A 57,671-nucleotide genomic window follows, 5' to 3' on the forward strand; every position below is an offset into this window, starting at 1 on the left:
CCTCGAAAATGAAAATCACATTTTCTTCGTGCGATGCACCGCTGCCGCAGCGTTCCTTGTCCTGCGGGACTAGCGTGACAGGTGAGACTCCCGCCGGTGCTTGCACCAAGAGGCTCACCGCACGCCCCGCGGAAAGCGAGCAGCCTGGAACGGAAATCAACAGCTTACAGACTTCTTGGACAGCCCCTTTTTTATAAGGAAAAGCGTCTCTTTTGTCGTTTTTGAACCAAATGAGAGAATAATTGAACGAAAGAAGGAGATAATTGAACCAAAAGGACCAGTTATTGATTCTAACTCAAAATCTAACTAAGTATTCAGACTTCTTCTCAACCATAAAAACCCGAAACATTTATGCCACACGTCATCAAAGCTTACAAACTAACTGTATATCTGGAATTTTTTATAGAAAATAGTCCTATTTTCTAAATTTTCTGTAGTATATTTTTGAAAACGTGGTATACTAAATGTAACAAAATGTTCACAAAACAGACCTAACTTCGTCACAATTGCAAACGCTGTCATCTACTTAAGGAGTTGATTGTAATGGATGTGTATGTTGTATATCTATTCGTGGCCACGGCTACTCCGCTATTCCTATGGCACGATCATAGAAAGCTTGCTTTATGGCAGATTCCGTTTATCGCGATCATGTGGCTCTATGTCGCGCTTTTCTTGGCAGGAGATTTGAATCCGCTGGCTCATCTGCTGTTCAATATCGTGTTTGTAGCCAACGTGGTATTTGCTCATGTTGCAGCTTTCAAAATCTATGCGATCCCGTTTATCCGTCGTGAAAGAGAACGACGTAAAATTTACCGTGAATCTAAATAAGTAATCATAAAAAAGCTCCTTGCAGGAATTCTGCAAGGAGCTTTCTTTGTGCTTCTATAGGAAGATTTAGTGATCCATACCTTCCATGTCTTTATCCATCTTATGGCCATCCATCTCCGTCTTGCCATGATCCATTTCCATTTTATGATGGTCATGCTTAGCATGGCCCGCCCACATAACCCATACAGTACCTGCAACGATAACGATCGCGATGAATGCAGCAAACAAGATGTTTCCTGTCTGGGTTTTGCCGGTAAGCGAGCTGCTCTTTTCGGAGCTCTCTGTCATATGCATGAACATGAGAAGCTGAAGAGCCGCTTGCAAGAACGCAAAGATAAAGATGATAATAAGAATGGTTTGTTTAGAAAAGCCTGTTTTAAATGTTACCCATAGAGCTAATGCAGTAAGAACGATGGACAGGATATAACCAACCACGTGTTTCCAAGGTATGCCGCCATGTTCGTTTGATACAGCTTGATTTTGTGGATTAGCCATTGTGCAACACCATCCCTGTCAAATACACGGCAGTGAAGATAAAGATCCACACAACATCAAGAAAGTGCCAATATAAACTTGAGATAAAGACTTTCGCTGACGTCTGAGGCGTTAATCCTCGTCTTGCCACCTGTATCAAGATTAAGATAATCCATGCAATACCCATTGTTACGTGAAGTCCGTGTGTTCCTACGATAACGAAGAACGCAGACCAGAACGCGCTTGTTCCTAATGCAGCACCTTCATGTACGTAAGTGACGAACTCGTAGATTTCATAGCCCAGGAATCCTGCCCCAAGTGCGAGCGTGATGATCATCCAGACAAATAGTCCTTTTCTGTTGCGTTTGCGCATTTCATGAATCGCAATACCGCATGTAAAACTACTGGTCAACAGCAGGAATGTTTCAATCAATACACCTTTGAGTTCAAAGAGCTCATGTGGTGTAGGTCCATCTCCAGTTCTGTACATCAGAGTGAGATAGGTTGCAAACAACGTAGAGAACAACGCAATTTCCGCCCCAAGGAATATCCAGAAACCGAGAATATTCAAGCGCCCGGTTTCTGATTGATATTCTAAAGGCGTGTTATGATCGTGTACTTCTGCATGTGCCATTGTTCACGCCTCCTTTAAACGGTAATCCGTTCAGTTTCTTTTATTTCTTCAACACTTACATAGTAACCTTCATTTTTATCAAATGAGCGGATGATTAGGGTAATGAATACGCCGATCAATCCGACAATCCCCATCCAGTACCATTCGAACACTAATCCGAAACCTGCAACGAAGAAGCAGGACGCCATAGCAAATGGTACTCCTGAGTTATCAGGCATATGAATCGGTTTAATATCAGCGAGTTTTGGTGTTACATCATGGTTTTCATGTCGCATAGTCTCAACCGGATCCAAACCTTTTACAGTTGGAGTAACCGCAAAGTTATAGTGCGGCGGTACAGCTGACGTTGTTGCCCACTCAAGTGTACGTCCAAGACCCCAAGAGTCACCAGTGTTTTCACGCTCTGAGTAACGGAAGCTGTAGTAGATGTTATAAACAAGGGCAAGGAATCCGATACCCATCACGAACGCTCCTACAGTAGAGACCATATTAAGATCTCCCCAGCCTGATGCTGCGCTGTACGTGTAAACACGGCGAGGCATTCCATCAAGGCCCAGGAAATACTGCGGGAAGAAACATACGTTAAATCCGATCATGAACAACCAGAATACCCATTTACCAATACGTTCATTCAGCTTGTAGCCGAACATTTTCGGATACCAGAATACAAGTCCTGCGAAACACCCAAAGACTGTTCCGGCGATCAATACATAGTGGAAGTGAGATACAAGGAAGTACGTGTTATGGTACTGGTAGTCAGCTGCAGCCATCGCAAGCATGACACCCGTTACTCCACCGACAACAAAGTTTACGATAAATCCTAGTGCCCAAAGCATTGGTGTCGTAAATGAGATCCTACCTTTGTACATCGTAAACAACCAGTTAAAGATCTTAATACCGGTCGGAATACCAATCAGCATGGTACTGATCGAGAATGCAGTGTTAACTGCTGCTCCTGAGCCCATTGTGAAGAAGTGATGGACCCAAACCAGGAAGCTGTATGCTGCGATAAGGACCATCGCCCATACCATCGCTTTGTAACCGAAAAGCACCTTGCGGGCAAATGTACTGATAATCTCTGAGAACAAACCGAATGCAGGAAGGATAACGATGTATACTTCCGGGTGGCCCCAAAGCCAGAACAAGTTCGCCCATAGCATATCCATCCCCGCTCCTTGAAGCGTGAAGAAATGAGCTCCGAATAAACGGTCAAATGTCATAAGTGCAAGCGCTACTGTAAGAATAGGGAACGCGAACACGATGATGACCATAGTAATGAGTGCAGACCAAGTGAACATTGGCATTCTGAACAATGTCATGCCTGGCGCTCGCATTTTTAAAATCGTTACCAGGAAGTTAATACCCGTTAACAGGGTACCAATCCCGGAGATCTGAAGACCGAGCAAGTAGTAGTTCTGCCCTGGTCCAGGACTTAACTCATTGCCGGCAAGCGGCATGTAGCTTGTCCAACCAGCAGATGGTGATCCACCGATAACGAACGAGATGTTAAAGAGCATTGCTCCGATAAAGAACGTCCAGAAACTTACGGCATTCAAATAAGGGAATGCAACGTCACGTGCTCCAATTTGAAGCGGGATAACTACGTTGATCAAACCAATCAAGAACGGCATCGCCATGAAGATGATCATGATCGTACCGTGTGTTGTAAAGATTTCGTTATAGTGCTGGGCATCAAGGAATTTCGCATCCGGTACAGCAAGCTGTGTACGCATTAGCAATGCATCGACACCACCGCGGAATAGCATAAGAACCGCAGAAGCGATGTACATGATTCCTAACTTTTTATGGTCAACGGTAGTGAGCCATTCTTTCCAAAGCCACTGCCATTTTTTAAAATATGTCAGATAAAATAGAAGTCCGATTACTGTTAAACCGATGGAAACGTCCGCACCGTAAATCAGCGGGTCACCGGTAACAAAAAATTCATCCCATTTCATAATTTAGTGCCTCCTCTATTAATGAGAATGAGATTCCCCATGAGAGTCTTGTTCCGGCTTGTTCGCATCTTTCGCTTTTGAACCGTGCGGGTTTTGCGGAACTACTCCTAAGCGTTCACGGGTCTTCACTGCATAGTCTCTATCTTTAGCGTGATCTACCCATTTTAAATGTGTGGATGAGAATGTCATCTTCTTGGCTTCGCCTTGAAGCATTAACTGATCATACTGCTTTTTAGACAACTCAGGCGCCTTGCTCTTCGTATCTTTTGCCCATTTGTCAAAATCAGTCTGTGAAACAGAATTCACATCAAAAATCTGGTGGGTGAATCCTTCACCATTATAGTTTGCATTTCGACCTGCAAATTTGCCTTTATGATCCGCCTGCAGATAAAGCGTTGTTTCCATACCTGGCATCGCGTACTTTTGACCCCCAAGTGCAGGAACCCAGAATGACGACATGGAATCTGCTGAAGTCAGCTTGAATTCCACCGTCCGGTCTTCCGGGATATTAATGTAGTTGACGGTTTCAATGCCTTGCTCCGGATAAGAGAAAATCCATTTCCAGTCAACTGCCGTCGCCGTAATGACGATCGGTTCTTGGTGCGCAGAAGCCTGCGGCGGTTTCTCAAGATCATAAATGGTCTTAATCGTCGGAATAGACAAAGCGATTGTAATAAGAATCGGGATAACCGTCCAGAGTATCTCTAATTTCTTGCTTCCCTCTTGTTCAGGTTCCCAGTTGGACATATCTTTTCTGTTTTCACGGTATTTAACAACAATCACCGTGAGCAGGATATACACTACAAGTAGAATAAGTGCCATGAATCCTATAGAATAAAGAATAAGATCCTTCTGCTGAGCCGCAACAGGTCCTTTCGGATCTAGAACTATATAATTGCTGCAACCGCCCAAGAAAAATACGGACAGCATAAGTCCTAACGCAAAAAACGGTCTTAACCGCTTAAACACTAGGCCCACCTTCCTTCCTGTAAACATATATGTGAGATTTCTCACTGTAAACTTACTAAGTTTGTGCTTTCGTTCACATAATAACAAATTTCCCCCAAAAATAGACCATCTTTTATGAACTGTCATAAGTTCTTCATGTAAATTTCACTAGTTTATCACATATTTATCAAAGAATGTTCATATTTTTGGAATTTACTTCTTGCTCTTCCATTTCACGATTTATCCCTGTACGAAATGAAAAAGCCGCCTGTTCGGCGACTTTTTTACCGTTCTAAATTCTTTATTTCCTTTAAAAGGACAGCTTAAACAAAGTTTAAAGATTAAATTAAAATCATGACAAATGTTTCACATGGAACGTTTATTCTTCATGGTTCGACGTTGTTTTTATCGATTCCGGATGATAGACCATCTTTCCTCCATAATGGCCTGTAATCGAAAGCGTTACTGCTCCTGCAAGAGAGAGAATAAGCACGATCGGCATTAGTGGCGGAATCAGGCGAAAGCGATGGAGCAATTTAAGCAGTATAACTGCCCCAAATATGAAAAGGGTGATGAGCGCATACGTCTCATGCGGTTGAACGCCACTCTCGATGCTGTGCCCTACCTGTTTTCTTAGGAAGTGTTCAGCTCCGTCACCGGAAATGTAGGCTACAATTCCCATAACAAAACCTGAAGAAAACAAGTACAGCGCCATTTGATCAAAAAATGGTTTCTTCCATATCGCAATAATCTGCGCCAAAACTCCAATGATCAGCAGCGCAATCGGAAAATGTACAAGCACAGGATGAAGCGGTGTAGATAACATACTGGTCAGCTCCTTTTAGTATTCGTAAACTAATGATAAAAGTAGAAACTGAATTTTAGCTGAAAAAACGGAAGTTCCTCAAAAGTTTTACGATAAAATAGGCAGCTTCACTGTAAATGCCGTACCTTTTCCCAGCTCGCTTTCAGCCCCAATCGTCCCATGATGAAGGTCTGTTATCACCTTTGCAATGGACAATCCAAGACCCGCACCCCCAGCCTGCCGGGAACGCCCTTTCTCCACCCGGTAAAAACGGTCAAAAAGATAAGGAATTTCTTCTGTTGGAATTCCTGCTCCTTTATCTTCAACCGTAAAGCTCAGGATTCTTCCTTCTTCCTTCTCAACCGTCATGTATATAGAAGACTCTGGATCTGAATATTTGGAGGCATTATCAAGGAGGATATGAAGCAGTTCTTTTATTCTTACCCGGTCAGCCTCTACCAGGATTTTGTCATCAGGCATATTTAAGACAAACAGCCTTTTACCCTCATGCAGCCGCTCATACTGATGGATGACCTTTTCAGCCAGATCTGCAAACGAAAAGGATGCCTTGTTCATCTTAGTTTGCCCTGCATCCTCTTTAGCCAGTGTAAGTAGATTGGCGACAAGCCCGTTCATATGGCGGATCTCATCCTTCAATTCATTCAACGTTTCCTGAGAAAAAGGTGAAAGTTTATCTTTTTCTTCCTGTTCCAAAACCTCAAGAGAGGCAGAAAAAATACTGATAGGCGTTCGAAGTTCATGGGAAGCGTCAGCAATAAACTTTTTTTTTCCTTCAATATTCTGAATGATCGGCTTCATCGCTTTTCTTGCCAGCCGATCTCCCATAATAACGGAAATAATTAATGCGGCCAGCCCGATTAAGGCAAGGGAAAAGAACCAATGCTCAATTTTTTCATGAATGCTGCTAATATTCTTTCCTACAAAAAGCATGGTATTTTTGTCGATGCGAGCACTGGCATAAATGATGTGCATCTCGTCCCTCGAATGCATGCTTAAGCTCTCTAACTGCCCTTCTGAGCGGCAGCACTTCTGACCTCGGACAAATGCGCGAAAAGCTTGGGCTTCCTTGCCTTTTGGCTGTACGGCTGCTCTATGAGGAAACTTTTGCACGGTTTCAGTAAAATACAGCGATCGCGAGGTCTCTTTTCTTTCAAGAGTATCGTCCTGATCCTTGTATTTCGCCAGTTCATAGTGCAGGATGTCCTGAATGTCTTCATTTGCTGTCTCAAACAGCATGCTTTTTACCAATAAATAAAGAACGGCCAAGACGATAAGGAGAGTTACAAAAAACCAGCTGCTGTAGTTCCATGTGAGTTTCTTTCTAAGATGATTCAGCATTATTCTTTCTCCATTCGATACCCGATGCCTCGGACGGTCTGAATGTATTTTTTCTCTCCAGATGGATCCAGCTTTTTCCTCAGCAGTTTAATGAAGGCTTCAAGCGTGTTCATCGTCACATCGCTGTCCGCTCCCCACACATGCTGAAGGATGCTTTCCCTTGTCAGCACCTGATTCTTATGGCGGGCAAACAGGACGAGCAGCTGAAATTCTTTTGGCGTCAGCTGAATTTCTTCATCGCCCCGTTTAAGCATATGGTGCTGTACATCAAGCTGCAGGTCACCGATCATCACCCAGTTATCTTCATATAAAAAACTTCTTCTTCGCCCTAAAGCCGTAATCCGCGCAAAAAGCTCTTTGAATTCAAACGGCTTGGAAAGGTAATCATCGACCCCCGCATCAAATCCTTGAACAAGGTCATCCACTTGATCCCTTGCCGTCAGCATCAGAATGGCCCCCTGATAGCCTTCTTTCCGGAGCTCCCTGCTGACAGAGACACCTTCTTTTTTTGGCAGCATCCAATCGAGGATTATGATATCAAACGGTTCTTCAAGCGCACGATCAAATGCCGTGTCACCATCTTCACACAGAACCAACCTGTACCCTTCGTTTTCCAGCATCCTCATGATTAACCGTGCGAGACGGCGATCGTCTTCAGCCAGTAAAATTTTCATGCGATCCTTCTCCTGTACGGTTGTCAGCGCCTCCGTGGCTTTCTGCTGCTTTTCTGATACTGCTGTCTTGCACCCGCACGGCGGCTCTGCATCTTGTCATTCGTTTCAGAGCGGCTTCCCTCCTTCTTTTTTTTCGGTATTTCCAGCCGCTGTTTTTGTATCTTCTGCTTAATTCCTTTTTCAATCAACTCTAAATAATTGCGGTCTTTTGCCGCAACCATCGTTACGGCAAGCCCTTTGCTGCCGGCTCGTCCCGTTCGTCCGATACGGTGGATATAACTTTCTGTATCTTGAGGAATATCGTAATTGATGACATGGGTCACACCTTCAACATCCAGGCCCCTTGCCGCAACATCTGTAGCGATCAGGTAGCGGATTTCTCCCTGCCGGAAGGCATGCATTACCGCTTCCCGTTTAGCCTGGGTGAGATCGCCATGCAGTTCGTCTGCCTGATATCCCGCTTCCTTCAAAGCTTCATTCAATTTGCTTACCCGACGCTTCGTCCGGCAAAAAATAATAGCAAGATACGGACGGTGCAGCTCCAGAAGCAGCTTCAAGTCATCCTGCTTTGAGCGGTCTGTCGTCTCAATAACCCGTTGTCTGATTTCTTTTAAGGTGATTTGTGTCTTCTTTACCGTAATCTCTGCTGGATCTTTCATATACGTTCCTGCAAGCTTTACAATTTCAGAAGGCATCGTTGCGGAAAAAAGCATCATCTGCCGGTTCTCTTCTGGTGTCTGATCAATAATTTCTTCAACATCCTGCAAAAATCCGATATGAAGCATCTGATCCGCCTCATCTAAAACCAGCATGGAGACGTGTGACAGATCAATGGTTCCTCGTCTTACATGGTCCAGCAAACGCCCTGGTGTGGCGATGACAACCTGCACCTTACCGCCGAGTTTATGCATTTGCTGAATAACATCTTGTCCCCCATAAACGGACAGGACATCAATTCCCATTGAACTGCTCAGCTTTTTTACTTCTTCCGCCACCTGGATAGCAAGTTCTCTTGTCGGCGTCACGATCAGTGCTTGGATAGCTTCATTCTCCTGGTCAATCCGCTGCAGCATCGGTACGGCAAAAGCCATCGTTTTCCCGGTTCCCGTCTGGGATTTTGCAATCACATCTTTTCCTTCTAACAGCAGCGGGATCGTCTGCTCCTGGATCATTGTAGGCTGGGCAATCCCATAGTCAGCTAACGTTTTCCGGAGCAGAGGATTCACCTGTAAAGCTTCAAAACCACCCATAAGCAAGTCTCCTTCCTTTTCTTAAATTACTTGGTTAGAGCAATATTATTAATGCTCTTTCTTGTTGAAACTGATGCTGAGAGCGGCTCTCAAGTCTATTACCCCTATAGTAAGCATGGACCTTTTAAAAAAGAGAGCCGTATTCAGGCTCCCTTTTTTCTTCCTATTAATTTGCTACTTTGTTATTCAGCTTGTCGTTCAGCTTCAACAGCATATCTGCTGTCATTTTATCCAAGTCATAGTCCGCTTTAAAGCCCCATTCCGCTATAGCTGCTGAAGAATCGATGACATTCGGCCAGCTATCGGCAATCGCCTGTCGAACAGGGTCTACATCATAATCCATCGTAAAGGATGGCATCTGCTTTTTGATGGCAGCAGCGATTTGTTCCGGCTCAAAGCTCATCGCAGAAACGTTAAATGAGTTTCGGTGAACCAGTTTCGCCGGATCAGCTTCCATCAAGTTAATAATTGCATTTAACGCATCAGGCATATACATCATATCCATGTATGTGCCCGCATCAATAAATGAAGTATATCTTCCTTTTCGGACCGCTTCGTAATAAATTTCAACCGCATAGTCCGTTGTGCCGCCTCCAGGAGGTGCCACATAGGAGATCAATCCAGGGAAACGCAGTCCGCGGGTATCTACGCCAAATTTGTGATAGTAATAATCACAAAGAAGCTCGCCGGACACTTTGTTTACTCCATACATCGTTGTCGGACGCTGGATCGTGTCCTGCGGAGTCTGGTCTTTCGGTGTAGAAGGACCGAATGCTCCGATTGAACTTGGTGTGAAGAATTGGCAGTTCAATTCTCTCGCAACCTCAAGGGCATTCACCAGACCTCCCATGTTCAAGTTCCAAGCAAGCAGTGGCTTCGCTTCTGCAGTTGCAGAAAGAAGAGCAGCAAGGTGGACCACCGTATCCGCATTGTATTTTTTAGCGATGCCGGCCATCGCCTGTGCATCGGTTACATCAAGAATCTCGAACGGTCCGGATTGAACGACCGGGCTGTCTGTCTTACGGATATCTGTCGCAATAACATTATCCGCGCCATATATATCACGGGCTTTCATGACCAGCTCTGAACCGATCTGCCCGAGTGCTCCAGTAATCAATATCTTCTTCATGTTACATCCTCCGAATCTATACCGGTTCCTGTATTAAGAGATGATTCCCATTTCCTTGCCGACTTTTTCGTAGATGGCAAGTGCCTGATCAAGCATTTCCTTCGTATGGGCAGCTGTTGGCATGTTTCTTACACGGCCAGTGCCTCTTGGTACGGTTGGGAAGACGATGGATTTTGCATAAACGCCTTCTTCATTCAGCTTTTTGCTGAACTCCTGAGTTTTTACTTCATCCCCTACAATAACAGGTGTGATTGGTGTTTCACTGTTTCCGATATCATAGCCCAGCTTCTCAAGGCCTTGTTTCAAATACTTGCTGTTGTCCCACAGTTTTTCTTGCAGCTCTGTGCTTGATGTTAAAATTTCAATGGCTTTTGTACAAGCTGCTACATCTCCTGGAGTCAGTGAAGTAGAGAACAAGAATGGACGGCTTCTTACTTTCAGCCAGTCGATCAAGTCTTTTTTACCGGCTACATAACCGCCGACAACACCGATTGCTTTAGAGAGCGTACCGATTTGGAAATCCACTTTATCGGATAATCCGAAATGCTTCACGGTTCCTGCGCCGTTGCCGAGTACGCCAGATCCATGTGCATCGTCTACATAAGTGATAAGATCAAACTCTTCCGCAATTTCAACGATCTCTGGAAGCTTGGCAACGTCTCCGTCCATGGAGAACACACCGTCCGTGATGACCATGATCTTGTTGTAAAGTCCAGATTCCTTTGCTTCCTTCGCTTTTGTACGAAGGTCTTCCATGTCAGAGTGGTTGACACGGATAATTTTTGCTCTGGAAAGTCTGCAGCCGTCAATGATGGACGCATGGTTCAGTTCATCTGATAGAATCGCGTCATTTTTATCCATGACTGCTGAGATGGCAGCCATATTGCAGTTAAAACCGGATTGGTAAGCAATCGCTGCTTCTGTATGTTTGAACTCTGCTAATTTTTCTTCAAGTTTTACATGGAGTTCAAGCGTTCCATTAATGGTACGCACAGCCCCCGCACCAACACCATATTCGTCAATTGCCTGTTTGGCAGCTTGCTTAAGACGCTCATCTGTTGCTAAACCAAGATAATTGTTTGAAGAAAGGTTGATCAGTTCTTTACCATTCACTTTGATCTTCGGACCGTTCGCGCTTTGCAGCGGATCAATCACGTTATAAAGCCCTTTTTCTTTTAAATCACCTAAATTTTCTTGCAGGAAGCGATCCAATACATTACTTGACATACATACTCTCCTTTCAAATTTTAAAAATGTTATGTGAGTCTGAACAAATGTACACGTGAGAAAAACACAAAAATTCAGAAATAATTCAATGTTATTAAGTATCTATCACTAAAAAATATTTTATCACATTTTAAGTTTGTTTACATCATATGGACAAAATTCATACTTCTCTGTCTAGTATTTCTTTCCCGTTTCGGAAGTATTTCATTCTAAAATAAAGGCTGTTTCTTTGTAGCTCTTGGGAGTGGTTGATTTCCGTTTCGGGATGCTCGCTTTCCGCGGGGCGTGCGCTGAGCCTTACCGGCGCCAGCGCCTACTTTCTCGGCGCATCCGCCTGCGGGTCTCACCTGTCCCGCTGCTCCCGCAGGAGTCTCGCACCTTGCACTCCAATCAACTTGTCAATGAAGCTCGTTTACAAAAAGGTCCCCAAAGCAACAATCTTTAAAAAAAGAGCCAAAATAAAAAAAACCGCCCAACATGGAGCGGCCAGCGGATACGAAATAATAAAACTCATTGAACAAGTGAATGCTTAAACGCATAGATGACGGCTTGGGTCCTGTCCTGTACATCGAGCTTGTTTAAAATGTTGCTCACATGTACTTTAACGGTCTTTTGTGCGATGAATAACTGGTCTGCAATTTCCTGATTGGATTTTCCTTCTGTCATTAAGAGGAGTACCTCAAGCTCACGGCTCGTGAGCTCTTCATGTGGCTGTTGATGATTTTTTTGGCGCATACGGTTCATCATCTTGCCTGTAACTTCGGGTTCCAAGACAGACTGGCCGTGATAAGTGGCTCTTACCGCTTCGGCGATCTCACTCGCTTTTGAGGTCTTAAGCATATAGCTTACCGCTCCTGCTTCTATCGCCGGGTAAACTTTTTCATCATCCAAGAAGCTGGTCACAATGATAATCTTCGCTTCCGGCCATTGCTCAATGATTTTTTTCGTCGCTTCAATCCCGTCCATCTCATTCATGACCAAGTCCATTAAAATGACATCAGGGCGCAGCTCCAGTGCCAGTTCAACGGCTTTCTTCCCATTCTCGGCCTCACCAACCACCGTAAGATCTGACTGGGCAGAAAGATAGGATGAAACACCGATTCTTACCATTTCATGATCGTCCGCAAACAATACTTTAATCATTTTTATCATCCTCCACCGAAATCACTGGTACTTTTACTTCCAGCCGCGTCCCTTTGTCGGGCAGACTTACCACTTTCATCGTGCCGCCGATTTCCAGCGCTCGTTCCTGCATGTTTTGAAGCCCGTAGGATCCGGCTTTATCCTCGTCCATAGCAAAGCCGACACCATTATCAGCTACGCGAAGAATGATTAATTCTTCCCGTTCGATCAGCAGAATTTCAAGAGAGGTAGCTTTGGCATGCCTCAGGGTGTTTGAGACGGATTCCTGCAGAATCCTGAACAGGTGGTCCTCAACTCCCTTGTCGAGCGGCATTTCTTCTATTTTTGCATGAATCTCAATCGGCACTTTTTGAACGAGCTCCGCTAACAGTTCTTTAATTCCTTCCTGCAAGGACTTTCCTTTTAGAGCTGCAGGACGGAGGTGAAGCAGCAGCGCTCTCATCTCAAGCTGCGACTGGTGAATCATTTGTTCCACCAGTTTCAGCTGCCTGTTTTCAGGAGCTTCTTCAGCTTCCCTTGACTCATTGATGGCTGACATCAGCATGGAGGCGGCAAAAAGCTGCTGGCTCACAGAATCATGCAGCTCACGTGCTAAACGATGCCGTTCTCTCGAGATCATCTCTTGAATGATTTTCTCTTGATCTTCTGCTTTTTCGTTCGCCAGCTTTTGTGAGGCCCTGGCCTGATCCGTAACCTGGCGCTGTACACTTTTCATTCTTTTCCACAGGGCATCCATCTCTGTTCCCTGTGCTTGTAAAGGAGGATAGATGGACCTGCCGTTCTCCATCTCACGCAGGCCTTCTTCCACTTGTTTGAGCTGTCTGCGGACAGCAAACCCATGCAGCAAACCAAAAAACACACCAAGAACCAAACTGGCAGCCGGCACAACCAGTATAAATGGCAGGCCGAACAGCTGCCGTTCCCATAGTGTAGCCAGGTCTGGGAAAGGGTTCACCATGAACACAGCAATGAAAACCAGAATAGCGGTCAATAGAGATACGGCGATGGATAGGAGGACACTTCGCAGCACAATACTCATGTCCGCTTCACCTCTAGATCCCCGACCACCATGGATGTAACGATCTTAATTCTTTGCTGGGCCTCCTGGTAGTTCTCTGTTTGAAAATGAAAAAGCTGATTGAATATTTTCGATTCATGAAGCTGAAAAATTGTTGTGCTTCCAGCCAGCACAGAATGATGAACACTAACCGCCGCTTCATACGGCACAAGAATTTTAATGTTTCCAGCAAGATTCCGTATGGCAATGACTGATTCGCCATCCGGCAAAACGGTGTTGCTCAAATCGATGACACTGTCCCCGATCCCGCACTGGATGTTAATGTCACTCCATTCATACACATGGTCAGGGGTCTGCTGCCGGCCGTACAGTATATTTTTAAACAGCGGCTGTTTCGTAAAAAGTGACTCGGACAGCCGGGAATCCTCTTCGTTTTGGATGACCGGCTCAATGACTGACGGTTTTTTTTTAGATTGATAGAACTGGATGACCAGATAAACAAGGACCGCAATCATGACAAACTTAAAGGCCATCATGTTCAGCAGGGTGATGATCAATCCAAACCATCCGCCCCAATACAGCACTTTCCCGATTGTCCGAGGCATTTTTTTTCTTCCGATATAGATGCAGCCAGCCATGAGGGCAAAAATAAAAATCAATTCCCCTCCGCGAAATGAAAGTTCAAGAATAAGAAGCAGTACACCAATCAAAAGAAGCCAGCTGATCAAATCTGTTTTTTTTCCGTTAAACATGGTGCACCCCCTCTATCTCTCTCGTTTTTCCTCTTTATTTGTTAATGGTACACTTCCTAAAAGGCGCAGTACCCTACGCCTTTTAGAATACCATTTTTAAATTATGAAATCGTAGTTTTTTCTTCTTTTTTCCATTGTTTTTCAAGCTGTGCAAACCGCTCATCGATCGTATTGAAGTGATAATCCGTATTCACCTGATGCTCCAGCCGCTCTAGATAGCGTTCCATTTCGTCGAATCTCAGGCCTGGCTTCGAACCTGCTCCGGCATCCAGAACTTTATTCATTCCTCGATGGGCTCGGGCGATGTTTTCGCGACCCATCAGCTCCATTCGCTTCACATACATATCTTTCAGCTTATGCTTCATCTGTTCAAACTTTTGCTCCAGCGCTTCCAGTTCGCGCTTCGCCTCTAATTTAGCATCATTCAGGCGGGCTGCACGCTCATCATACCGCTGCTGTTCGTTGACTGCGAACTCATGCAGATCGCTTTCTCCAGCCTGAAGAGCTAAATCCGCCTGCTTCTTTCGTTTTTCAGCATGTGACTTTGCTTCTCTGTACTCTTTTGTAAATTCTTCAGTAAGTATAAATTGACGTTCGACCAGTTTTCGCACACGGTCCGTTTCTTGTTCACATTGACGCAAATATTGGTTCAGCAGTGAGATCGGATTCTTCTGCTCCTTCTGATCGAGCATCTCGTGAAAATCAGCTGCTATGGAATTTTTGATTCTTGTAAAAAGTGTACTCATGTTCATTCTCTCCTTTTATTAATTTCTTTTCAGTTCCGCCCATTGGTTTTCAAAGTTTACGAATGGATCATCCTCTGATACTCTTTCGCTTTTCTTGCCGTTCAAGCTTTTATACACCAGATACAGGACATAGAGGGCAAGGACGCCTAAAAAGGCCGGCACATTGGAGATGGCTGCACATGCCGCAATCACTCCGACTGCTCCCCACAATACTTTCTTCGATGTTGTTTCTGCCTTCATAAAGCCCTTAACAGCAAAATATAAAATCACCAATCCGATCGCGAGTCCGATCATTGGACCAAGGTTGGCCAGCAGGGTGATCGCTGCAATTCCTCCGAGTACAAACAAACCAAATTTCTTCATTTGTTGTTTCCTCCTTTCATATCTATAGCTTACCTGCGTTCCGGGTTTTCTATAATGTACCCCGGCTATATTTTCAGGTACGACTTGAGGCGTATTTTCATAGAATCCATAGGCTTATAAATAAAAGGAGGGGGGTTAATTAGGCTGTTTTCGTAACCGTTGCTGCTCTTGAGTGTGGCTAATTTCCGTTTCAGGCTGCTCGCTTTCCGCGGGGGCGTGCGGTGAGCCTTACCAGCGCCAGCGCCTACTTTCTCGGCGCAGGAGCCTGCCTAGTCTCACCTGTCACGCTAGTCCCGCAGGACAAGGAAGGCTTCGGCAGCGTTATATCGCACGAAGAAAATGTGAAATTCATTTTCGAGGAGTCTCGCACCTTACACTCCAATCAACTTGTCAATGAAGATTCTTTACAAAAATGTTCCCAAAGCAACAATTTTTAGAAAAGAGTCTTTAAAAAAAACCGGCTCGAGAGTAATCCTCTCAAACCGGCTTTCTTGACTAACCTATTATCTTTTACGTCCAGGATTCGATGTCATCCTCATCGATCTCTTCTTCGTCGATCACATCTTCATACTCCGGAGAATGCTTCGGCTCTTCCTGATAGCCGTGTCCATGCAGTCCTGCCGCAACCTCGTTCGAGAATCCGCGGTCTGCGGGGACATGCTGCTGCAGATTACGGACTCCGTTCGCTTTGATCTCATTCTCGACCAAAAAACGGATCGAGTCCATCAAGTTCGTTTGCGAGTTGATCCAGTCAATAATGGCGGGGGCTTCATTCTTCTTCGTCTTTAACGAAATATTGTCGCCTGGCTTTTTTTGTTTCTTCATCTTTACACCCCCTTACCATTTAAATTAGAGACTTATACCGGCTGTTTCGCACGATCCTTGATCGCACCGTAAATTTTTCCGCGTACGAATGCATCCAGTCCATTTGCATTCATTGTCACTGCATATTTTGCAGGAATGTAAAGAAGCTGAATTTCACGCTCATCACAAAGTTCCTTAAGCATTGGAGAAAGAATCGGATTCATCAAGATGCTTCCGCCTCCATAAACGCAGATCAAATCGATTTCGTTTCTCGCTTTAGTAAGCTGCTTGCGGATGTTGTTGATGATTTGGCGAGCTTGTCCCTCAAGCGGTCTTTTTAATGTTTTCATCGCACGCGCATGATATTTATGGTTCGGGTTCTTGATCACGTCACTGAAAAATTGACGCGGGCTGTCGGGAAGGTGGATCAAACGGTTGAACTCACTGAGTGCTTCCTCGATCGCATACCCTGCACCATGGTTGGTGCCATGCACGAACTGGCGCAAAAATTTGTTTCCTTCTGTGATCGGATACTCTGTAGAACCATCACCGATATCTGTGTGAAGGATTTTTTTGTTTTTAAAGAAGCTGCCGTTGAAGTTCTTCGGCATATCGTACGCTTCAATAAATTGGTCAAAAATATCGCCTTTTCTCCAGTTGCCGTCTTCATCTTTTTGAAGAGAGAAGGTTACTGGTGTAGCTTCCGGAATAACTTTTACAAACTCAAATTCTACTTTAACTGTAACGCGCTGCTTTCCAACATGAACCGTCACATGGTGAGGGCCGTTCATGAAACGCTTCTCAAATTTAGCTGCTGATTCATCAGAGTGCTGTGTGATCGGCAGCGCAGTCGCCATATCAACCGTTACATCAATGGATGCAGGAAGCTTTTTCTCTTCTGCAAATCCTTTTTGTACCGCTACTGCTGCGATTTGAGCGAGTGTGTTGACGATTGGCAGGTCAATCTCGTACTTGTAATCTACGCCGACCTGAATGTTTTCGATCAGCTCACCGCTTTCAAGCGCGAACTTTCCTACATAATACATACCCGCACGTGCTGCCGGGGAATCAATCGTTACGATTAAGTTCTCCTGAAGGTTGCGTACAATCGTTTCAGGGGCCTGTTCTTCACTCCATGGCAGCTGGTCCACGGCACAGTTTACGTTCGGCTGCTGAAACAAACGGCCATCGATATAAATGTCATGCTCACTGTTTCCGTTATCGTTACCTACTAAAAATTGAAATTGCATAGTATCTATTCCTCCTATTATTTTATCTAAAACTACCTGGTGACACAAGGTGTTACTCAGCCATATACTGCTTTATGTATCGATATTTCCTGAAAAATAGAGGCACTGGAATATAGATGGCTGAAGTTCTACTATATAGAACTTCGAACGTTTTGGATAGATTCCGACACTCTTATGCTTAATAATATTTGACAATTTTAGAATAACACCTCTATTTTTTAAGAATTTCTCCAGACTGAACCTTCTGAATCTTTCCTGCAGCCCCTTGGGCGTTCATATCGTAAGCTATATCGCCCTGCGCTACGGCATTGTCCAGCTTATCCGGCCAAGAAGGAACGATGTGTGGGACTCATCCCTTCGTTTACATGTTTGCGGTTGTATCGGGTGCCGATCTGCGGTGTTTTTTTCATGTTAATGCTAAAAAATGATAAAAGCAGCCTCGAATTTGAGTATTGCTCTCTTGTTTGATTGATGCAGCCTCTTTCTTCTGTTTTGATGGACAATTGATGCCTGTCATTCATCCATGTAAAAAGTGTCTAAATCATTCCCAGGAGGATGATCCAAACTTTTATTATCGAACCGGATAAGCTCGACTAATTAAGACCGATTTTGACACAATCATTTTTCAAGGCACGCTAGCTAAAAGTATAAATTCTGCTCTTCCCGCCCATAGTAAAGACGAAAAGGAGGGATCGTACGATGAACAAACAGCGTGCACAAGAGATTGCCTCATCCCCGGTAATGGCAAACGTTACATGTGATGGTGTACCAATTTACATCCAGCATGTTGACGAGCAAGGAGAAACGGCCAGAATCTACCCGCTCGGACAGCCGGAAAATGAAAAGCAGGTTTCTCTCAGCAGTTTAATGGAACAGTAAATGCCCCTTTTACAGGGGTATTTTCTTTGTTTGGAAGAAGAATGATTAAGCTTGGAATAAGAGCGGGAATAGTACATAATGTTGAAAATAACAGCTGATTATTCTGAGGTGATCCCGAAATGCTTCATTTAGATAAAAATCATAACCCGCAAGAAAACAAAGAACTCATTGCTTCTTTTTCTGAGAATAAAGAAGATCTAAAAAGCCTGTTGAACCAGACAGACAACCTATTTCAGGAACTGAATCCTCTGCCAGAACCAACTCATTCTCCATCCTTTTCTTTTAAAAACCTGCTGCATGGTCTTCCGAAGATCTTGCTTTCCACAGCATGGCATAAAAACAAAGAACCGCTCCCGCAAATTGTAACAGATCAAGAGGGAGGCATCTATCCCGACTGGAAAAAGAAGCTCGATCAGGCATTTATTCAGCTGCAAAGGGAGATCGAACAAGAGAAAAATGTCCGGGATTACGGTGCAGCTGGCGACGGTATCACCGATGACACAGAAGCGTTCAAAAAAGCCATAGGAAACGGCAATGTAAAAGTTGTTGTTCCCGCAGGTGTATATGTCACTCGGGGAATCCGGCTCCCTTCCTATACAATGCTGATCGGTGCGGGTAAGGGAGCGACCACCATCAAGCTTCATGATAAGGCGCCCAGGAGCCGTCAGCTGTTGACCAACTCCAGCCACTGGAAAGGCAACCATCATATTTATGTCCAGGGGATGAGCCTGGACTGGAATGTGGAACGTTTGGATCCGAACAAAAAGACAGCTTCAGGCAATAACCAGTCTAGCTGCCTCACGTTTGCTCATGTATCATTTGGATGGGTAAAAGAGGTGGAAGGCATCAATCCCGGTCTGCATTGTTTTGATGTATCATCTGCCGTGTATACCTATTTCGGAGATGCTACACGGGCCCGCAGGAGTAGCCGCTATATTTGGCTCGATCAGCTGAACGGCTATGGTTTTGGTGATGATGGGATCACAACTCATCACAGCGATAATATCCTCATTTCCAATTGCCATTTGTGTGACCCAAGCGGAAGAGCCCACAAAGAAGGATTCTCGAACTCCAACGGGATTGAAGTGGACGATGGCTCTCGAAATGTCATGCTTCTTAACAATTCGACCACACGATGCTTCGGCGGAGTGGAGATCAAGGCACACCATAATTCTGCAGCCGCGAGCAACACACAGATCATCGGGCATATCTCGATTAACGACAACCGTTCTTATAATTTCCGCCATATCGGCCACCACGTTGAAACGGATACTGAATCGAAGACGGCGTTTAATATTAAAGCCAGCCATATCGTGGCGGTTGCTCCAATTCGGACTCCTTTATACAGGGACTCAACACCCCGGGCAATGGTGATCTCTGCTTACAAAAACGTGGCCATCAACCATTTTACCGTCATCGGAGATTCTGAATATGATTACCGGGGAGAGCCGGTCATTGCGGTCCAGTACCGATCAAGGAACATTATCCTTCATCATCTGAACATCCGGGATTTTAAAACGGCAGGGGCCGATATTAAAGTATTTGGCGGTCCTCATGGGGCAGACTCGGTAGAAATTCGAAAGGTGAAAATACAAAACTCTGCCCCAACTGCCGTTTACATCGGATCTAATATACAGTCCATTAGAATCGGTGATGTTCAAGCTGTTTGCGAAAAGGGAAACAAGGGTCTCGTCGTTGATCATTCCAACGCAAAAATTGAAGATTTCCACTCACTCGGCTACAAAACTCCCATTTCAATCGTTAATACGTAGCAGGCTTTATAGGAATAATGGGACAAGTTCCTCAGACTTGTAACCGTTTCTTAACATTTTTCCAATATTTTCCCCCTTTTTCTTCATATCTCCTTAACAATAAAGTGGTTTAATGAGTCTGAACACTCAATAAGGGGGAAACAATATTGAAGAAAAAAGTTTCAATCGGATTATCCTTGGCGATCATGGCCTCAAGCGCCATTCCAGCCTTTGCTTCATCTGACCAGCACCATCGCTTTTCCCATAACCATAATCAAATCAAGAGCATAGAATTCGAATCTATGAAAGCACCAAGCACGATTGAAAACATGGTAAGAACCTATACAGAGGCAAAAGTGAAAATTACGTACAAAGACGGTACGGTAAAAGAAACTCCATTAAATTATAATCAGCTATTCCTATCCAAAGATAAAATTGTAGACAACAAAGGCGAAAAGATTCCTGCAGGTACACCTATTGATGCAAAAGGCAATCCTATCGTTGATCGAAGCGTGCCTGACAAGCCTTCGTATTATGTTTCTGACGCACCGGATTCCAATAGTTTTATTACAATTGCAGGAAAAGATTATATTATTTCTCATTATGAGTATGATTCCATGGATAATGCCGGAAACGAAATTAAAGGACTTCCTGCATCCATGACACTGACTCAAGTCGACCGAGATAAAAAAACAGGCAAGCTTACAGTTAACCATGCCAAGAAAATTGATTTTTCTAATGTGAATGGTTTATGGACACCTTGTAACGGCTCCACAACAGATTGGGGAACTCACCTTGGATCTGAAGAATATGAACCGGATGCCCGTGCGTTCGAAGATTCTTCTTCTGATTCCTATCGTGATGTCACCAATTTTGCACAGCACTACTTTGGAGACAAATCAAAAGCCAATCCTTATTTCTATGGATGGATTCCAGAGATCTCTATTCACCCCAACGGCAATACCAGTGTGGTAAAACATTACAGCACAGGACGTTTTTCCCATGAAATCATGCAGGTGATGCCTGATCAAAAAACAGCATTGTTTGGAGATGACGGCGGTAATACGATGATGTTTATGTATGTCGCCGATCAGAAGAGAGACTTCTCTGCAGGGACTCTATATGCGGCAAAATTCAAGCAAACGTCTTCAGATAACGGCGGCGCAGGAGACTTGCAGTGGATCAAGCTTGGCCACTCAACAGACAAAGAAGTAAAGAAAATAATCGATAAAGGCACGAAATTCAGCGATATCTTTGAAACTTCGGCTCAACCTGCTCCTGGCTTTAAAGCGATAAAAACAGCTGCAAGCAAGAAAGTAGAGTATCTTAAAGTTAAGCCAGGCATGGAAAAGGCTGCAGCATTCCTAGAATCACGACGATATGGCGCATTGCTTGGTGCAACTTCTGAGTTCAATAAAATGGAGGGAATTGCCGTTAATAAGGCTGGCCATAAAGCCTATATCGCCATTTCATATGAAAACGGAAGTATGAAAAAAGAGGATATCAGCGGCGTGCAGGATGACATCCAAATGCCGGTTCTTGACTCTGGAACAACCTTTGAACTAGATTTGAATGCCGATCAAAAAGACCATAGCAGCCACAGCATCAATAGCCGCTATGCGCCTTCAAAAATGAAGGGTCTCCTTGTCGGTGAGGATCTTCCAAAATCTGATGCATACGGCAATACTGCCAATCCGGATAAAATAGCGAATCCAGATAATCTTACCTTCTCCAATGACATGGACACGCTATTTATCGGTGAAGACAGCTCGCATCACACCAACAACTTTGTTTGGGCCTATAATGTTAAAACGAAAAAACTTTCAAGAATACTTTCTGTTCCAGCAGGGGCTGAAGCAACGGGCTTGCGAGCGGTTGATCAGCTGAAGACTTCCCGCTATTTGCTTAGCAACTTCCAGCACCCGGGTGAAGATCTGGATGGAAAACAAATTACAGCAGTAGATAAGGAAAAGCTCGAAGATGCCATGAAAAAAGGCATAGGAATCCAGGAAACTGGCGGAGTCGGCTACCTCTCAGGACTTCCATCAGGAGATTTGAAAACAAAATAAGCTTTATGATAAAAGCCCTACCCCGTATGCGGGATAGGGCTTTCTTTGTATTATTGTGCTGGCAGCTGTTGTTCTTCTATCATCTTTTTACAGACTTGATAGCACTCCTCAATATGAGAATTACCGAGATATTTCATCGCAGCAAAACTGATACCGGCCGCTACAGCCTGTCCTACAAAAGGTACGAACTTCGTGACCTGTTTGACTGCTATGCGTTTACCTGCCTTTTTTAATAAAAGAGAAATCATCTGTTTCGTTACGACTCTGCCAGCAAACTGGCTGCCCGCTGACGTAATGAGTACAATGATTTTCCCTTTCAATGTTGCATCCATCTTCTCAATCTGGCCGGGCGCCAAGCCGAACTTCTCATTAATGGTCGGGAGCAATTCCATCATGATCGTGATGTCCGCACCCACATCCACTCCGGGAATCGGGATAACAGCGGCCGCCGCAGAAGCTGACGCTCGTTTATTAACCAGCACTCTACATTCCGTTCGGATGGCTTCTAGTTCTTCTATCGTTTTAGGTATCATGGTTATCTCCTTTTATGTAAAGCTTTGCTCTAGATTATACCCAAAACTATATGATGAATAACTAGTATTGTGCACTATTCGACCTATCAACCGCTCACTAATCACTGCAGAAAAGTAATCCAAATAAAAAGAAGACCGACAAAAGTCGGGTCTTCTTTACAGCGCTATTGCGCTTTTTCTTTTTTAATCTGTTTGCTTCTCAGCTGTCCGCATGCGGCATCAATATCAGTACCGTGCTCCTGGCGGATTTTGCAGTTGATGCCCCGTTTTTTCAGTGTATCGTAAAACGTCAGCACAGACTCCTCCTCGCTTCGCTGATATTGGCTGTGTTCGTCTACTGGATTGTACGGAATCAGGTTGACGTAGACCTTTTGCTTTTTATCCTGGAGCAAATCAGCGAGTTGTTCTGCTTCTTCCTTATGATCATTAACATCTCTTAATAAAATGTACTCAATCGTAATTCTCTTGTTTGTTTTTTCTAAATAATAATCCAAGGATTCCATTAATTTTTCAATAGGAATCGCCCGGTTTATTTTCATGATACGTGTCCGTAATTCATTATTCGGTGCATGAAGGGAGATCGCCAAATTCACGGGTAGCTGAGAGTCAGCAAATTCATAAATCTTGTTGGCGAGTCCGCTTGTAGAAACCGTGATATGACGTGCGCCAATCGCGAGTCCTTTATGATTAATCACCACTTTTATGAAATCAATCATATTTTCAAAGTTATCAAATGGCTCTCCAATTCCCATGACAACGATATGGCTCACTTTTTCATCCTGATTTCTTTGATCAAGATGAAGCTGGACGTTCATGATCTGCTCGACGATCTCACCGCTCGATAAGTCGCGGCTTTTGGCCAATAAACCGCTCGCACAGAAACTGCAGCCAATGTTGCAGCCGACCTGGGTCGTCACACAAACAGACAAGCCGTATTTGTGCTTCATTAATACCGTTTCGATCAAGTTACCGTCCCGCAGCTTGAACAAAAACTTGATCGTGCCATCCTCTGATTCCTGCTTCACATGCTGCTGCATCGTCTGGAACTCGAAGCTTTCTGAAAGCATTTCGATGCATTCCTTTTTTACATCGCTCATTTCAGAAAAGGAAGTGACTCGTTTTCTATATAGATATTCCCAAACCAGGGATGCTTGATATGGTTTATGGCCCCGTTCTAATAGCCAGGCAGCCAGCTGTTCAAATGTTAATCCATAGATGGATTCCTTTACCATTTTTTACCCTCTTTTCAAAACATATAATGAACTGCCCCAAAAGACAGCATACTTTTTCGTAACCACCTGTTATCTTACCATAAAAAGTCTGGGTATTCAGTGGCTCTGTTTTGTCTTCTTTGGAACATTCTGACCATCCTTTATCCTTCTTAATCTTGAAAAGCAATGAAAGACATTTGTTTCCAATTTTATGTATAATTGCATTAGGAACTTGCTTAGGGGGGATAGGATGGAATCCCAAAATTACGTGCTGCATGACAAAAGCAATGAATTTTATTGGGAAGGTGCTGGACAGCTTTCAATTAAAACGTTTAGGTATGGCCGGGCCCTTTACAAAACGAACCGGGGTTTCTTTGCGGTGGAAGAAGGCCGATATCTTCTTTTAAATGAAGGTGCCTATACGATTGCTATTGAAGAAGAAACTGAGGTGGAGTCTTTCTGTTTATTCTTCAGAAAAGGGCTTGCCGAGGAAGTGCTGAGGACGTTGAAAGCTGATTCCGACAATCTTTTGTCCGATCCTTTTAAACCGCTAAATTCTGTCGATTTTTTTGAAAAAACCTATCCCTTTTCTTCAGCTCTCTCCACACAAATCGACTATTTCCGGGGAAATATGACTACAAAAAGCGATCCTCTTTGGAAGGAAGAACAGTTTCAGCAATTGATGGAAACGATTGTGAGGGAACAGTTTCATGCAGTTATGGAGACAGAGGCACTGCCTTCGTTAAAAATGGGAACACGGGAGGAACTGTACAGAAGAATCAGTACCGCACATGAATATATACGCGCCTTTTATCAACAGCCGGTAACCTTGCAGCAGATTTCCCAAGCTGCTTTTCTATCGACGAATCATCTCCTAAGGAACTATTCGGCCATCTATGGATGCACACCTCACCAGCACGTCACAGCGCTTCGAATCGAAAAAGCTAAACAACTATTAATGAAAACAGAAAAGACGATGACCGATATAGCCTTTAACCTGGGATTTGAGACCCCCGCTTCTTTCAGCAAAATGTTCAAACAGCATGCCGGGATCTCTCCGCTACAGTTTCGAAAAAAAGTGATTTTGGATAAGAAATAGCAGCAACAACCATTTATGATGAAGAAGAAAGAACAAAAGAGGAGAGATGGTTAATGGAAGCAACAGCGATACATAAAATTGGACAGATTGGAGTTCCTGTAAAAGACCTGGAAAGAGCCGTTGATTTTTATCAAAACGACTTAGGGCTTCAACTCCTTTTTCAAAACAAAAACATGGCATTCTTTGAGTGCTGCGGCCTTCGTTTAATGCTCAGCCTGCCTGAGAATGAAACATTTGCCCATCCCAGTTCCGTCATCTATTTCCAAGTGACTCATATTAAGAGTGCTTATGAAGATATGCTTAAAAAAGGGGCTGCGTTTGTAAGCGAACCTCACCTGATTGCTAAAATGGGACAAACCGAAACGTGGATGGCTTTCTTTAACGATACAGAAGGAAATACACATGCCTTGATGAGTGAGGTAGAGGTTTGAATTTGTTTCAATTGATCCCTCTGTTGATCTCCCTATCCCACTTTTTCATTTTTTTCACAAGTGTCGAGTGATCGACTCCTAAATATTCTGCTGCCTTTCTGATGGAGGGTTTCGTGTGAAGCGCATCCATAATCACTCTTTTTTCAAACTGTTCCATTCTTTGTTTGAAAGTATGCGCAGACTCTGAGTTACCATGAATACTATAGTGCGGCGGCAGATCAACCGGTTCAATAGTAAGTGATGGCACCGAAACAATCATGCTCTCAACTAAATTTCTTAATTCTCTCACATTCCCCGGCCAATGATAGCTTTGTAAAATTTGTTTGGTTTCGGGTGATACATGCTTTTCGATATTAAATAGTTTACAGAAATAGGTGAAAAAATGATCCAGTAAGACTTCAATGTCCTCAGGACGCTGGCTCAATGGAGGGATGGCTAATTCTATCACTTGCAGCCGGTAATATAAGTCTTCTCGAAATTTTCCTTTCTCCACTAACTCTTTCAAATGTTTATTTGTTGCTGAAATGATTCTAATGTCTAGTTGTTTTACTTTGCTGCTGCCTAATTTTTGAATTTGTTTCTCTTGCAGGACACGAAGCAATTTGACTTGCAGAGACAATGGAAGTTCCCCTACTTCATCCAGCAAAACTGTCCCCTTGTCCGCCAGTTCCAGCAGGCCGACTTTCCCTTCCTGCCTTGCTCCGGTAAACGCCCCTTTTTCATAACCAAAAAGCTCAGATTCCAGCAGCTGTTCAGGGATAGCCCCGCAGTTCACTTTAATAAAAGGCATATCTTTTCTGTCACTTAATTGGTGAACTAAATTAGCAATAACCTCTTTACCCGCTCCTGAAGGACCAGATAGCAATATACTTGTTGGGTATGAAGCGATTTGTTTTACTTTTTCTATAATTCCCTTCATTTGAATGCTTTGAAAGACTACTTTTTCATCATTTCCCTCCGTGGAAAAGGTATATCGATTCTGACTCATTTCAGAAAAGCTTTTTGCCTTCTTCAACTCATTTGTCAGTTCATTTAGCTGAGTAATGTCTCTGACACTGGTTACAACCATTTGAATCTCGCCTGATTCATCGAAAACGGGAGTTCCCGTGACCATGACATCTTTTTGCTGGCCGATTCGCTGAAGAATCGATCTGCGTTTTTTATCCTGCAGGACAAGGAGTGAGACAGATTGATCAAAGTAGCCGTGGTTCATCAAATCGCCCATGTGATGACCGATAAGTCTTTCCCTCTTGATTCCTGACATAGCCTCGTAAGCTGAATTCACAATGAGTGTAATTCCTTCACTATTAACGACATAAATGCCATCCGTAGAAAATTCGATGATTTTTTCCATTTGCTTGAGTAATGAACGATAATGTTCGATTTGAGAAATATTCTGAATAACACTCACAGCACCAATGAGCTGATTTTCCTTATATAAGGGAGTTTTATTCACCATACATTGCAACCCTGCTATCGTCATTTTCGCTCCGAGTGTGCTCTTGCCACTATTAAGAACTTGGTGGATTGGTGAATTAGGAACAAAATCACGGATATCTTTGCCCACTAAGTCCTGGTGTTCTTGTTTTATTAGTTTTTGTGCTGAGGAATTTATGAATAAAATCCTATTATTATGGTCCACTACAATGACCCCGTTGGACATCGAGAAGAAAACGCTTTCTAAAATTTCTTTGTTCACAGTAAGTGGTTTCATCGGAATCTCTGCCTCCTGCAAGAAGCGGTGAAAATTATCACCAAACGGTGACGATTTTCACCGTCTTTAGTCTCTGTTGCACCAACAATTCTTTTTATTATGGTGAATTTTATCACCATTATTTGCTTTAGACAATGTAAATTCTTATATAAAATAAGCATTTTTAATATTGGCATGAATCTTGCATTATAAAAAGGCAAGGAGGTTGAGAATGGAAATTAAAGAGTTATTCATTAATGGTAAATGGGAATCAAAAGAAAGAACCTATGCACTGCACTCTCCTTATAGCGGGGATGTTATTGCTAACATTAGTATGGCAGATGAGGCAGATGTAAAAAAAGCCATTGAAGGAGCAAAAACAGCCTATGAAACGATGAAAGTGATGCCTGCCTATAAGCGCTCAGAGATTTTGCTGAATGTTGTCCAACTTCTCCGTGAAAGAAAGGAAGAGTTGGCACGAATTGTTGCACTTGAGGCCGGTAAGCCCATTCGAACAGCACGTGGCGAAATTGACCGCACCATTGCTACCTATCAATTTGCAGCTGAAGAGGCAAAACGGATCTATGGAGAAACCATTCCAATGGATGCCGCTCCTGGAGGTGAGAATCGTCTAGGATTTACATGGAGAGAACCATTAGGTGTTGTCGTTGCAATCAGCCCCTTTAATTTTCCGGTTAATCTCGTCGCGCATAAACTAGGACCAGCCTTTGCTGCGGGAAATACAGTTGTATTGAAACCGGCTGAACAAACACCTTTAAGCGCGTTATTAATCGCTGAGATTTTCAAGCAAGCCGGCCTTCCGGATGGAGCTCTTCAAGTGATAACAGGCAGCGGAAGAGAGCTTAGTGACGCTCTTATTACTGATGAAAGAGTTAAAAAAGTAACCTTCACAGGGAGTGCAGAAGTAGGTAAACTGATTAAATCAAAAGCCGGATTGAAGAAAGTAACATTAGAACTTGGTTCCAATTCAGGGTTAATTGTTGAACCGGATGTCCCGCTGGAAAAAATTGTGCCCCGATGTGTAGAAGGAGCATTTTCCTTTGCAGGCCAGGTTTGTATTTCACTGCAAAGAATTTATGTTCATGATTCCATTTATGATGAATTTTGTAAGCGTTTTATTGAAGAGGCAAAAAATTTAACAGCCGGCGACCCTCTCGATGAAAAAACCGATATTAGTGCCATGATCAACCTTAAGGAAACAGAGCGAATTGAGTCATGGGTCCAGGAAGCAAATGAGCAGGGAGCTGACATTGCACTAGGCGGTAAACGCGACGGTTCGGTCTTCCCGCCAACCGTACTATTGAATGTGAAAAAAGATATGGCGGTTTCCTGCCAAGAAACATTTGCTCCCGTTGTCTCAATCGTTCCCTACCGTGAGCTGGATGAAGCCATCCATATGGTCAATGATTCTTCGTATGGATTAAATGTGGCTATCTATACCCAAAACATTCTTCATGCAATACATGCGGCCAAAAAGCTGGAGTCAGGCGGAGTCATTATTAATGATATCCCAACCTTTAGGCTGGATCATATGCCTTATGGCGGAGTAAAGGACAGCGGCTATGGACGTGAAGGAATTAAATATGCCGTTGAAGAAATGACAGAATTAAAATTCGTTACCATAAAAACAGCATTTTAAGGAGGAGAAGTACTTTGGCAAATATTATTAAACCTAACCCAAAGCTTTATGTAATGGATAATGGCCGTATGAGAATGGATAAAAACTGGATGATTGCGATGCACAGTCCAGCAACAGTGGAGAATCCCAATACACCAGCTGAGTTTGTCGAGTTCCCTGTCTATACTGTACTCATCGACCATCCAGCAGGTAAAATTCTTTTTGATACTGCTTGCAATCCTAGCTCAATGGGGCCAGAAGGCCGGTGGGGGAAAGCAACTCAGCAAATGTTTCCAATCAATATGGGGGAGGAATGTTATCTTCATAACCGCCTGGAGGAGCTAGATGTAAGACCCGAAGATATTAAATACGTAATAGCATCCCACCTTCACCTTGACCACGCTGGGTGCTTGGAGTTATTTACAAATGCGACAATCATCGTTCATGAAGATGAGCTGAACGGTGCCCTTCAAACGTATGCCCGCAATGAAAAAGAAGGAGCATACATCTGGGGAGATATTGATGCCTGGATAAAAAATAATCTTCAATGGAAAACCATAAAACGAAGTGAAGACAATCTTGAATTAGCAGAAGGAATTAATATCCTTAATTTTGGAAGCGGACATGCCTGGGGTATGCTTGGCCTTCAGATTAACATGCCAGAAACAGGTGGGATTATTCTCGCCTCAGATGCTATTTATACAGCTGAAAGCTTCGGACCGCCGATCAAGCCGCCTGGCATTATCTATGATTCACTGGGCTATTCCAACGCAGTTGAGAAAATACGCAGAATCGCGAAACAAACTGGTTCCCAAGTCTGGTTTGGACACGATGCTGACCAATTTAAAACATTCCGCAAATCTACTGAAGGATATTACGAATAAAATAGAGGGGGAAAAACAATGAGTGTCGCAAAGTTAGTTTTCACCCCATTAAGCTACACAGGATGGGGATCACTGAAGGAATTGCTTCCTGAAGTTGCGAAGTATGCGCCAAACAGAATTCTTGTTATCACAGATCCAATGCTGGCCAAGATAGGAATCGCTCAACGCGTAACAGGACCGCTTGAAGAACAGGGCTATTCTGTCACTTTATACACGGACGTCGTTCCTGAACCTCCTGTAGAAACAGGAGAAAAGCTGGTTTCCTTTACCCGTGAAGGAGAATTTGACATGGTCGTGGGTGTAGGCGGCGGAAGCGCACTCGATTTGGCCAAATTAGCTTCAGTATTGGCTGTGCATGATGGTTCTGCAGCTGATTACTTAAACTTATCCGGCTCTAAAAATGTAGAAAAAAAGGGGTTGCCTAAAATCCTCATTCCGACTACATCCGGAACCGGTTCAGAAGTGACAAATATCTCTGTCCTCTCCTTAGAGACGACAAAAGACGTGGTGACACACGATTATCTTCTCGCGGATGTAGCCATTATTGATCCGGAGCTGACCGTATCGGTTCCCGCCAAAGTAACGGCAGCTACGGGAATTGATGCTTTAACCCATGCAGTGGAAGCCTATATTTCAGTGAATGCAAGCCCTGCCACTGATGGCTTAGCCCTGCAGGCGATCCGCTTAATAGGACGATCCCTTCGGAAGGCCGTTACAGATGGAAAAAACCGGCAAGCAAGAATTGATATGAGCAATGGGAGTTATATCGCAGGCCTTGCATTCTTTAACGCGGGAGTAGCCGGAGTTCATGCCTTGGCTTACCCGCTTGGCGGGCAATTTCACATTTCCCACGGTGAATCGAACGCCGTCCTTCTTCCCTATGTAATGGGTTATATTCGGAAAAGCTGCACAAAGCGTATGGCGGACATCTTAAATGCCCTTGGTGGAAATTCTGCCTACTTATCCGAAGAAGAAGCTTCCTATAAATGTGTAGAAGAACTCCAGAGGCTTGTGAGTGATGTTGGAATTCCAGCTGCTTTATCTGGCTTCAATGTACCGGATTCAGCCCTGGAGAGCTTAACACAGGATGGAGTAAAGCAAAAAAGAATCCTGGCCAGAAGTCCTCTTCCTTTATTAGAAGATGATATTAGGAAAATATATCAAGCCGCCTTTAATGGAACGATCGTAGAGCCAACTTAATTAATAAGAAATGTAAAGGGGCTGTCCAAGAAGNNTTCTGGACAGCCCCTTTTTCATTTTCTTTTCATGTCAGCAGATTATTTTAGCTGATGAACCTACAGCAAGCCCTGATTCTAAAACAGCCCATGGAATTGTCCAACTAATAGCAAGCAAAGGAAAATCCAGTAAAATAGAATTCCAAAAAACACCTGCCACCAAATTGATGGATAGGTGTTTCTTTAATAACTAAAATAGTTTTTAATAAATTAGGGAGATCCAAGTAAAAATTTTTATGGTATGATAGTTAGATTGTTTACCAGCCATGTGACACATATACATTCATCTAAGAAAAGAGGCAGTTATGCACGCCGCAGAATTATCCAAGCGACATTGGTTACTCATCTTTACACTTACTTTATTAACATTTGTTCTCGGGACAAGCGAATTTGTTATCGTTGGAATCTTAACAGATATTTCCTCGAGTCTTCATATAACTAATGCGAAAGCAGGTACACTCGTTTCTGCATTTGCAATTACGTTTGCCATTGGCACACCAATCGTAATGTCAGCGACAAGCCATTTTCCAAAGCGTAAATGGATGTTGTTTTTGATAGGATCGTTCATTATCCTGAATGCTTTGTGCGTGTTTTCGACGAGCTACATCATACTCCTTGCACTTCGGATGATGACGGCGGTTGTAACAGGAGTTTTAATCTCTCTTGCTATGATTGTTGCAAGTGAAACCATGCCGATCGCAAAACGCGGACTTGCTATATCCTTCGTTTTCGGTGGTTTTACTCTTGCAAACGTGATTGGGGTACCGATAAGCACGGTCATCGCTCAATGGTACAACTGGAATACAACCTTCCTGTTTACGACTCTTCTGGGGGGAATTTCATTTTTGGCATCTTTCTTCATTTTGCCTAAAATGCACAGTCAAATTCGCAGTTCGATGCGTGATCAATTTTCTTTATTAACACACCCACGAATCTTAATGGCTTTTTTCATTCCATCACTTGGTTTTGGAGCGACGTATGCCATTTATACGTATCTGGTCCCGATCCTGAAGGGAATGGAAGTACCACGCAGTTCAATTAGTCTGATCTTGTTTGGCTACGGATTTATTTCGATTTTCAGCAACATACTCGCTGGTAAAATTGCCAGCTACAATGCTATTGGACGCCTTAGGTTTGTTTTCTTTTTGCAGGCCTTGGTTCTGATCAGTTTATATTGGACGACAAATCACTTTATCTTTGGATTGGTTAACATAGGCTTGATGTCATTAATGGCCATCCTTTTAACAACATCTACCCAGCTTTATTTGATAGACCTTGCCCGTATTTATCAGCCAAAAGCAACAGGACTCGCTGCTTCCCTTATGCCTGTGGCAAGCAATGTTGGTATTGCCTTTGGTTCCGCATTAGGCGGATTTGTTTACCATCAAGGAAACTTGATGAATGTGACATGGGTCGGGGGGCTGGTTGCTATCTTTGCAAGTCTTCTCACGTTCCAAAGTCACCGCTTCGACCAGAAAAAGCATACGAAGGCTGCATAAGATACCATGTAAAAAAGAGCTGCTCAGCAGCTCTTTTTTGTTCTCATCCATTTACGCGATCATGCTTATGATTTGGCGAAGTCCTGCCAAAGCAAATCCCCCTAAATATCGATAAGCAATTAAGGCGACGAGCGGCGATAGATCGATAACACCAAGCGGCGGGATAAAACGCCGAAATATCGCAAAGTAGGGTTCAACCAGTCTGCCTATCCACATGCCCACCTTTGTTGCATGAAATTGAGGAAACCATGAACCGAGAATGAATATGATCATCATCCAGTAATAAATATCGTAAATGTATTGCCCCGCTTGTAAAATGATAGACCCCAATTTTTTTCTCCCCATCTATACGATTTTGGATCTTTATGATTGCCATGCCCTTTACTTTTCTTCTTTACAGCATATACGTTTTATGAACAAATAAGTTTCGCCATTTCTTGTTGACCCTTACCTTAGAGGATCCTTTAGTATAAAAACACGGAAAGGAGGAAGCGATGTGTACACTGTTTAAGAATTGGCAAGATTGGCTCATACAATTGTAAAGACGCTGCATCATTATCACAAATTAAATCCTTTGATTCCGGAGCAATTGTCAGAAGCGGGCTATCGTTTGCCATGAACAGAAGATTGTCGAAGAAATAAAGTTACTATTTGGATTTTAATATGTATTTACCAATTAAAACTAATCTTTTTAGGTTTAGGTTAAATATCAATAATTATATAAAATTAATAAATAGCAAAAACAAAGTCAAGTAAAAAATCAGAATATTCACTTTAACAATTTTCATTAAATGATATATTAGATGGATAAGATAATATTTAATAATTATTAATAAAATAGGAGGATATTATTATGGACGAATCTGATATTTACGAATCTATTGAAATGATTAAAGAAGAGTTGAATAAATTAAATACTACACAGGTGAAAATAGCCCTCTTTGGCCAACCGGGTTCAGGAAAATCCTCATTAATTAATGCTTTAATTGGTGAAGAGGTAGCAAATGTATCTCAAGAAACAGATACGACAGTTACTGAAGATCCATATAAATGGGAGGATTTAATTCTTACTGATTTACCTGGTTATGGCACAAAGAATTTCCCTGCAGATTCTTTTTTTGAGAAGTTTAATGTACTAAGTTATGATATCTTTATTTGTGTTTTTTCAGGGAAATTCAGACAAGAAGATACAGAGTTTTTTAGAAAACTTCAAGCGGAAGGTAAGAAATGTCTATTTGTTAGAAATTCTGTAGATAGCATGTTTGAAAAAGGAAAGACAATCGAAGAATTAAAAGAGGACGTTTTAAGTGATGTTAAAAAACAAGTAGGAAAAGAAGTCAAAGTATATTTTACAAGTTGTCGAACCGAAGAGGGGTTAGATGATTTAACCAAAGCCATCTATGATAACCTAAACACAGTTAAGCAAATTAAATTTTCATTGGATGCGAAAGCATATTCTGAAGATTTTTTAGAGACAAAGAAAAAGGCATGTTATAAATATGTGTATTTAGGTTCCTCTCTTGCTGCTGCGAATGGGATAAACCCTATTCCTTTAGTTGATATTTCAATAGATCTCTCTATTCTAACAGGTATTTTTGACCGTGTAAGGAAATCATTTGGCTTAAGTCAACAAATTATAGAAGAAAATAAATTTTTATATAACGAGAAGTTATTAACTATTGCCAACAATATATTAAAATATTCAACAAAGACCGCAATTACTAAACTGCTTCAAAAAATTGCTAAGGATCAACTTGAAAAGCAAACTGTTAAGACCGTCCTAAAACAGATTGGTAAGAGAATACCACTGATTGGTCAAGGTATTTCAGCAACCACTTCTTTTATTGTTACTTTCGCAGCAAGCAAGAATTATTGTAATGATTGTTCAGAGATAGCTACTGCAATTCTAAAAGATAAACTATACACTAGGACTAATTAAATAAAATCTTTCTATAACCTCTTCTTTCGGTTAGGAAGAACCCCTTCCCAATAAGAATGGGGTTCTATTTATTAAAGATTACGTGACAACGTTTCTTTAGCAATAACTAATTCCATTCTCTGCTTTACCATTATTTCCGATACGGCTCACGGTATCAATTTAAAAGTAGTGTTAACCAAAAAAAAGGTTGTAAAAGCAAGAGAGTATCTCTCTTGCTTTTTTTCACAGTTATTCAAAACATGTCTTTTTTCTATGTTTATGAAGCTACATTTGGCACTCAACATGTGTAGAGTGCTGAATGTAGATTAATAATCAAGAGTAGTGGAAATTCACCTAATAAAAGATACGAGTCAACGTTCATGTTAAAACAATATAATCTTCCTTGAGTACATTTAGAAACGATTAGGATGATTTTCTTGAGTAACATTTAGAAAAGAAAAGAACCAGATTAACTGGTTCAAAATCACTAATTATTTAACTCTTTCTTCCATCTATCTATATCTTCTAACGTAAATTTAACAATTTCAATCCTTAATAATTCATTCGAGATTGCTGGTTGAAAAGCCTCTATGATACGTTCAGGACGAATATGTTGGCGTCCTTCATATTCTGCAGGGAATTCTGGTATTAATAGTATCATTTGTGCTTTTATATGCTTCGCTTTACTATAGTAATTTATCTTTGATAACTGTACATATATTCGATCTAATGTCATTGGGGTGATTGTTAATAACACTTCAAAGAAAAATTCTTTAATGTCTGTCTTAAGATAAGCATCAAAGATAATTTTGCGTTCCATAATAGGATCTAATCCTTGAAAAGCTGGTGCAAATTGTACTTCTCTTATAATGTTTACTTCAGGAATTTGATGCTTATTAAGGTATTGATCTATTGATTCCTTTTCAGTAAATTTATAAAAGTCCCTCTTGCTAAATTCCGGTTTCTTTGGTTCTGTAACCGTTATAGTACCTGATAAATCTGGTGTAGTTGTATCAATTACTGCCGAAGCCCCGTTATCGCTTTCGGGTTCCTTGTCCTCTTCGGCCTTTATTACCCCTAACATTTGAAGTAATTCAGGTGTTACTCCGTTTATTGTATTGTTAGTTTGGTGTTGATTCTGATTAATTAATGTGGTCATTTTAATTATATGGTCTCTTAAATCAGCATTTTCCTTCTTTGCCTCTATTATTTCTTCTTTCTTTTCGGTAATTTCCCTTGAAAGAGATAAATATTTACCCATACTTAAGTTATCGAAGGATTCAGATAGGATTAATAGTGTTATTAGTATAAACAATGTTATATATTCTGGTGTCAAGCTGTATGTAGGTGTCCCCATCAGAAACCCTGCTGTAATGATTGCTAATAAATAAAGTATGAATATAATTAATAAGATTCTAACAAACCAATTTACTTTTTTTACATCTGTCTTATCCAAGACTACCATCACCTCTTTGGGTTATTACTAAAGAATTTACTAATCTATCAATATACATAGATTACTAATGTATTATATCTAATTTTGGGAAATAATTGAAATATATATTTCTGTTATTTAAAAATAAATGCCCTCTAAGTTCTCAGGGTTTAACGTTTTTGTTAAAATATTGTACTACAATCCCATTATTGTTTAACATTTTGACGTTATATATGATAAGAATCTCAAGATTGATTTAGAGGGAATGTTCGAGTTACCTCAGTATAAAAAAGACGGGAAAACCCTCTCCCGTCTTTTATCTTAGCGTTGTAAAATATCCTCGATAAGGGGATCTATACCTCTTTCAATCAGGTTTTGAATCATTCTTTGAGAACTAAATCTGTTTACTGAGAAAGCAATATACGACAGAATTTTGGCAGATTTTTCTTTAGTTAAATATGAAAAGTCGTCTTGTAGTATTGAGAATGCAAAATCAGCAACAGGGTCATACGACTCAAACATAGGACACGCTTTCGGAAAATTGTTAGCAACTGCATTAATAACGTAATTCTCATTTTTTTGAAGTTCACCATACTGGGTACGGTGAGATTTACACTGGTAGCTTTATTAACTACTTGATTTAATTCATGTATTTCATCATTAGGTTTTTTTGTTAGAATAATTGCTTATCTGGAAATCGTTTACTCATTTTTATCAACCCTCTACGTTTATAGTCCCAACTCCTGTAAATACTTCTCCATTTGTACTTCTACTTCTCTAAGTTCCTGTTTGATCTTTTGAATATTTGTTTTCACCTCTGCCATATTCACTGGGTCTTCTTCTTCAAAAGAATCAACATAACGAGGAATATTAAGTTAAATTCATAAGTGTAAAAGAAGGCGAATATGGTCCCGCTCATTCCAATTTGCAATTCAATATATTATCTTCAGTAGCTCAGTATCAAAGGGAAGAATTAGCAGAAAATGTTCAAATGGGCATGATCACAAGAACAAAAGCTGGCCTTTGGAATGGCGGTAGTATTTTGGGTTATAAAAGTGAAAACAAAAAATTAATAATAATCCCAGAAGAAGCTCATATAGTAAAAATTATCTTCCAAAAATGTGTTAATAATGGTTGGGGAATTAAAAAAATAACAAATTTTTTAAATAAAATGGGCTATTTAAGTAAAAAAAGGAAACCTTTTTCAATAGGTGCTGTCAGTACAATTCTTAAAAACCCCATATATAAAGGCTATCTGAGATATAACCAAGTTACAAATTGGGAAAGAGATAGAAGAAAAGGGACTAATCCTAATCCCATTATTGTTCAAGGGATTCATAAAAGTATTATTAATGTAGATACCTGGAAAAGGCACAGCAATTATTAAAACAGCGATCCACAGGTATACCAAGACAATATTCAGGGACATTTCCATTAACAGGTTTATCAAAATGTCCTGAATGTGGTTCATACATGACCAGCATGTATGGAGCAAAACGTAAAGACGGTACTAAAAAACGATACTATGTCTGTGGTCTATACCATAATAACGGGCGATCTATGTGTAATCCTAACTTAATACCTGCCGATTTCTTAGAGAAAGAAGTATTTAAACGTATTTCAGGAGTATTAAGCTCTAATATAATAATGAATGAATTGACTCAGCGTATTAACGATTAAGAATTCTTTTGTTACGGAAACAAATGATACTTCGCTTCTCGAAAAACAACTTCATTATTTAGAAGAAAGAAAAAGAAGAATTCAATATGAGATTGAAACTGAATCTGGAGCATTTACGAAAGCAGAAGCGATAGAACGTATTCATGAACTTCGCGATAAAATAGAGAATATCAAAGTACAATTACAGTCATTCCAAAAAGATCCACACATAGAACAATATTTATCATTAAAACCCGTTACAGTTGAAGTAATTCGCTCACAAATTGAGGACTTTATGGAACTATCCAAAAAATTAGCTCCTAAAGAATTTCGAGAAATCTTACAAGCTATAATCAAAAGTATCGAGGCTACAAAAACCGAAGTAAAGAATATTCATTACTCATTTATTGTCGGAACTCAAAAGCAAGAAAGAATGGATCTCATAGATCCATCCTTACATATAAGTTCCTCATTTCCTTTATTACAAGTAACTCACTATGAAAAAATGCATTACCTATTTGTGATAAGGTTCACCCCGATTAATCCGAAACGCCCGATAAATCTGCTCCACCAGCACGAGCTTCATTAACTGATGCGGATATGTGATCCGGCCAAACGATATTTTTTCATTCGCCCGTTTCATGACTTCATCACTGAGACCCAATGACCCTCCGATCACAAAGGCCACTTTGCTTTTTCCGTAGGTCGCCAGCTGGTCCAGGTTTTTTGCAAGATCCTCTGAAGAAATCAGCTTCCCCTCAATCGCCATGGCAACAACATGAGCATCCTGTGGGATTTTCGCCAGGATTCGCTCACCTTCTGCTTTTTTCACGATCTGCATCTCCTGATCACTCAAGGTTTCAGGCGCTTTTTCGTCCGTTACTTCGACAATTTCTATTTTGGCATATGGACCGAGCCGCTTTACATATTCATCAATTCCCATTTTTAAATACTTTTCTTTCAGTTTGCCAACGGTTACTACTAAGATATTCACAGGGGAAAACTCCTTTTATAAACAACTTATCCACAAAAGTTATCCACATATACACAAAATCTATCCACATTTAGTATAGGATCACTCGTTCGATACTTTATATATGGCCTTTTTTTCGCAATACGTACATGTTGTTGATAACTTTTCTGATTCTGTTAATAACTCCAGATTCGGATAGATTTCCAATTCATCAACGATCTCATCGATCCCGATATCCACATGTTCATCGCAGCAATACTTTTTCAACAGACATTCTCCTTTGTTATCCACATGATGATCTCTTCGTATTTTAACACAAAGACAGCCACTCCTATTCCATATCCTGCAACATTTAAATCACCTTTACACGCTTCATCCAAGCAAACACAAAAAAGAGCTTCCAGAAAGTCATAAACTGACCTTCTGGAAGCTCTTTTGTTTAATCTACAGTGACAAGTTGATTGTAGTGGAAGGTTCGAGACTCCTGCGGGACTAGCGTGACAGATGAAACCCGCAGGCGCAAGCGCCGAGGGGTTCAGCGCACGCCCCGCGGAAAGCGAGAATCCTGGAACGGAAATCAACTGCTTCCAGATAAACAACCTGCTTTACAGCCCCTTCTCTTATGAAGACTTCTGAAGACCCAGTTTAATGGTCGTGGTTTTCTTTTTGCCTTTGCTGTAGTACGTAATTTTCATCTTATCGTCTACTTCTTTTTTCGTATACAGGTATTTGCGAAGCTCCAGTGGAGAGCCGATCTTCTTGTCATCGAGTGCGACAATAACATCCATCTCTTTGATCCCTGCCCGGTCAGCTGGTGATAATGGATCAACATCCATAACCACGACACCTGATTTAACACTTGGCGGCAGCTTTAACGTCGTTTGACGGTGATAGCTGCTGACTTGTGATAATGGGATAGGGCCAACTCCCAGGAATGGGCGTTTAACTTCGCCGTAACGCTCAAGGTCAGCGATAATCGGCTTAGCTGTATCAGAAGGGATGGCGAATCCAATTCCTTCTACTTCCTGCTGTGCAATTTTACTGGAGTTAATGCCGATAACCTGGCCGCCGATATTCAGAAGGGCGCCTCCGCTGTTACCAGGGTTGATCGCCGCATCCGTTTGGATAACTTCGGCTTGCCAGTCCGGATTGCCGTCCTCATCGCTGTCAACTGGCATTGTTCGGTCAGCACTGGAGACAACCCCCTCTGTTACAGAGCCTGGAAATGTTCCGAGCGGGTTACCGATTGCAATGGCAGGCTCACCCGGTTTCAGTGAGCTGGATGACCCAAATTGAGCCACTTTTTTCACCCTGCTGCCGTCGATTTCAACTACCGCCAGGTCCATCAGCGGGTCCGTACCGCGCAGTGTGCCCTTCAGCTTCGTGCCGTTACTTAGTGTAATCTCAAGGCGGCTGGCACCTTTTACGACGTGATTGTTTGTCACGATATAGGCTTTTCCACCTTCTTTTTTATAGATCACACCTGATCCTGAACCGGCAGCCTGCTGGCCTTGGTTCCAGAACTCACCTTGCTGGATGTTCAGCACTTCGACAACTGCATCCCGTGCCTTACTGACAGCATCAGTGACGTTGGTCGTGACGTTCACATTCACGTTTTTGTTGATCCCGTTTTGCTCATTAACGCCGGCATTATCTTCATTGCTTGAATAGTTATCAGGCAGGAGCCCCATGCCTCCAAGGGCAGGAATTGAAAATAATATGAGCAGGCCGCCTAATATAGCGCCTACAAGAGCGGCCAGCAAAAATCCGCCTCGGTTACCTTTTTGCTTTCTTGGACTAGATTCATAATCGTCATCATAATAGCCCATTCCCTGCTTCACCGTTCCTTTCAACAATAAAATGAATGCTGTAATGATTTTTTATTTATTATAAAAAATCAAATCCCTAACTTAAAAAATATGGGTTATTTTTCACACTTTTCCACATTTATTGTTATTTCCTTAAACGGTGTCCCTTAAACAGAGAGCAGTTAAACAAGCACCAAGTCAGTCGGCTGGGCTGCATCCGTATGATAAAGCTGCAGATCTTCACCGATCACAAACCCTTTGTTTTCAAGTGTCTGTTTTACAGCAAGGTGAGCAATATCTTTCATATTGTTGTCTTTACTCAGATGGGCGAGGTAGATTCGTTTCGTCTGGTCGCCAATCAGATCTGCAAGAGCAAACCCGCAGTCTTCATTGGAAATATGGCCGTGATCGCCAAGGATCCTTCGTTTGATGTTCCAAGGATAGCGCCCCATCATAAGCATGTTGATATCATGGTTCGATTCGATCACAAACGCATCGCTGTGCTTTGTGATTCCTTTCATCCGGTCACTGACATAGCCGGTATCCGTCATAAGCGTCAGCTTTTTTCCTTCATGATGGAACACATAAAACATCGGCTCGGCCGCATCATGGGAAACACCGAAGGACTCAACCTCCAGATCACCGAATGTGCGGACCGTTTCCATTTCGAAATCAAATTTCTGTTCCGTATCCACTTCACCGATCAGTCCGTTCATCGCTTTCCATGTTTTTGCGTTGGCATAGACCGGCAGTTTATACTTTCGTGCCAAAACGCCGAGTCCTTTTATATGATCGCTATGTTCATGGGTTACGAGAATTCCGTCCAGCTGATCCAGTTCACAGCAGCTTGCTTTTTCAAATAAGAGTTTCATCTGCTTTGCGCTAAGGCCGGCATCAACAAGCAGGCGCGCATTCCCCGTTTCCACGTAAATCGCGTTTCCGGTACTGCCGCTTGCCAGCACGCTGAATTGCAAACTCATTGTTCAATCCTCTCTATTGTTCTCTGTCAATCTCCTGAATGGAACTGTCTGTTGCGTTCACGAGAAAATGCGCATCCTCCGTTTCAATTGACCACGTTGGCGCATATACCTGCACATCCTCCACATTTGCCAGACTATAATAACCGAGAACAATCTTATTAATTTTGTCACCGCTTGAAAGATGCTGGGTATTAAACAAGCTACCTAATGCTTTCATAGGTGAAATAATTTCCTGCGGCGTACCCTGTCTGTACACAGAAATAAAAGTTTGTGTATAGCGGGTGAGATAGCCTTTTTCATTCCATTCGAACATCACCATTCCGCTCGGGCGGTTCGTATCATCATTCGTATCAAAGAAAAGTGGTTGTCCTTGATAGATTTGTGTAAACCAAATCTTATGGTTCTTCGTGTCTTTTTTATAGAATCGATATTCATCGCCCCGGTAGACGTCATCTTTCAGAAATTGAGAAACATCTTTGACAAGGTCGTTCTTATCCAGTTCCAGCGGCTTTTTTAAGTTAAAAATGAGCGTCGTATCTGTACTGCTGCTGTCCAGCTTACTCGTTTTTGATTTAATCTCGTTCGCTGAAAAAGGAGCCCGCTGACCGCTAATCAGGGTTTGATGGTCTTTATAGCTCTGCGGAAGACTATCTTTATAATCAATATTGTTGTCCGCCAGCCTTTTTTCAAGAGGCTGCTCAGACAGGTACTTGAGATTGCTCTTGTCCATTTTCTGCGAGAGCTGGTACCCGAGAAAGATATTCAGAATCAGGAACGTCAGAATAAAAATCGTCTTAGTTTTTTTCCAATCCATTAGAATTCTCCTCCAGGCCTTTGACTGTCACGGAATAATGGCTGCCAGTCATGGCTTGGTCCATAATTGACAAACCATTTCGGCTGGAGATTGTACACATTTTCCTGTCCTCTTGCATGCGTCATCTCATAGCCGACTGCCAGTTTGTTAACAAGGGACATGTCATAATCCTTAAGAGCAGCCTTAACTTCTGCTGCAGACTGAAGCTTCACTTTTTTCGGTTTGAATGAATATTCATTTTCGTCCATGACGAGCTCTACCAAGGAACGCTGATATTCATTCAATTCGTTGTTCGTCCAGCCGAGTTTCATTTCCATATCACTCTTGATCACTGGAATGCCTCTGACAAACAGCAGAAATTCGACTGAACCGCTTGTAGGGTCCAAATTGTAAAAATAATATGGATTTCCCCAGCCCGCATGGTTATTAATAAAATCAACACTGTTGAAGAGCGGGCTTCTCGTCTGCTGGGTCATATCTTCATCAGGGCCTTGTGTGAAATTGGTATATTTAATTCGATTCGTGTTGCGGTTCACGTCCAGTGCGGAGCTTTCATCAGTATAATATTCTCCGGTGTTGCCGCTCTTGACGTTGCCTGGATCACGGAACAGCGCGTTCTTGTAGCGGTCAATCGTATCACTATTAATGGAACGGGAGAGATAACTGTAGGAGTTAAGCTCAAAGCTTTGTTTTGGGAAATAGAAGCGTCTGGAAACTTCTGCCCCTTGGTCAGTATCGCGCTCCACATCATACGGCTCATATTCAAGCACACCGCTTTTCGCGTTATTGATAATGTTCTTCAAAGAATCAAACGGGAAGGTTGTGCTTGCAGTGATCATCTTCCTCTGTGTATAGGAGATGATGTGCGCCTCCACTTCATTTGTATCTTTTTTATAGAAAATGACACGGTCTGCAGATGGGATAGTAAACGTTCCGCCTGAGGATGTCAGGTTGAAGATCTGGCTGTAGATATCCGCTGTCATATCGGTCGGATAGATGACCTCGATGTACTCTTTATTCTTCAGCTTTTCATCAATGTTCGTTGAAGGGCGATTTCGGCTTTCATAAAACTTCGTGTTTTCAAGCATCTGGTTTACCCGCTCGATAAAATTATCATTGGCGGGCATTCCCCTGTATGAGTTCTTGTCATAATAGATGATCTGGCTAGGCCTGATGACATCCGTAATTTTTTTCGTATCTGTCACTTGTGCTTTTTTCAAAGTCCTTGTTTCTTCCAAATTGCTGTAGTTCGGCTTAAGCGTCCACAGACTCCATGTCATAATCAGGCTTAGCATGATCAAAAAGATCAGTAAGACCGACTTAATGACTTCAAAATTCCGATATACAGACTTTGCCACAGATTTAATAATGTTGTAAATTTTGCTCCACGTCATCTTTTACTCCCCCCTTACCTTTTTTAAAGGAAGGGTAAAATGTATAGTTGTTCCTTGGCCCCATTCACTTTCAGCCCAAATATCCCCGCCATGGGCAAGCACGATTTCTTTTGTGATCGCAAGTCCCAGACCTGTACCGCCTAAGTCCCTGGAGCGGGCACGGTCTACACGGAAAAAGCGGTCAAAGATTTTAGAGACATTGTTTTTCGGGATGCCGACACCCTGATCGGCCACGCTGACCTTAATCTTTCTGCCGTGAAGAGAAGCGGCAACGGAAATCGTTCCACCCTCCGGAGAATACTTGATCGCGTTGGAAATAATATTATCCACGACCTGCGTCATCTTGTCGGTATCGATCTGCACCATAATCGAGCGCTCAGGCAAATTCCTTACAAAATGGAGATGCTCATGCTGAAGCATTTCAAAGCGTTCAATAATGTCCTGCAGAAATTGAACAAGGTCCGTTTGAATAAAATTAAACCGGTAATCCTTGCTGTCCATTTTGGAGAGCTGCAGAAGATCGGTTACGAGGCGGATCATCCGCTCGGTTTCGTTCTGCGTCACTTCCAAAAAGCGGGGTGCGATGTTTTCATCCTGCCATGCTCCTTCAGCAAGCGCCTCCAGGTAGCTTCTCATCGTCGTAAGCGGCGTACGGAGTTCATGGGAAACGTTGAATACGAACTCTCTTCGCTCATTCTCAATCTGCTCCTGCTCTGTCACATCATGCAGAACGGCGATCAATCCGTTTACCGGACCGCCTTCTTTTTGGATCACAGAGAAGTTCGCTCTAAGGACATAATGCACTTTATCTGTACTGAAATCGAGCAGCATGCTCTCATACTCGTTGTACAGCTCGTCCCACGTATACTGGTCATTGAGCCGAAGAAGCTCAAGCAGCGTGTTTCCGAGTGCATGCTGCCGGGAGATGTTCAGCATTTCTTCGGCACGGTCGTTCATTAGTATAATGCATCCGTCCCGGTCGGTGGCAATCACACCATCCGTCATATAAGTGAGGACAGAGCGCAGCTTCCTTCTCTCACTCTCAGTAATGGCGGTCGCTTCCTGCAGTTTTCTCGTCAGATCGTTGAATGTCATCGACAGCTGGCCGATCTCATCATCGCCATAAACCTGCACTTTTCGGGAAAAATCGCCCCTTGCCATAACAAGCGCCTGTTTACGCATATCCGCCATCGGCCTTGTGATTGTCCGGGCAAGAAAAATACCGAGTATCGCTGTTATTCCCAGGGCAATAACCGTACCGGTCGTCAAAATTTTATTAATATCACTGATTTGCTTGTACACACTCTCGATAGACGATTCGACATAAATCGCTCCGAGAATTTGTTTATTCTTGTCGACCTGCTTTTCTTTTCCGGCAATGATCGGTTTCGCCCAGACAATGACCCGCTGTTTTGAGTCGGGGTCATACATTTCGGTCTGAGCCTCCGTGCCGTTAAGAGCGAGCTTAATTTTACTGTTCGTGCTGACCTGGCCGATCAGATTCCGTTTATCACTGCCAAGAACGACACCGTCTTTGTTAAGGACCTGAACTTCCTTGATGTTCTGATCCTTCGTTTCGTTAATAAGCTGTGCAATGTCATCTTTCAGCGTACTGTTCTTGTCCTCTGTTGCTTCTTTCATCTGCTGGGCATCCAGGATCTTCTGCTCCGCATTAAACTCGAAGAAGTCCAAATTATTCTTCAGTGCGTTGTCATAGTTATTCCGAAGATTGGCTTCCAGGTTATTGATGAAATACACACTGATGACCTGCATGGCGATTAAAATGAGCAAAACATAGATCAATACAAATTTAACGTGTATTGATCTGAAAAAGCCTACCTTATCCATTTGTCTACTCCTGATCAGGATTTCGTAAATAGTAGCCTACTCCGCGTCTGGTAATGATCCAGAGAGGATGGCTTGGGTTGTCTTCCACTTTCTCGCGAAGACGGCGGACAGTCACATCTACTGTACGGACGTCGCCAAAATAATCATAGCCCCATACGGTCTGCAGCAAATGCTCTCGTGTCATCACCTGGCCGATATGCTTGGCCAAATAATACAGAAGTTCAAACTCCCGATGGGTCAGTTCAATCGACTCACCGCGTTTCGTTACGAGATAAGCATCTGGATGGATGGTTAAAGAGCCGATCACGATTTCGTTGTTCTCATCAACTTCACGTTCTGTTTCTTGTTGATGGCGGCGCAGATTTGCTTTAACGCGTGCGATCAGTTCCCGTGTACTGAAAGGCTTCGTGACATAATCATCGGCACCAAGCTCAAGGCCAAGGACCTTATCAATCTCTGAGTCTTTGGCTGTAAGCATAATAATCGGGGTATCGTATTTTTTCCGGACCTCACGGCATACTTCCATTCCATCTTTCATTGGAAGCATGATGTCCAAAAGAATCATGTCCGGTTTCTCGTTTTCTATTTTTTCAATTGCCGATACACCGTCATATGCGCACGTTACCTGGAACCCTTCTTTCTCCAGATTGAACTGTAAAATATCCGCAATCGGCCTCTCATCATCTACTACAAGAATCTTTTTGTCCATCCGGTAGTCGCTCCTTTTTGGAAACCGTAATTTCAAGTCTCTTTTATATAAATTGGTTGAATGAAATAGTTTGTCTATCCTTTATTTTACCACAATATCTAAATTCTCCATAACGTCAGTCTTCTCGCTCTGTAAGAAAAGCGGAAGCAACCTGTTTAGGTCCGACAGGCGCTGAATCTGGACATTACTTCTATGTAATCTTCTTTAAATCATAAAAATAATCCTCCTTTTTAAAAAGAGGATCATTCATGATTTCCCCGTAAAGCGGAGCGCTAAATCATCTTTTTGCACATACACGACAAGCACAGAGATCAACAGGAGCAGAAGGGCAACCCTCAGCATCTGATAAAAGGCATAATGCAGAATCGGCACCGCCAGAAACGCAATGAGCCCCGCTACGGTCAAACTTCTTCTGATGGCAAAAAGGAGGAGGAACAGTACAGCTGCCGCCGCCGCGATTTTCCAATCAAAAACAAGAATTCCGCCAATAAAGGATGCTACTCCTTTGCCGCCATGAAACTTAAGCGCAACAGGCCATAGATGGCCCGCTATGACCATGAAGAAAGCGGCCAGCTGCAGGGTCGGAGGGAGGCCAAAATAGGATTTTGCCAGCTGAACAGCCAGAGCTGCCTTGAGCAGGTCTCCTGCAAGCGTCAGAATAAATCCCCAAGGCCCGATTACGCGGCCGGCATTTCGAGCCCCAATATTTCCTGTTCCCTCAGTTCTGAGATCGACTCCCTTTAACCATTTAGCAACAAGATATCCTGTCATAATGTTTCCGATAAAATAACACGTGATCAAATAGAGAACCAGCTGAATCGTGCCCATATATCTGTCTTCCTTCCAACGGCTATTCTTCCTTTGTTCTTACTATATGGGCACCGCCCGCTATTGGTGTAAAAATCAAAGAGTGTATTAAAAAGGCATGCAGAATGGTAGCTGCATGCCTTTTGTCATGATCGATCAGGTATAGTAATTGTAAGTAAAATGGTGGCTCGAGACGGAATCGAACCGCCGACACGAGGATTTTCAGTCCTCTGCTCTACCGACTGAGCTATCGAGCCAAGATTTAGTAATTTCTGTCCGTCGGTCCCTGTCTCTTCCTCTGCATGTGAATCTGACGATGGGTATCCGTCGAGACAACTCGCTGCTTAATCACATTGTGTTGCTCGTGACTGAGCTATCAAGCCGAGAGATTTAGTAGTTCTGTAAAAATCAAGAAAAAAATGGCGGACCCGACCGGGGTCGAACCGGCGATCTCCTGCGTGACAGGCAGGCATGTTAACCACTACACCACGAGTCCAAAAAATAAAATTAATAACTGGGGTTTTTTCATTGTCATGAAAATAACTTGGTGACCCGTACGGGATTCGAACCCGTGTTACCGCCGTGAAAGGGCGGTGTCTTAACCGCTTGACCAACGGGCCACTCTATAAGAAAAAATGGTGAGCCATGAAGGACTCGAACCTTCGACCCTCTGATTAAAAGTCAGATGCTCTACCAACTGAGCTAATGGCTCTTACTGTAAAAGTCGTTTTAACACGACAAGAGTTATCATATCATCATTTTCTCTTTTTTGGCAAGCAGTTTTTTAAAAAAATTGTAGAATTAAGTATTTTCTTCGTTTAAAAGGTTAATTCAGTGCGGAAATTCAGTGTCCAATGCCCTCATTCCTCCTTTACTAGCCAAAACTCATGATTTACTGACCATTTTCTCCATTTTACTGGCCAAACTGGGATTATGGTCAACTAGCGGCACCCCATGAACCAGATTTTCCTCAAAACAAAAACCGGCCCCACATACAGGGCCGGTTCATCAATTTTCTAATGATATTAAACAAACACACCGCGGACCATGTTCGTTTGGTTACGGTCAGGTCCTACAGAGAAGATCGTTAGCGGAATACCAGTCAGCTGTGATACGCGTTCTACATAGTGACGAGCGTTTTCCGGAAGCTCACTCAACGTTTTAGCTCCAGTGATGTCTTCTGTCCAGCCTGGAAGCTCTTCATAGACAGGCTCACATTCGCCTAGAATTTTAAGGCTTGCAGGGAATTCATTGATGATTTCACCTCTGTATTTATAAGCGACACAGATTTTCAATTTCTCAATGCCAGTAAGCACATCGATGGAGTTCAGGGAAAGGTCAGTCAAACCGCTCACACGGCGTGCATGGCGGACAACGACAGAATCAAACCAGCCGACACGGCGCGGACGTCCAGTTGTCGTTCCATACTCACGCCCAACTTCACGAATTTGGTTCCCGATTTCATCATTCAGCTCAGTTGGGAACGGGCCGTCACCAACACGCGTCGTATACGATTTGCAAACACCGACAACATGGTGGATTTTAGATGGTCCGACACCAGAACCGATTGTTACTCCCCCTGCGATTGGGTTGGATGAGGTAACGAACGGATAAGTACCTTGGTCGATATCAAGCATGACACCTTGTGCACCTTCAAAAAGAACACGGCGTCCTTCATCAAGCGCATCATTAAGTACAACAGAAGTATCGCATACATACTTTGCAAACTGCTGGCCATATGCGTAATATTCATCAAGGATTTCTTCTTTCGTGAATCCTTCTGATTCGTAGATTTTTTCAAACAGGCGATTCTTTTCAGCCAGGTTTCTTTCAAGCTTCTCTTCGAAAACTTCTTTGTCCAAAAGGTCTGCAATACGGATACCGATTCGTGCCGCTTTGTCCATGTATGCAGGTCCGATCCCTTTTTTCGTTGTTCCGATTTTGTTGGCTCCCTTGCTTTCCTCATCCAGGACATCAAGGCGAAGATGGTAAGGAAGGATCACATGCGCGCGGTTGGAAATTCTTAGGTTTTCTGTGTGAACACCAAGATCGTGCAAATACTTCAGCTCTTCTACAAGCGCTTTTGGATCGATAACCATACCGTTTCCGATCACACAGATCTTATCGCTATAAAAAATCCCTGATGGAATTAAATGAAGCTTATACTTCTTTCCGTTAAACACGATCGTATGCCCTGCATTGTTACCACCTTGATAACGGGCTACCACTTCTGCTTTTTCAGAAAGATAATCGGTAATTTTCCCTTTACCTTCATCTCCCCATTGCGTTCCGACAACAACTACGGATGACATTACACCAGCACCTCCAAGTGAACTTTAAACTCTGTTATAGATTCTATCATTATTACTAGTAATTTAAAAAACCATGCTTAGTTTATCAATATTCGAGGTGAAAGTCAACAAAACCCGAACATTATAAAATATTTACAGTTTTTCCGTTCGTGTTTGTGTGGGTGGGTGGAGGAGCGTAAAGGGCTTTGTCCTTTACGGCTCCTCAGCGCTGATGACGGGCTTTAGAGGGGCTGTTTTAGCAGCAGCAGGCACTTCTTTTTGGCTGATGGACCGTTTACCCGCGGAAATGAAGTAAATACCCGCCAAAATAATAAAATACCCGCGGAAATCGGACATTTACCCGCCAAAACCCCATTATGGTAAACTAGCGAGCTCCTAGTACTCCTACCACAAGCCCTGGCGAGAGCAACCCGCAGACACCCGCTGCCCTCTCCCTCTATCCTCATCCTGACCCACATAAAAAAAACAGACACTCTCATAACTTGAGAATGCCTGTTTTTGATCTATTTTATGCGCCGGATGGCATACTGCTTTCGTCATGCCTCCGGTCGAGGTTCACGAATTTGTTGTATTCTTTGACGAAGGCGAGTTCGACGGTGCCGGTTGGGCCGTTACGCTGCTTGGCGATAATGATTTCGATGATGTTCTTGCTTTCTGACTCTTTGTCATAGTAATCATCACGGTATAGGAATGCTACGATATCGGCATCCTGCTCGATACTTCCTGATTCACGGATATCAGACATCATCGGGCGTTTATCCTGGCGGGATTCTACGCCACGGGAAAGCTGGGAGAGCGCGATGACAGGTACCTGAAGTTCACGGGCAAGTGCCTTCAGGGAACGTGAGATTTCAGAAACCTCCTGCTGCCTGTTTTCGCCCGCTCTGCCGTTCCCCTGGATGAGCTGCAAATAGTCAATCAGGATCATGCCAAGGCCTTTTTCCTGTTTGAGACGGCGGCATTTGGAACGGATATCTCCAATTCGTACACCTGGTGTGTCATCGATAAAGATGCCTGCTGCCGAGAGGCTTCCCATCGCCATCGTTAATTTCTGCCAGTCTTCCGGGACAAGGGAACCGGTACGGAGACGCTGTGCATCGATATTTCCTTCCGCACAAAGCATACGCATGACGAGCTGCTCGGCACCCATCTCCAGACTGAAGATCGCCACATTTTCTTCTGTTTTGGTGGCCACGTTCTGCGCGATATTCAGAGCGAAGGCCGTTTTACCTACGGAAGGACGGGCTGCGACGATGATCAGGTCATTTCGCTGAAAACCTGCAGTCATGCGGTCCAAGTCAGCAAATCCGGTCGGGATCCCGGTAATGTCACCTTTACGATTATGAAGCTGTTCAATATTGTCATAGGCCGCGACAAGCACGTCTTTGATGGAGATAAAGGCTCCCCCGTTTTTACGGTTGGCCACTTCCAGGATCGACTTTTCCGCCTCATTCAGGACAGCTTCTACTTCTTCTTCACGGGCGTAGCCGTTTGCTGCAATTTCCGAGGCTGCACGAATAAGCCTGCGGAGCAGGGATTTTTCTTCGACAATCTTACTGTAGTAATCAATATTGGCCGCGGTCGGTGAACTGTTTGCCAGGTCACTTAAATAGGAGACGCCGCCGATTTCGTCGAGCAGCTTCCGGTCAGCAAGATCGGAGGTGACCGTAATAAGGTCGACGGGCTCCCCTTTCTCTGACAGATCAAGCATCACCTGATAGATACGCTGATGTGAGGCGCGGTAAAAGTCCTCTGGGATCAAAATCTCTGAAGCGGTAACCAATGCTTCGGGCTCCAGAAAAACAGCTCCCAGGACCGCCTGTTCGGCCTCTATATTCTGTGGTGGAATGCGATCAACAAAAAGATCACTCATAATACTTCCTCCTGAAAAGATAACCTGCTGCAATCAGCAGGGAATATCCTGTTTACAGCAGATGAGACCGGTTGAACCCGGTCCCAGTCATTCTGCTTATTCTTCAACTACATGTACTTTGATCGTACCAGTTACTTCAGGGTGAAGCTTAACGGGTACATCTGTATATCCTAAAGATCGGATCGGATTTGTCAGATCGATTTTTCGTTTATCGATGGTAATGTTCATTTTCTTTAGGCCGTCTGCAATTTGTTTGCTTGTGACGGATCCGAAGACACGGCCGCCCTCTCCTGATTTGGTTTTGAGTTCAACCGTCATTTCATCAAGCTTTTCTTTTAACTGCTTGGCTTCTTCCAGGACGGCTGCCGCTTTTTTCTCTTCGCTTTTCTTTTGGCCTTCTACGACGGAGAGAGCTCCTTTTGTCGCTTCAGTTGCAAGGTTGTTGGGCAATAAATAGTTTCGTGCATAGCCCTCGGAAACGTTTTTTATTTCCCCTTTTTTTCCTTTACCTTTAACATCTTTAAGAAAAACTACTTTCATTCTTCTTCTCCCCCTTCAAAATACTCGTCGATAATAGCTTTAAGTTTTTTCTCGGCGCCATCCAATGTTTCGTTCTCAAGCTGGCAGGCCGCATTGGTTAAGTGTCCGCCGCCTCCCAAGCCTTCCATTATCATCTGCACGTTTACATCCCCCAGAGAACGGCCGCTTATGCTGATCTTTTGATCATGTCTTTTGGCAATAACGAAGGATGCGCTCACATCGTTCATGGAAAGCAGGATATCCGCAGCCTGTGCAATAAGCACCTGGCCGCATTCTTCGCTTGGCTCTGCTTTGGATATGACAATTCCATTTTTATAGGCTACAGCATTTTCAATCAGTTTTGAACGTTTGTTATAGGTTTCCAGATCTTCTTTTAGGAACTTCTGAACGAGTATGGTATCTGCTCCATGGGCCCTTAAGTAGGAGGCCGCATCAAACGTCCGTGAACCAGTGCGCAGTGTAAAGCTTTTCGTATCCACGATAATCCCCGCGAGCAGGGCAGTGGCTTCAAGCATACGCATTTTAAGCCGTTTAGGCTGATATTCCAGAAGCTCGGTCACCAGCTCTGCTGTAGAGGATGCATAAGGCTCCATATAGACGAGAACCGGATCTGCGATAAATTCCTCTCCGCGCCGGTGATGATCAATCACAACGACATGATCGAGCTTGGAAAGAAGACGCTCTTCCATGACCATCGAGGGTTTGTGGGTATCCACGACAACCAGCAGCGTGCCGGCTGTTGAGATCTCAAGCGCTTCTTCCGGTGTGATGAAATGTTTCCAAAGTGAGTCTGTACCTTTGATCTCATTCATCAACCGCTGGACACCAGTATCAAGATCAGATGTATCGAGCACGATATAACCATCTTTACCGTTGACCTGAGCCACTTTCAATATTCCCATCGCCGATCCCATAGAATCCATGTCAGGGCTTTTGTGGCCCATGATGATTACTTTGTCGCTGTCGAGAACAAGCTCGCTCAAGGCGTGGGATATCACACGTGCACGCACTCTCGTTCTTTTTTCCACAGGATTGGTCTTTCCGCCATAGAAACGGACTTTTCCATTCTGCTGTTTAATCGCCACCTGGTCTCCTCCGCGTCCCAGTGCCAGATCAAGACTCGATTGCGCCAGCTGTCCCAGCTCGGGCAATGCAGACGGTCCTGAGGCAACACCAACACTCAAGGTAAGAGGAACGTTTTCCTTTGTGGTCGAATCCCTTACTTCATCCAGGACGGAAAAGCGGTTTTTTTCAAGCTCACTTAAGATCCGCTGGTTGAAAACGGCCAAAAAGCGCTCTGAAGACGTGCGTTTTAAGAAGATTCCATGGTCATTGGCCCACTTGTTCAAAATGGAGGTGACCTTGGAGTTAATGCTGGAACGGAACTGGTCGTCAAGTCCCTGTGTTACCTCTTCATAGTTATCAAGGTAGATGATCCCGATGCATGTCTGTTCTTCTTCATACATCCGCTCAACTTCAATTTGCTCTGTAACATCAAAGAAATAGAGGAGCCGTTCCTCTTTTTTGAAATGGACTACAAACTTCCTTGATTTTAAGATTACGATTTCTTCAAGCGCATCACTTTTTATAAACGGCACTAAATCTTCGGAAATAAGATTAAGCGAGTGGCCGATAAAAGCCTCTTCTTCAACCCATGCCCCCATAAAAGGATTCGCCCATTCAATTTTATAATCTTCGTCATACAGAATGATTCCGATCGGCATTTCCATCAGAGCTTCTTCTCCGACCTTTTTGATGCGATGGGAGAGGGTGGAGATATAATCGCCCAACTCTTCCTGGAAAGAATTTTCGGCCCGCATTACGAAATAGAAGAGCAAGCCTAATAAAAGAAAACCAACTGCTCCAATTATCCATTGATAGTACGTAATGATGCTTACAAAAAGGACCGATATGACGAACAAGGCTATCACGGGATAACCATGCCACCGTTTTAATAAAAACTTAGGCATACTTTCAGCTCCTACTATCAGGTATTTATCCGTTTCTTTAATTCGAACCCTAAGTCAATTATACCTAAGAATTTAACGACTTCCATAAGAATTGGCAGAAAGGAGGAAGTAAATATTACTAGAACAGCTAGAAAAACGGGAAGGGCTTTGGGCCATTGCTTTTTCTTGGCATAACTAAAGATAACGGTAAGCCCTTGTACAACAAGTACGAGGGACAAAATAATATATAGATTAATCGTAAGAATGTAGAGTCCAGACCCATGTTCAGGCCTTGTTAAGGTCAAGACAAGGGCTAAAATATAATACCACAAAAATGATTTTGGAAACGCCCACTCCCGGAACGGCGGAAACGTCCTGTATTCCATCCTCATTCTTTTTAATACAAGTGAAGCCAGCCACTGCGTCAATAATGTAGAGAGCACGGCTCCTATAATAATAGAGATCGGCAGCATATACGGAATCATAGCCACCTGTTCACGCAAAAGGTCAAGCCTCGCCGTTTCGGGGCCGCCATCTTTATAGAACTGTGCGGCTTGATCAATAATTTCGTTAAATCGCCCCTGGGTTACTTTTACGAGATTAAAATGCAATAAATACTTAGCAAAGACAAGCAGCAAAAGCAGATTGAATATGCCGGCAAGGCTTCCGCCGAGCAGTACACCAAAGGCCGATTTTTTTCGCTTGTACAGTTCACCCATCACAATACCGGCAAAGCCTGAAGGAAATGCGTAGATGATGCCGCCGGCTCCCCCTATCCCTCCGGATAACACAAGAGTAACTGCCCAGACTAGCAGCCCTGGTTTCCAGCCGTGTTTGAAAACAAACAGGATAATGGGCAAAGGCAGCAAAAAGAAAGTAAATGCACCGATCAGCGGCAGGTTTAGACTGATAATCATTAAAATAATGTAGACGCCGGCCATAACCGCTCCGTCTACGATTGTTGATGTTTTACGCATGGTTCACCTCTGGCTTTATTGCCTACGGTCTTTATTGTAGTAAATTATTTGCTGTAAATCCAATTATATTAATTAGCTTAACCCCATCGTGCCAAATAAAACATACACAACAGTATCTACCTTATCATGATGGCCGTTATAATGGAACCAGACAAACCGTTTACACGCGGGCTGAATGCGGTATTCTAGATTTAGAGGAGGAGATAGCATGGAACTAACAGTATACTTGGCAGGTCAGATTCACGATGATTGGCGGGAACAGATCAAATCTCAGGCAAAAGAAATGAACCTTCCATTAACCTTTGTTGGCCCGATGGAAGACCATGAACGGTCCGACAACATCGGAGAAGAGATCCTCGGCAAACAGCCGAACGCCATCTTTAAAGACGAAGCTGCATCAAGCATCAATAACCTGCGTACCGATATCTTGATCAACAAGGCGGATGTAGTGGTCGCTCTCTTCGGAGAAAAATACAAACAATGGAACACTGCCATGGATGCCGCCAGAGCAGCCTCGCTGCATAAGCCGCTCATTTTGATCCGGCCTGAAGACCTTCACCATCCTTTAAAAGAACTGTCCAGCAAAGCCAGCCTTGTGGTGGAAACCCCTCAGCAGGCGATGCAGGCACTTTCCTACATCTTTGAAAACTAAAAATGAAAAAGCGGCCAAATCCTTGGATTTTTGCCGCTTTTTTTCATGTTATTGTGAAAGGCTCTTTTCTATAAGATTGTTGCTTAGGGAACCTTTTTGTAAAGAACCTTCATTGATCAGTTGATTGGAGTGCAAGGGGCGAGACTCCGGCGGGACGAGCGTGACAGGTGAAACCCGCAGGCGCAAGCGCCGGAGGGGTTCAGCGCACGCCCCGCGGAAAGCGAGCAACCTGAAACGGAAATCAACCACTCCCAAGAGCACCAAAGGTTACGAAAATAGCCTTGCGAAACAAAAAAACACAGTAAAGAGTAATCTTTACCGTGCTTCAAGACTGAATACTATTCAGTTACGTATGGTAATAGCGCCATGAAACGAGCACGTTTGATAGCACGAGTCAATTGACGTTGGTATTTAGCAGATGTTCCTGTCACACGACGAGGAAGAATCTTTCCGCGTTCTGATACGAAACGCTTAAGAAGATCTACATCTTTGTAGTCGATGTAAGTGATTTTGTTTACAGTGAAGAAACAAACCTTACGACGCTTTTGGCGTCCACCGCGACGTCCAGCCATGAGTATTTCCCTCCTTCTTGTTGAATTTTATATTTATTCGATCACATATGTGTTGTCTTAGAATGGCAAATCGTCATCAGAGATGTCGATTGGAGTGCCGTCATTGGCAAATGGATCATCATTAAAGTTATTGCGCTTTTGGCTCTGCTGCTGTTGCTGCTGGCCATAACCGCGGTCACCTGATGGTCCGCCAAAGTTGTTCCCGCCCTGGCTTTGGTATTGCTGCTGTCCTCCGCCGGCGTTCGCATTCTTCGGCTCCAAGAATTGAACACTTTCTGCCATGACTTCGGTCACGTAAACACGCTGACCTTGGTTGTTATCATAAGAGCGTGTCTGAACGCGCCCGTCTACTCCGGCAAGTGACCCCTTCTTAAGGAAGTTAGCGACATTCTCAGCCGGCTTGCGCCAGATTACACAGTTGATGAAATCTGCTTCGCGTTCACCTTGCTGATTCGTAAATGATCGATTTACTGCCAGTGTAAAGTTAGCAACAGCCACACCGTTTGGAGTATAGCGTAATTCCGGGTCCTTCGTTAAACGTCCAACAAGGATTACACGATTTAGCATAAGAACCTCTCCTCAAAGTTAAAAATTATCTCTCGTCTGCAATTGTCATGAAACGAAGAACATCTTCGTTGATCTTCATAAGACGGTCGAATTCATTGATCGCTTCAACAGGAGCATTTACGCTTAAAAGCGTGTAATAGCCATCACGATGGTCGTTGATTTCATAAGCTAGACGCTTTTTACCCATTTCTTTCTCGTTAGCGATTTCCGCACCATTATCAGTAAGGATAGTCTTCGCTCTTTCTTTAACAGATGTAAGAGCATCCTCTTCAAGATTTGGACGGACGATGTACATGATTTCGTACTTTTTCATTCCGGTCACCTCCTTTTGGTCTAAACGGCCCAACAATAGGGCAAGGAGTAAACTATCAACATTTCAATAAAAATCGATAATTACTCACAATAAAGAATTATAGCAAAAACTCTAGCGAAACACAAGACATGAATAAAAAAAGGAAAAAGCATTCAGCTTTTTCCCGGATTCCATCTTTATCTATTAAACATTAAAGCGGAAGTGAACGACATCTCCGTCTTTCATTTCGTATTCTTTACCTTCCAGCCTTACTTTTCCTTTTTCCTTCGCTGCTGCCATGTTTCCAGCAGCAGTCAGATCATCATATGCTACAACTTCAGCACGGATGAACCCGCGTTCAAAGTCTGTATGGATGATCCCGGCACATTGCGGAGCTTTCATGCCTTTTCGGAATGTCCATGCACGGACCTCTTGAACTCCGGCTGTAAAATACGTAGCCAGGCCAAGCAATGAGTATGAAGCACGAATCAATTGATCAAGACCCGCTTCCTTGATGCCCAGCTCTTCCAAAAATGCTTTTTTCTCGTCGCCTTCAAGCTCTGCGATCTCTTCTTCGATCTTTGCACAGATAACGATAACCTCAGCATGTTCACGTGCAGCATATTCTCTTACCTTCTCTACATGCTCGTTTCCGCCTTCCAGCAAGTCTTCTTCACTTACATTCGCAGCATAAAGAATCGGTTTCATGGTCAGCAGATGCAGTCCATAAACGATTTTCTTTTCTTCCGGCGTAAGTTCGACGCTTCTTGCAGGCAATTCATTTAAAAGCGCATCCTTAATTTTTACAAGAACACTGAATTCAGCAACGGCTTCTTTGTCCTTTGACTTGGCCAGTTTCTCAACACGGACAATCCGCTTATCCACCGTCTCCATGTCTGCAAAAATCAATTCCAGATTGATGACTTCAATATCATCGATTGGATCGACTTTTCCGGAAACGTGAGTGATGTTTTCGTCTTCAAAACAGCGGACAACTTGAAGAATAGCGTCTACCTGGCGGATATGTGACAAGAACTTGTTTCCAAGTCCCTCACCTTTGCTCGCGCCTTTTACGATTCCGGCGATATCTGTAAATTCAAAGGCTGTCGGCACTACTTTTTTAGGCTGGACCATCTCGGTCAGCTTGTGCAGACGGTCATCCGGCACCTCAACAATTCCTACGTTCGGGTCAATCGTACAAAACGGATAGTTGGCTGATTCAGCCCCGGCTTGCGTGATGGCATTAAAAAGCGTCGATTTCCCTACATTGGGAAGACCGACAATCCCAGTTGTTAAAGCCATATATT

At 43.1% G+C, this 57,671-nt stretch carries 56 protein-coding genes and 4 tRNA genes; 15 read left to right on the top strand and 45 right to left on the bottom strand.

Annotation, left to right across the window (positions count from 1 at the left end):
- Positions 1-543 precede the first annotated feature (543 nt).
- Positions 544-828 (top strand): spore morphogenesis/germination protein YwcE, encoded by a 285-nt coding sequence (locus P4361_RS08570; protein ID WP_053356371.1) that lies wholly within the window; start codon positions 544-546, stop codon positions 826-828.
- A gap of 66 nt (positions 829-894) precedes the next feature.
- Here the strand turns inward: P4361_RS08570 and qoxD are convergent, their stop codons facing one another.
- The 17 genes from qoxD to P4361_RS08655 form a co-directional block, all read right to left on the bottom strand.
- The gene (gene qoxD / locus P4361_RS08575; protein WP_082316082.1) at positions 895-1,323 is read right to left on the bottom strand and encodes a cytochrome aa3 quinol oxidase subunit IV; all 429 of its coding nucleotides are present in this window, start codon (positions 1,321-1,323) and stop codon (positions 895-897) included.
- Positions 1,316-1,936 (bottom strand): cytochrome aa3 quinol oxidase subunit III, encoded by a 621-nt coding sequence (gene qoxC, locus P4361_RS08580; protein ID WP_328089040.1) that lies wholly within the window; start codon positions 1,934-1,936, stop codon positions 1,316-1,318. The genes qoxD and qoxC overlap by 8 nt, the downstream gene beginning before the upstream one ends.
- Positions 1,937-1,950: 14 nt before the next feature.
- Complete coding sequence (gene qoxB / locus P4361_RS08585; RefSeq protein WP_265409042.1) at positions 1,951-3,894, bottom strand: cytochrome aa3 quinol oxidase subunit I; 1,944 nt, start codon at positions 3,892-3,894, stop codon at positions 1,951-1,953.
- A gap of 18 nt (positions 3,895-3,912) precedes the next feature.
- The gene (gene qoxA, locus P4361_RS08590) at positions 3,913-4,863 is read right to left on the bottom strand and encodes a cytochrome aa3 quinol oxidase subunit II (RefSeq protein ID WP_062238149.1); all 951 of its coding nucleotides are present in this window, start codon (positions 4,861-4,863) and stop codon (positions 3,913-3,915) included.
- Between the two features lie 358 nt (positions 4,864-5,221).
- Positions 5,222-5,668 (bottom strand): DUF2231 domain-containing protein, encoded by a 447-nt coding sequence (locus tag P4361_RS08595; RefSeq protein WP_062238147.1) that lies wholly within the window; start codon positions 5,666-5,668, stop codon positions 5,222-5,224.
- 87 nt (positions 5,669-5,755) lie between these two features.
- On the bottom strand, positions 5,756-7,006 hold the full coding sequence (locus P4361_RS08600; RefSeq protein WP_328089042.1) for a HAMP domain-containing sensor histidine kinase: 1,251 nt from the start codon (positions 7,004-7,006) through the stop codon (positions 5,756-5,758).
- Positions 7,006-7,680: a response regulator transcription factor gene (locus tag P4361_RS08605; protein WP_053356365.1), complete on the bottom strand. Its 675-nt coding sequence runs from the start codon at positions 7,678-7,680 to the stop codon at positions 7,006-7,008. The genes P4361_RS08600 and P4361_RS08605 overlap by 1 nt, the downstream gene beginning before the upstream one ends.
- A 23-nt stretch (positions 7,681-7,703) precedes the next feature.
- On the bottom strand, positions 7,704-8,930 hold the full coding sequence (locus tag P4361_RS08610; protein ID WP_328089043.1) for a DEAD/DEAH box helicase: 1,227 nt from the start codon (positions 8,928-8,930) through the stop codon (positions 7,704-7,706).
- Between the two features lie 166 nt (positions 8,931-9,096).
- Positions 9,097-10,059 carry an L-threonine 3-dehydrogenase gene (locus P4361_RS08615; RefSeq protein ID WP_328089044.1) on the bottom strand — a complete coding sequence of 321 codons (963 nt, stop codon included), beginning with the start codon at positions 10,057-10,059 and terminating at the stop codon, positions 9,097-9,099.
- Between the two features lie 33 nt (positions 10,060-10,092).
- A complete protein-coding gene (locus P4361_RS08620; RefSeq protein ID WP_062238139.1) occupies positions 10,093-11,286 on the bottom strand; it encodes a glycine C-acetyltransferase in 1,194 nt (397 codons plus the stop codon).
- A gap of 510 nt (positions 11,287-11,796) precedes the next feature.
- Positions 11,797-12,429, bottom strand: a complete 633-nt coding sequence (locus P4361_RS08625; RefSeq protein ID WP_053356361.1) for a response regulator transcription factor — start codon at positions 12,427-12,429, stop codon at positions 11,797-11,799.
- Positions 12,422-13,468, bottom strand: coding sequence for a sensor histidine kinase (locus P4361_RS08630; protein ID WP_328089045.1), 1,047 nt, complete (start codon positions 13,466-13,468; stop codon positions 12,422-12,424). Before P4361_RS08630 ends, P4361_RS08625 begins: the two co-directional genes overlap by 8 nt.
- A complete protein-coding gene (gene liaF, locus P4361_RS08635) occupies positions 13,465-14,199 on the bottom strand; it encodes a cell wall-active antibiotics response protein LiaF (protein WP_328089046.1) in 735 nt (244 codons plus the stop codon). Before liaF ends, P4361_RS08630 begins: the two co-directional genes overlap by 4 nt.
- Before the next feature lie 101 nt (positions 14,200-14,300).
- Positions 14,301-14,945 (bottom strand): PspA/IM30 family protein, encoded by a 645-nt coding sequence (locus P4361_RS08640; protein ID WP_062238130.1) that lies wholly within the window; start codon positions 14,943-14,945, stop codon positions 14,301-14,303.
- Between the two features lie 18 nt (positions 14,946-14,963).
- The gene (locus P4361_RS08645) at positions 14,964-15,308 is read right to left on the bottom strand and encodes a flagellar basal body rod protein (RefSeq protein WP_328089047.1); all 345 of its coding nucleotides are present in this window, start codon (positions 15,306-15,308) and stop codon (positions 14,964-14,966) included.
- Between the two features lie 510 nt (positions 15,309-15,818).
- On the bottom strand, positions 15,819-16,133 hold the full coding sequence (locus P4361_RS08650; protein WP_062238126.1) for a hypothetical protein: 315 nt from the start codon (positions 16,131-16,133) through the stop codon (positions 15,819-15,821).
- Positions 16,134-16,165: 32 nt separating this feature from the next.
- Positions 16,166-17,362 (bottom strand): ParM/StbA family protein, encoded by a 1,197-nt coding sequence (locus P4361_RS08655; protein WP_062238125.1) that lies wholly within the window; start codon positions 17,360-17,362, stop codon positions 16,166-16,168.
- A 699-nt stretch (positions 17,363-18,061) separates the two neighbouring features.
- Here P4361_RS08655 and P4361_RS08660 point away from each other — a divergent pair.
- From P4361_RS08660 to P4361_RS08670, 3 genes are all read left to right on the top strand, one after another.
- On the top strand, positions 18,062-18,241 hold the full coding sequence (locus P4361_RS08660; RefSeq protein ID WP_062238123.1) for a small acid-soluble spore protein H: 180 nt from the start codon (positions 18,062-18,064) through the stop codon (positions 18,239-18,241).
- Positions 18,242-18,360: 119 nt separating this feature from the next.
- Entirely contained in the window at positions 18,361-20,013 is a 1,653-nt protein-coding gene (locus P4361_RS08665; RefSeq protein ID WP_328089050.1) for a glycosyl hydrolase family 28-related protein, read from the top strand.
- 146 nt (positions 20,014-20,159) lie between these two features.
- Positions 20,160-22,061, top strand: a complete 1,902-nt coding sequence (locus tag P4361_RS08670; protein ID WP_328089052.1) for a PhoX family protein — start codon at positions 20,160-20,162, stop codon at positions 22,059-22,061.
- Positions 22,062-22,111: 50 nt separating this feature from the next.
- On the opposite strand, the gene P4361_RS08675 is transcribed toward P4361_RS08670, so the two are convergent.
- Positions 22,112-22,594, bottom strand: a complete 483-nt coding sequence (locus P4361_RS08675) for a hypothetical protein (RefSeq protein WP_053356351.1) — start codon at positions 22,592-22,594, stop codon at positions 22,112-22,114.
- Positions 22,595-22,758: 164 nt separating this feature from the next.
- Complete coding sequence (gene rlmN / locus P4361_RS08680; RefSeq protein WP_091010025.1) at positions 22,759-23,826, bottom strand: 23S rRNA (adenine(2503)-C(2))-methyltransferase RlmN; 1,068 nt, start codon at positions 23,824-23,826, stop codon at positions 22,759-22,761.
- Between the two features lie 229 nt (positions 23,827-24,055).
- Between rlmN and P4361_RS08685 the strand changes: the two genes are divergently transcribed.
- Both P4361_RS08685 and P4361_RS08690 read left to right on the top strand, forming a co-directional pair.
- The gene (locus P4361_RS08685; protein WP_328089053.1) at positions 24,056-24,904 is read left to right on the top strand and encodes an AraC family transcriptional regulator; all 849 of its coding nucleotides are present in this window, start codon (positions 24,056-24,058) and stop codon (positions 24,902-24,904) included.
- Between the two features lie 53 nt (positions 24,905-24,957).
- A complete protein-coding gene (locus tag P4361_RS08690) occupies positions 24,958-25,335 on the top strand; it encodes a VOC family protein (protein ID WP_328089055.1) in 378 nt (125 codons plus the stop codon).
- 7 nt (positions 25,336-25,342) lie between these two features.
- Here P4361_RS08690 and P4361_RS08695 read toward each other — a convergent pair whose 3' ends face one another.
- Positions 25,343-27,049, bottom strand: coding sequence for a sigma 54-interacting transcriptional regulator (locus P4361_RS08695; RefSeq protein WP_328089056.1), 1,707 nt, complete (start codon positions 27,047-27,049; stop codon positions 25,343-25,345).
- A 211-nt stretch (positions 27,050-27,260) separates the two neighbouring features.
- Between P4361_RS08695 and P4361_RS08700 the strand changes: the two genes are divergently transcribed.
- The 4 genes from P4361_RS08700 (at position 27,261) to P4361_RS08715 (ending at position 32,285) form a co-directional block, all read left to right on the top strand.
- Positions 27,261-28,688, top strand: a complete 1,428-nt coding sequence (locus P4361_RS08700) for an aldehyde dehydrogenase family protein (protein WP_328089058.1) — start codon at positions 27,261-27,263, stop codon at positions 28,686-28,688.
- A gap of 14 nt (positions 28,689-28,702) precedes the next feature.
- On the top strand, positions 28,703-29,551 hold the full coding sequence (gene ahlS / locus P4361_RS08705) for an AhlS family quorum-quenching N-acyl homoserine lactonase (RefSeq protein ID WP_256225191.1): 849 nt from the start codon (positions 28,703-28,705) through the stop codon (positions 29,549-29,551).
- 18 nt (positions 29,552-29,569) lie between these two features.
- A complete protein-coding gene (locus P4361_RS08710; RefSeq protein WP_328089059.1) occupies positions 29,570-30,751 on the top strand; it encodes an iron-containing alcohol dehydrogenase in 1,182 nt (393 codons plus the stop codon).
- Between the two features lie 340 nt (positions 30,752-31,091).
- Entirely contained in the window at positions 31,092-32,285 is a 1,194-nt protein-coding gene (locus tag P4361_RS08715; protein WP_328089061.1) for an MFS transporter, read from the top strand.
- Between the two features lie 51 nt (positions 32,286-32,336).
- Here the strand turns inward: P4361_RS08715 and P4361_RS08720 are convergent, their stop codons facing one another.
- On the bottom strand, positions 32,337-32,615 hold the full coding sequence (locus tag P4361_RS08720) for a YggT family protein (protein ID WP_328089063.1): 279 nt from the start codon (positions 32,613-32,615) through the stop codon (positions 32,337-32,339).
- A gap of 193 nt (positions 32,616-32,808) precedes the next feature.
- On the opposite strand from P4361_RS08720, the gene P4361_RS23220 reads away from it, so the two are divergent.
- Both P4361_RS23220 and P4361_RS08725 read left to right on the top strand, forming a co-directional pair.
- A complete protein-coding gene (locus P4361_RS23220; protein ID WP_425590239.1) occupies positions 32,809-32,904 on the top strand; it encodes a hypothetical protein in 96 nt (31 codons plus the stop codon).
- A gap of 234 nt (positions 32,905-33,138) precedes the next feature.
- Positions 33,139-34,224, top strand: coding sequence for a GTPase (locus tag P4361_RS08725; protein WP_328089064.1), 1,086 nt, complete (start codon positions 33,139-33,141; stop codon positions 34,222-34,224).
- A gap of 466 nt (positions 34,225-34,690) precedes the next feature.
- On the opposite strand, the gene P4361_RS08730 is transcribed toward P4361_RS08725, so the two are convergent.
- A complete protein-coding gene (locus P4361_RS08730) occupies positions 34,691-35,659 on the bottom strand; it encodes a hypothetical protein (RefSeq protein ID WP_328089065.1) in 969 nt (322 codons plus the stop codon).
- 970 nt (positions 35,660-36,629) lie between these two features.
- Here P4361_RS08730 and P4361_RS08735 point away from each other — a divergent pair.
- Positions 36,630-37,025, top strand: a complete 396-nt coding sequence (locus tag P4361_RS08735; RefSeq protein ID WP_328089067.1) for a recombinase family protein — start codon at positions 36,630-36,632, stop codon at positions 37,023-37,025.
- 17 nt (positions 37,026-37,042) lie between these two features.
- Positions 37,043-37,318, top strand: a complete 276-nt coding sequence (locus P4361_RS23225; RefSeq protein WP_425590240.1) for a zinc ribbon domain-containing protein — start codon at positions 37,043-37,045, stop codon at positions 37,316-37,318.
- A 493-nt stretch (positions 37,319-37,811) separates the two neighbouring features.
- Here P4361_RS23225 and rlmH read toward each other — a convergent pair whose 3' ends face one another.
- The 19 genes from rlmH to P4361_RS08830 form a co-directional block, all read right to left on the bottom strand.
- A complete protein-coding gene (gene rlmH / locus P4361_RS08740; RefSeq protein ID WP_328089068.1) occupies positions 37,812-38,291 on the bottom strand; it encodes a 23S rRNA (pseudouridine(1915)-N(3))-methyltransferase RlmH in 480 nt (159 codons plus the stop codon).
- A gap of 81 nt (positions 38,292-38,372) precedes the next feature.
- On the bottom strand, positions 38,373-38,561 hold the full coding sequence (locus P4361_RS08745; RefSeq protein WP_328089070.1) for a CxxH/CxxC protein: 189 nt from the start codon (positions 38,559-38,561) through the stop codon (positions 38,373-38,375).
- A gap of 329 nt (positions 38,562-38,890) precedes the next feature.
- Positions 38,891-40,099 (bottom strand): S1C family serine protease, encoded by a 1,209-nt coding sequence (locus tag P4361_RS08750; protein ID WP_062238090.1) that lies wholly within the window; start codon positions 40,097-40,099, stop codon positions 38,891-38,893.
- 161 nt (positions 40,100-40,260) lie between these two features.
- Positions 40,261-41,058, bottom strand: a complete 798-nt coding sequence (locus P4361_RS08755; RefSeq protein ID WP_053356340.1) for an MBL fold metallo-hydrolase — start codon at positions 41,056-41,058, stop codon at positions 40,261-40,263.
- 13 nt (positions 41,059-41,071) lie between these two features.
- Entirely contained in the window at positions 41,072-41,872 is an 801-nt protein-coding gene (locus P4361_RS08760; RefSeq protein ID WP_053356339.1) for a two-component system regulatory protein YycI, read from the bottom strand.
- Complete coding sequence (locus P4361_RS08765; protein ID WP_256225194.1) at positions 41,872-43,266, bottom strand: YycH family regulatory protein; 1,395 nt, start codon at positions 43,264-43,266, stop codon at positions 41,872-41,874. The genes P4361_RS08760 and P4361_RS08765 overlap by 1 nt, the downstream gene beginning before the upstream one ends.
- A gap of 3 nt (positions 43,267-43,269) precedes the next feature.
- Complete coding sequence (gene walK, locus P4361_RS08770; protein ID WP_328089073.1) at positions 43,270-45,114, bottom strand: cell wall metabolism sensor histidine kinase WalK; 1,845 nt, start codon at positions 45,112-45,114, stop codon at positions 43,270-43,272.
- A gap of 4 nt (positions 45,115-45,118) precedes the next feature.
- Entirely contained in the window at positions 45,119-45,823 is a 705-nt protein-coding gene (gene yycF, locus P4361_RS08775; protein WP_053356336.1) for a response regulator YycF, read from the bottom strand.
- Positions 45,824-46,069: 246 nt separating this feature from the next.
- Positions 46,070-46,651 (bottom strand): glycerol-3-phosphate acyltransferase, encoded by a 582-nt coding sequence (locus P4361_RS08780; protein WP_328089074.1) that lies wholly within the window; start codon positions 46,649-46,651, stop codon positions 46,070-46,072.
- A gap of 160 nt (positions 46,652-46,811) precedes the next feature.
- A tRNA-Phe gene (locus P4361_RS08785) sits at positions 46,812-46,887 on the bottom strand.
- Positions 46,888-47,050: 163 nt separating this feature from the next.
- Positions 47,051-47,126, bottom strand: a tRNA-Asp gene (locus P4361_RS08790).
- Positions 47,127-47,175: 49 nt separating this feature from the next.
- Positions 47,176-47,250, bottom strand: a tRNA-Glu gene (locus P4361_RS08795).
- A gap of 16 nt (positions 47,251-47,266) precedes the next feature.
- Positions 47,267-47,342 (bottom strand) — tRNA-Lys (locus tag P4361_RS08800).
- A 313-nt stretch (positions 47,343-47,655) separates the two neighbouring features.
- A complete protein-coding gene (locus P4361_RS08805; protein WP_328089075.1) occupies positions 47,656-48,942 on the bottom strand; it encodes an adenylosuccinate synthase in 1,287 nt (428 codons plus the stop codon).
- Positions 48,943-49,134: 192 nt separating this feature from the next.
- Entirely contained in the window at positions 49,135-49,278 is a 144-nt protein-coding gene (locus P4361_RS08810) for a hypothetical protein (RefSeq protein WP_328089076.1), read from the bottom strand.
- A 172-nt stretch (positions 49,279-49,450) separates the two neighbouring features.
- Positions 49,451-50,815 (bottom strand): replicative DNA helicase, encoded by a 1,365-nt coding sequence (dnaB, locus tag P4361_RS08815; protein WP_053356333.1) that lies wholly within the window; start codon positions 50,813-50,815, stop codon positions 49,451-49,453.
- A gap of 96 nt (positions 50,816-50,911) precedes the next feature.
- Positions 50,912-51,355, bottom strand: coding sequence for a 50S ribosomal protein L9 (rplI, locus tag P4361_RS08820; RefSeq protein ID WP_328089078.1), 444 nt, complete (start codon positions 51,353-51,355; stop codon positions 50,912-50,914).
- On the bottom strand, positions 51,352-53,325 hold the full coding sequence (locus P4361_RS08825; RefSeq protein ID WP_062238076.1) for a DHH family phosphoesterase: 1,974 nt from the start codon (positions 53,323-53,325) through the stop codon (positions 51,352-51,354). The genes rplI and P4361_RS08825 overlap by 4 nt, the downstream gene beginning before the upstream one ends.
- Before the next feature lie 17 nt (positions 53,326-53,342).
- Positions 53,343-54,281, bottom strand: a complete 939-nt coding sequence (locus P4361_RS08830) for a YybS family protein (protein WP_328089080.1) — start codon at positions 54,279-54,281, stop codon at positions 53,343-53,345.
- Positions 54,282-54,489: 208 nt separating this feature from the next.
- Here P4361_RS08830 and P4361_RS08835 point away from each other — a divergent pair, with 208 nt between their 5' ends.
- On the top strand, positions 54,490-54,933 hold the full coding sequence (locus P4361_RS08835) for a YtoQ family protein (protein WP_328089081.1): 444 nt from the start codon (positions 54,490-54,492) through the stop codon (positions 54,931-54,933).
- Positions 54,934-55,271: 338 nt separating this feature from the next.
- Here the strand turns inward: P4361_RS08835 and rpsR are convergent, their stop codons facing one another.
- The 4 genes from rpsR to ychF form a co-directional block, all read right to left on the bottom strand.
- On the bottom strand, positions 55,272-55,505 hold the full coding sequence (gene rpsR / locus P4361_RS08840; RefSeq protein WP_053356327.1) for a 30S ribosomal protein S18: 234 nt from the start codon (positions 55,503-55,505) through the stop codon (positions 55,272-55,274).
- A gap of 57 nt (positions 55,506-55,562) precedes the next feature.
- A complete protein-coding gene (gene ssb / locus P4361_RS08845; RefSeq protein ID WP_328089082.1) occupies positions 55,563-56,072 on the bottom strand; it encodes a single-stranded DNA-binding protein in 510 nt (169 codons plus the stop codon).
- A 25-nt stretch (positions 56,073-56,097) separates the two neighbouring features.
- Positions 56,098-56,385: a 30S ribosomal protein S6 gene (gene rpsF / locus P4361_RS08850; protein WP_053356325.1), complete on the bottom strand. Its 288-nt coding sequence runs from the start codon at positions 56,383-56,385 to the stop codon at positions 56,098-56,100.
- Positions 56,386-56,568: 183 nt separating this feature from the next.
- Positions 56,569-57,666 (bottom strand): redox-regulated ATPase YchF, encoded by a 1,098-nt coding sequence (gene ychF, locus P4361_RS08855; protein ID WP_328089085.1) that lies wholly within the window; start codon positions 57,664-57,666, stop codon positions 56,569-56,571.
- Positions 57,667-57,671: the final 5 nt, after the last annotated feature.

Origin of the sequence: Fictibacillus sp. B-59209 (assembly GCF_036216745.1) — a bacterium.
Classification (GTDB): domain Bacteria; phylum Bacillota; class Bacilli; order Bacillales; family Fictibacillaceae; genus Fictibacillus_C; species Fictibacillus_C marinisediminis.

Excerpts from the sequence above, each read along its gene's own strand:
- P4361_RS08570 (WP_053356371.1), top strand. The coding sequence starts at position 544 with ATGGATGTGTATGTTGTATATCTATTCGTGGCCACGGCTACTCCGCTA.
- qoxD (WP_082316082.1), bottom strand. The coding sequence starts at position 1,323 with ATGGCTAATCCACAAAATCAAGCTGTATCAAACGAACATGGCGGCATA.
- qoxC (WP_328089040.1), bottom strand. The coding sequence starts at position 1,936 with ATGGCACATGCAGAAGTACACGATCATAACACGCCTTTAGAATATCAA.
- qoxB (WP_265409042.1), bottom strand. The coding sequence starts at position 3,894 with ATGAAATGGGATGAATTTTTTGTTACCGGTGACCCGCTGATTTACGGT.
- P4361_RS08595 (WP_062238147.1), bottom strand. The coding sequence starts at position 5,668 with ATGTTATCTACACCGCTTCATCCTGTGCTTGTACATTTTCCGATTGCG.
- P4361_RS08600 (WP_328089042.1), bottom strand. The coding sequence starts at position 7,006 with ATGCTGAATCATCTTAGAAAGAAACTCACATGGAACTACAGCAGCTGG.
- P4361_RS08605 (WP_053356365.1), bottom strand. The coding sequence starts at position 7,680 with ATGAAAATTTTACTGGCTGAAGACGATCGCCGTCTCGCACGGTTAATC.
- P4361_RS08610 (WP_328089043.1), bottom strand. The coding sequence starts at position 8,930 with ATGGGTGGTTTTGAAGCTTTACAGGTGAATCCTCTGCTCCGGAAAACG.
- P4361_RS08615 (WP_328089044.1), bottom strand. The coding sequence starts at position 10,059 with ATGAAGAAGATATTGATTACTGGAGCACTCGGGCAGATCGGTTCAGAG.
- P4361_RS08620 (WP_062238139.1), bottom strand. The coding sequence starts at position 11,286 with ATGTCAAGTAATGTATTGGATCGCTTCCTGCAAGAAAATTTAGGTGAT.
- P4361_RS08625 (WP_053356361.1), bottom strand. The coding sequence starts at position 12,429 with ATGATTAAAGTATTGTTTGCGGACGATCATGAAATGGTAAGAATCGGT.
- P4361_RS08630 (WP_328089045.1), bottom strand. The coding sequence starts at position 13,468 with ATGAGTATTGTGCTGCGAAGTGTCCTCCTATCCATCGCCGTATCTCTA.
- liaF (WP_328089046.1), bottom strand. The coding sequence starts at position 14,199 with ATGTTTAACGGAAAAAAAACAGATTTGATCAGCTGGCTTCTTTTGATT.
- P4361_RS08640 (WP_062238130.1), bottom strand. The coding sequence starts at position 14,945 with ATGAGTACACTTTTTACAAGAATCAAAAATTCCATAGCAGCTGATTTT.
- P4361_RS08645 (WP_328089047.1), bottom strand. The coding sequence starts at position 15,308 with ATGAAGAAATTTGGTTTGTTTGTACTCGGAGGAATTGCAGCGATCACC.
- P4361_RS08650 (WP_062238126.1), bottom strand. The coding sequence starts at position 16,133 with ATGAAGAAACAAAAAAAGCCAGGCGACAATATTTCGTTAAAGACGAAG.
- P4361_RS08655 (WP_062238125.1), bottom strand. The coding sequence starts at position 17,362 with ATGCAATTTCAATTTTTAGTAGGTAACGATAACGGAAACAGTGAGCAT.
- P4361_RS08660 (WP_062238123.1), top strand. The coding sequence starts at position 18,062 with ATGAACAAACAGCGTGCACAAGAGATTGCCTCATCCCCGGTAATGGCA.
- P4361_RS08665 (WP_328089050.1), top strand. The coding sequence starts at position 18,361 with ATGCTTCATTTAGATAAAAATCATAACCCGCAAGAAAACAAAGAACTC.
- P4361_RS08675 (WP_053356351.1), bottom strand. The coding sequence starts at position 22,594 with ATGATACCTAAAACGATAGAAGAACTAGAAGCCATCCGAACGGAATGT.
- rlmN (WP_091010025.1), bottom strand. The coding sequence starts at position 23,826 with ATGGTAAAGGAATCCATCTATGGATTAACATTTGAACAGCTGGCTGCC.
- P4361_RS08685 (WP_328089053.1), top strand. The coding sequence starts at position 24,056 with ATGGAATCCCAAAATTACGTGCTGCATGACAAAAGCAATGAATTTTAT.
- P4361_RS08690 (WP_328089055.1), top strand. The coding sequence starts at position 24,958 with ATGGAAGCAACAGCGATACATAAAATTGGACAGATTGGAGTTCCTGTA.
- P4361_RS08695 (WP_328089056.1), bottom strand. The coding sequence starts at position 27,049 with ATGAAACCACTTACTGTGAACAAAGAAATTTTAGAAAGCGTTTTCTTC.
- P4361_RS08700 (WP_328089058.1), top strand. The coding sequence starts at position 27,261 with ATGGAAATTAAAGAGTTATTCATTAATGGTAAATGGGAATCAAAAGAA.
- P4361_RS08710 (WP_328089059.1), top strand. The coding sequence starts at position 29,570 with ATGAGTGTCGCAAAGTTAGTTTTCACCCCATTAAGCTACACAGGATGG.
- P4361_RS08715 (WP_328089061.1), top strand. The coding sequence starts at position 31,092 with ATGCACGCCGCAGAATTATCCAAGCGACATTGGTTACTCATCTTTACA.
- P4361_RS08725 (WP_328089064.1), top strand. The coding sequence starts at position 33,139 with ATGGACGAATCTGATATTTACGAATCTATTGAAATGATTAAAGAAGAG.
- P4361_RS08735 (WP_328089067.1), top strand. The coding sequence starts at position 36,630 with ATGGGCATGATCACAAGAACAAAAGCTGGCCTTTGGAATGGCGGTAGT.
- P4361_RS08750 (WP_062238090.1), bottom strand. The coding sequence starts at position 40,099 with ATGGGCTATTATGATGACGATTATGAATCTAGTCCAAGAAAGCAAAAA.
- P4361_RS08755 (WP_053356340.1), bottom strand. The coding sequence starts at position 41,058 with ATGAGTTTGCAATTCAGCGTGCTGGCAAGCGGCAGTACCGGAAACGCG.
- P4361_RS08760 (WP_053356339.1), bottom strand. The coding sequence starts at position 41,872 with ATGGATTGGAAAAAAACTAAGACGATTTTTATTCTGACGTTCCTGATT.
- P4361_RS08765 (WP_256225194.1), bottom strand. The coding sequence starts at position 43,266 with ATGACGTGGAGCAAAATTTACAACATTATTAAATCTGTGGCAAAGTCT.
- walK (WP_328089073.1), bottom strand. The coding sequence starts at position 45,114 with ATGGATAAGGTAGGCTTTTTCAGATCAATACACGTTAAATTTGTATTG.
- yycF (WP_053356336.1), bottom strand. The coding sequence starts at position 45,823 with ATGGACAAAAAGATTCTTGTAGTAGATGATGAGAGGCCGATTGCGGAT.
- P4361_RS08780 (WP_328089074.1), bottom strand. The coding sequence starts at position 46,651 with ATGGGCACGATTCAGCTGGTTCTCTATTTGATCACGTGTTATTTTATC.
- P4361_RS08805 (WP_328089075.1), bottom strand. The coding sequence starts at position 48,942 with ATGTCATCCGTAGTTGTTGTCGGAACGCAATGGGGAGATGAAGGTAAA.
- P4361_RS08810 (WP_328089076.1), bottom strand. The coding sequence starts at position 49,278 with ATGTCCGATTTCCGCGGGTATTTTATTATTTTGGCGGGTATTTACTTC.
- dnaB (WP_053356333.1), bottom strand. The coding sequence starts at position 50,815 with ATGAGTGATCTTTTTGTTGATCGCATTCCACCACAGAATATAGAGGCC.
- rplI (WP_328089078.1), bottom strand. The coding sequence starts at position 51,355 with ATGAAAGTAGTTTTTCTTAAAGATGTTAAAGGTAAAGGAAAAAAAGGG.
- P4361_RS08825 (WP_062238076.1), bottom strand. The coding sequence starts at position 53,325 with ATGCCTAAGTTTTTATTAAAACGGTGGCATGGTTATCCCGTGATAGCC.
- P4361_RS08830 (WP_328089080.1), bottom strand. The coding sequence starts at position 54,281 with ATGCGTAAAACATCAACAATCGTAGACGGAGCGGTTATGGCCGGCGTC.
- P4361_RS08835 (WP_328089081.1), top strand. The coding sequence starts at position 54,490 with ATGGAACTAACAGTATACTTGGCAGGTCAGATTCACGATGATTGGCGG.
- rpsR (WP_053356327.1), bottom strand. The coding sequence starts at position 55,505 with ATGGCTGGACGTCGCGGTGGACGCCAAAAGCGTCGTAAGGTTTGTTTC.
- ssb (WP_328089082.1), bottom strand. The coding sequence starts at position 56,072 with ATGCTAAATCGTGTAATCCTTGTTGGACGTTTAACGAAGGACCCGGAA.
- rpsF (WP_053356325.1), bottom strand. The coding sequence starts at position 56,385 with ATGAAAAAGTACGAAATCATGTACATCGTCCGTCCAAATCTTGAAGAG.
- ychF (WP_328089085.1), bottom strand. The coding sequence starts at position 57,666 with ATGGCTTTAACAACTGGGATTGTCGGTCTTCCCAATGTAGGGAAATCG.